Origin of the sequence: Actinobacillus suis ATCC 33415 (assembly GCF_000739435.1) — a bacterium.
GTDB classification, from domain to species: domain Bacteria; phylum Pseudomonadota; class Gammaproteobacteria; order Enterobacterales; family Pasteurellaceae; genus Actinobacillus; species Actinobacillus suis.
Genome location: NZ_CP009159.1, coordinates 57672 through 114771 on the forward strand (window position 1 = coordinate 57672; position 57100 = coordinate 114771).

Genomic DNA, 57100 nt, shown 5'->3' on the forward strand with positions numbered 1-57100 from the left:
GGCAGCAACATTGGGCGTGGATTGCTTTGGAAGATCACATACAAGCGGTCTTATTTTTATTGAAAAATGCAAATTGCAGAGGTCCATTTAACCTCGTTGCACCTCATCCGGTTACGAATGCAGAATTTAACGCTCGTTTAGCTGCTTATTTGAAACGTTGTGCGTGGTTTGCCGTGCCAGCGTTTATACTTAAATTGATTTTAGGCGAGCGTTCGCAATTATTATTGGATAATCAACCGCTTGTTCCCACAAAATTATTGGCAAATGGCTTTAGATTCCGACAGTCCGATTTAGATTTTAAACAGATCTTTGAGCAATAAAAAATCCCACCGACTGGTGGGATTTTTTTATGCCTTATTACTGAAGGATTAAGTAGAAGTTTGAATTACCGCGTAGAATATTTAATGCGATAACAGAAGGCTTCGAATCTAACACTTCACGTAATTGCTTGATATTGTCTACTTTGACACGGTTTACACCAACGATAATATCGCCTTCCGCTAGACCTCGGTTTTCAGCAATCGAACCTTTAGTTACTTTTGCAATTTCGATACCTTTTACACCGTCTTTATCAAGGTTAGCAAATTCAGCACCTTTTAACGCCGGAATAATATCTTTTGTGGTTGCTTTGGTTGTATTTTTACTGTTTTTCGCTGTGCTGTCAGCGCTGTCCGATTGAAGCGTTACTTTCGCTTTTTCTTCTTTACCGTCACGTAAGTACGTTAGCTCAATTTCTGTACCTGGACCTGAGGTGGCAACTTTGGCACGTAATTCGCTGAAACTATTGATTTTTTTACCGTTTAACTCAGTAATTACATCGCCTGCTTTTAAACCGGCTTTCGCAGCAGCAGAATCAGCTAAAACTTCACTAATGAATGCGCCTTTTTGTGCATCAATTTTGAATTCTTTTGCTAAATCAGCGTTTAATTCACCGCCTTTAATACCTAGCATACCACGTTTAACTTCACCAAATTCAATGATTTGTTGCACGAGGCTGTTTGCCATATTACTCGGAATCGCAAAAGCAATACCGGCATTACCACCGCTTGGCGAAATAATCGCAGTATTAATACCGATTAACTCACCATTTAAATTAATTAACGGACCACCCGAGTTACCTTGGTTTACTGCTGCATCCGTTTGAATATAGCTTTCGTAACCTTCGTCTGAATTACCGGTTGAACGCCCTAACGCTGAAATAATACCTGAAGTTACGGTTTGACCTAAACCGAATGGGTTACCGATAGCTACACTGAAATCACCGACACGTAACTTATCAGAGTCAGCAAATTTTAATTCAACTAAATTTTTAGGATTTTCAATTTGTACTAAAGCCACATCCGATAGTGGATCTGAGCCTAATAATTTCGCTTTAAATTCTCGACCGTCTTCTAATTTAATCGTAATTTTGTCCGCATTTTTAATCACGTGGTTATTCGTAATTACATAACCCTTTTCGGCATTGATGATTGCGCCTGAACCTTGCCCACGGAAATTACGCGGTGCACTACGTTCACCAAACATATCAGGGCCAAAGAAAAATTCAAATTCTTCCGGAATATCACGACGATAACGGGCTCTTTCTTCCGTTTTTCCTTCTACTGAAATACTAACTACCGCCGGACGAACTTTTTCAATCATAGAAGCTAAACTTGGTAGAGGCTGACCTTCAACGGCTGTCGGTAATGTCGCTTGTGCCGTTACTGGAACTGAAAATAAACCGAGACCTAATACTAGTGAAGCTAAGATCGATTTTTTCATTACTTTATTCATTTATATTTATCCTTTTTTGTGTCAAAAAATTCAACGAGCTTCAAAGGTAGCTCGTGTCCATTCAGACCACCTAATTTGGTGGTGGTTCCTTCAAAAAGCAAGTGTCTAGCTAAAAAATAATCAATTACTTATGCAAAAGTTTATTAAAAATGGTTATTAAATTGTACATTTTCTGTCAAAAGTTAAAAATCCTTTGACTTTATGTGGCGGTTAATAGAGTATTGCCAACCATTTTATGTTTTATATAAATTACTAAAGAAAATTCCAATGCGAGATAATGAATACTTAGTTGAAGTGAAAAACCTCACCTTTAGTCGGGGTGAAAGGGTGATTTATGACAACTTAAATCTGCGGGTGCAGAAAGGTAAAGTTACCGCGATTATGGGGCCGTCAGGAATTGGTAAAACGACTTTACTCCGCTTAATCGGCGGGCAGATTATTCCTGAAAAAGGGCAGATATTATTTGATGGCGAAGATGTATGTAAAGCGTCCAATAAAAAGCTTTATGAAATTCGTCAGCGTATGGGTATGTTATTTCAATCAGGGGCATTATTTACTGATTTATCTACCTTCGATAATGTTGCCTTCCCTATTCGTGAACATACAAGATTACCGGAAGCATTAATTAGAAAATTAGTGCTAATGAAGTTAGAATCGGTCGGGTTACGCGGTGCAGCGCAATTAATGCCGGCGGAACTTTCGGGCGGAATGGCGCGGCGAGCAGCGTTAGCGCGAGCAATAGCGCTGGATCCTGAATTAATTATGTATGATGAACCGTTCACCGGACAAGATCCGATTAGTATGGGCGTAATTGTCGAGTTAATCAGAAAACTCAACCAAGCATTAAATTTAACGTCAATTGTGGTTTCACATGATGTAACGGAAGTGCTGAGTATTGCTGATTATGCTTATATTGTAGCGGATAAGCGCGTGATTGCTGAAGGTACGCCGGAAGCATTGATGGCAAGTCAAGATCCGCAAGTGGTTCAGTTCTTAGCAGGTAAAGCGGACGGTCCGGTTCGTTTCCATTATCCGGCTAAAGAATATACGGAGGAGCTATTCAGTGATTAATTTTATTAGTGGCATCGGTTCTTCTGTGATTAGTTTTATACGAGCGTTTGGGCGAGCAACCTTTATGTTGTTTGGCGCATTGATCGGCAAACCGCAATTTCGTAAGCATACACCATTATTAATTAAGCAATTATATGTGTTAGGGGTTCAGTCTCTACTCATTATTATGCTGTCAGGCTTATTTATCGGTATGGTATTAGGCTTGCAAGGTTATGTGGTATTAGTCGATTTTGCAGCCGAAACCAGTTTAGGTACGCTTGTTTCATTATCGTTACTAAGAGAATTAGGGCCTGTAGTAACAGCACTTCTTTTTGCTGGGCGTGCAGGTTCAGCGTTAACTGCAGAAATCGGTTTAATGAAAGCAACGGAACAGCTATCAAGCCTTGAAATGATGGCTGTTGATCCGCTAAGACGAATTATTGCACCACGTTTTTGGGCTGGTGTGATTTCTATGCCTATTTTAGCGGCAATTTTTACCGCAATCGGCATCTGGGGCGGTTCGCTAGTTGGTGTCGATTGGAAAGGTGTTGATGGTGGTAGCTTTTGGTCGGTAATGCAAAACTCGGTAGATTGGAGCGATTTAATTAACGGCTTTATTAAAAGTATTATTTTTGCTTTTGCCGTAGTATGGATTGCATTATTTAACGGTTATGACTCTGTTGCAACTTCAGAAGGTATTAGCCAAGCAACAACAAGAACCGTGGTACACGCTTCATTAGTTGTGCTAGGACTTGATTTTATTTTGACCGCTATCATGTTCGGTGGTTAATTCACAAAGGAAAAGACAATGCGTCAATCAATTAAATATGAATTTTGGGTGGGCTTATTTGTATTACTTGGCTTAGCGGCTTTAGTATTTTTAGGCTTGCGTGTTGCGAATGTACAAGGTTTTACCTCAGAGAAGACTTACACTCTTTACGCAACTTTTGATAACATCGGGGGACTAAAAGTCCGTGCGCCGATTAAGGTCGGAGGCGTAGTTGTAGGACGTGTTGCTGAAATTAATTTAGATGCACAAACCTATACGCCTAAAGTCACTTTAGCAGTGAATGAAGATTTTAATAAAATTCCTGATACTAGCTCGCTTTCAATTAAAACATCTGGTCTTCTAGGTGAACAATATATCGCTTTAAATATCGGTTTCATGTTAGAAGGTGAAACGGAGTATATGAAAGAAGGCAGTAGCTTTGCTGATACAAATTCAGCAATGGTGTTGGAAGATTTAATCGGTCAGTTCTTATATGGCGATAAAAAATCAGATAAAACTGACGGAGAAAAAGCGGAAGGCGAAACAGAGCCTAAAGCACAATAATTACACAGTGATTTTCACTGAGTGATATTTTATTTCGGGTGGGAAGACCACCTTACATTTGGAGATTTTAAATGTTAAAAAACATCAAAAAAGTAATCGTAACTGGTTTTGTAGCAGTCGCAACATTATTCTCAGCACAAGCATTTGCTGAAACAAGCCCATACGTTTTAATGCAACAAACAGCAGATAAACTCTTTAACGATATTAAGGCGAATCAAAGTAAAATTAAGGCGAATCCGGAATATTTACGTACCATTGTTCGCAATGATTTAATGCCTCGTGTGCATGTGAAATATGCAGGCCAATTAGTGTTAGGTAAATCGCTTTCTTCTGCGTCAGAAGCACAACGTGAGCAATTCTTTACTGCTTTCGGTCAATTTATTGAACAATCATACGCACAAGTGTTAACGCAATACCAAGACCAACAAGTGCAAATTGAAAGCGAGAAACCGGTAGGTGACAAATCTATCGTAAGCATTCGTGTAAATGTGTTATCATCAGGCAACGCTGCGCCAATCAAATTAGATTTTAAATGGCGTAAAAACAGCAAAACTGGTGAATGGCAAGCATATGATATGGCTGCGGAAGGTGTAAGTATGGTTGCGACCAAACAAAATGAGTGGAGCGGCGTCTTACGTCAAAAAGGGATTGATGCTTTAACTGCACAAGTTGCGCAATCCGCTAAACAACCGATTACATTAAGTAAATAATTTTAGTTTTATGAAGCCACAAAAAACATTACAATGGGGCGTTCAGCAGAATAATGAAAGCCTATTTGTAAAATTGTCAGGCGAATTAACTCGAGACACGTTGCTTCCGCTTTGGAAGCAACGTGCTTCTTTTTTATCGCCGAAAGGTAACCAACATATCTATTGGGATTTAAAAGATCTTGAGCGTGTTGATTCCGCCGGTTTTACATTGCTTGCTGAATTGCTCAATCATTATCAGAAACAGACGCCGAACTGGTTAATCAATAGTCCTGAAACAGTGAAAACACTAGCGGAATTATTTGATTTATCAGAATGGCTAAATCGATTTATAGTTTGCGATAAAAGCAAATTATGTTGTGAAAACGCTTAAGGAATTATAAGCACATGGAACCAAAACAACTCGAAGAAATTTTAAGAAATGCGTTACCGACAGCAGCGGAGATTCATGCGCAGGGTGAGAATTCACATTATGGCGTAATCGTTGTCAGTGATGAATTAGCACAATTATCAAAAGTAAAACAACAACAAGCGGTATATGCACCATTAGGTGAATATTTTGCAACAAATGCTATCCACGCATTGACGATTAAAGTTTTCTCGACAGAGCAGTGGAAAAAAGATCGCTTACTTAATATGGTAAGCTAGCCTATTCGATGAATAGTGGATAATGATAGCTAAGCGGTCGATTTTGTAAAAAAATTTGCAAAAATGACCGCTTGAGTTTTGTACATGATCCATTATTATCAGTTATTTATTTCTAAGGATTTTATAATGGAAAAATTTCGTGTTCACGGTCCTTTTACATTAAGTGGGACGGTTGATATTTCAGGTGCTAAAAATGCCGCACTTCCAATTTTGTTTGCAGCCATTTTGGCTACCGAACCTGTTACTTTAACGAATGTGCCAGATCTTAAGGATGTGGACACGACTTTTAAAATCTTACGTAAATTAGGCGTGGTAGTTGAGCGTGATGAGACCGGAGCGGTACAAATTGATGCAAGTCATATTGATCACTACGTTGCGCCTTATGAATTAGTAAAAACCATGCGTGCTTCAATTTGGGCGTTAGCGCCACTTGTAGCACGTTTCCACGAAGGTCAAGTCTCATTACCGGGCGGTTGTACGATTGGCGCGCGTCCAGTTGACATGCATATTTCGGGCTTAGAAAAAATGGGTGCGGTAATTGAGCTGGATGAAGGCTATGTGAAAGCAACGTCAAACGGCCGCTTACAAGGCGCACGCATTTATATGGATAAAGTGAGTGTTGGTGCAACTTTATCAGTGATGATGGCGGGTACTTTAGCGGAAGGCACAACAGTGATTGAAAATGCGGCTCGTGAGCCTGAAATTGTTGATACAGCATTATTCTTAAATGCCATGGGTGCAAAAATTTCAGGTGCAGGTACGGATACTATTACGGTTGAAGGCGTAGAACGTTTAACCGGCTGCCAACATCGTGTGGTTGCCGACCGTATTGAAACCGGTACATTCTTAGTCGCAGCTGCGGTTTCAGGCGGTAAAATTACTTGTCGAGGAACTAAGGCGGATACATTAGACGCTGTAATTGAAAAATTACGTGAAGCTGGTATGGAAGTTACTGTAACCGAAGATACGATTACCTTAGATTCAAAAGGTCAGCGTCCGAAAGCGGTAAATATTCGTACCATGCCGCACCCGGGGTTCCCAACTGATATGCAAGCGCAATTTACTCTGTTGAATGTTGTGGCGGAAGGTACAAGCCGTATTACTGAAACGATTTTTGAAAATCGCTTTATGCATATTCCCGAATTAAACCGTATGGGAGCTAAAGGTGAAATCGAAGGTAATACTGCAATTTGTCACGGTGTAGAAAAATTAAAATCAGCAGAAGTGATGGCGACAGACTTACGAGCGTCAATTAGCTTAGTATTAGCAGGTTGTATTGCTTCAGGTGAAACTATTGTTGATCGTATTTATCATATCGACCGTGGTTATGAGCATATTGAAGAGAAATTACGTGGAATTGGTGCGAAAATCGAACGTTTTTCTGAGCCGTTCACTGGCGAATAATTTGAGATAAATTTAAAAGGGCTGTTTTAGAGTATGAATACTTTAAGCAGCCCTTTTTGATTAATATTACTTATTGGCTAGCTTTTTTCATCATTTTCTTTTTATGTTTTTTTGACATCATTTTGTCATCTTTCATCATATCTTCATCCGACATCATTTTGTCGTCTTTCATCATATGTTTGTCAGACATCATTTTGTCGTCTTTCATCATGTGTTTATCAGACATCATTTTGTCGTCTTTCATCATGTGTTTATCAGACATCATTTTGTCGTCTTTCATCATGTGTTTGTCAGACATCATTTTGTCATCTTTCATCATATGATGAGAATCTTTCATTTCATTTGCATGTGCGTTAACCATAAGCGCTAAGCCCATCATAATAGCTGAAAGTGAAGCAAGTTTTTTCATTAAAGTCTCCTTTTATAAATTATAAGAATAATAAGTTGTGCATAAAATAAGTTGCGCAAATTGGACGCAATAAAAGGGAGCTTCTTACAAAATATTTCCTATTAAATGGCCTTCCTTGCTTGTAAAAAGACAAAAGACCGCAATACAAGCGGTCTTTTGTGCAGTTTTTTTGCAATTATTTTATACCTTTATGCAATAAATCTTGGTAGCCTCCGTGGTTTGTTACTTGGCGATAACCCAGCTTCTGTAATTCAGTTAATGCGATATCAGCACGACGCCCTGAACGGCAATATAAGTGAATCGGTGCATCTTTATCTTCTGTCAGTTGATGGATTTTGGCACCAATTTGTTCAACCGGGATATTGATTGCGCCTTCAATATGTCCTGCGGCAAATTCTTCTGCAGTACGTACGTCAATCCAGACGCCTTGTGCTTTTTCTACTGTGACAGATTGGTTTACAACTTGCTGATTACTTTCATTTGCAGACGTTGTCATGGGAAAGCTTAATAAAAGTGCTGTGATAAGAGGAAAGGTTTTCTTTAGCATAGTGATATCTCCATAGGTTTAATTATAGTCTTTAGCGTATATTTGGCGAAATATCTTACAACAAGCGGTCGGATTTTATGAAAAATTTGCAAATGTAGGAATCCCTATATTTCGCCCCTGTTTTCAAGTAAAATAGATAAGATTTTTTCTATGAGGAATACATAATGTCAACTCAATTTGTATATACGATGCATCGTGTCGGCAAAGTTGTGCCGCCGAAGCGTCATATTCTTAAAGATATTTCTTTAAGCTTTTTCCCGGGCGCAAAAATCGGGGTACTTGGTTTAAACGGTGCGGGTAAATCAACGCTATTACGTATTATGGCGGGCGTGGATAAAGAGTTTGAAGGTGAAGCTCGTCCGCAACCGGGTATTAAAATCGGTTATTTACCGCAAGAACCAAAATTAGATCCGCAACAAACTGTGCGTGAAGCAATTGAAGAAGCGGTTTCGGAAGTAAAAAATGCGTTAACTCGTTTAGATGAAGTTTATGCGTTATATGCCGATCCGGATGCGGATTTCGATAAATTAGCGGCAGAGCAAGCTAACTTAGAAGCGATTATTCAAGCACATGACGGTCACAATCTTGATAACCAATTAGAACGTGCGGCGGATGCGTTACGCTTACCGGAATGGGATGCGAAAATCGAACATTTATCGGGTGGTGAACGCCGTCGTGTGGCGCTTTGCCGTTTATTACTCGAAAAACCGGATATGTTATTGTTAGACGAACCGACCAACCACTTGGATGCGGAATCGGTAGCGTGGTTAGAACGCTTCTTACATGACTATGAAGGTACAGTAGTAGCGATTACCCACGACCGTTACTTCTTAGATAACGTAGCAGGCTGGATCTTAGAGCTTGACCGTGGTGAAGGTATTCCTTGGGAAGGCAACTATTCTTCTTGGTTAGAGCAAAAAGAGAAACGTTTAGAACAAGAAGCGGCAGCTGAATCTGCACGTCAAAAATCGATTGCGAAAGAGTTGGAATGGGTACGTCAAAACCCTAAAGGTCGCCAAGCGAAAAGTAAAGCACGTATGGCACGTTTTGATGAGCTTAATTCGGGCGAATATCAAAAACGTAACGAAACCAACGAACTCTTTATTCCACCTGGTCCACGTTTAGGTGATAAAGTTATCGAAGTGAGTAACTTAACCAAATCTTACGGCGACCGCACGTTGATTGATGATTTGTCATTCTCGATTCCAAAAGGTGCGATCGTAGGGATTATCGGTGCCAACGGCGCGGGTAAATCGACCTTATTCCGTATGCTTTCAGGTCAAGAACAGCCTGATTCAGGCTCAATCGTAATGGGTGAAACCGTTACATTAGCTTCGGTAGATCAGTTCCGTGATTCGATGGACGATAAGAAAACCGTATGGGAAGAAGTATCGAACGGTCAAGATATTCTGACTATCGGTAACTTTGAAATTCCAAGCCGTGCTTACGCCGGTCGTTTCAACTTTAAAGGTGTAGATCAGCAAAAACGCGTGGGTGAGTTATCCGGTGGTGAACGCGGTCGTTTACACTTGGCGAAACTTCTGCAACGTGGCGGTAACGTATTGTTATTAGACGAACCGACCAATGACTTGGACGTTGAAACTTTACGTGCGTTAGAAAATGCGATCTTAGAATTCCCGGGCTGTGCAATGGTTATCTCGCATGACCGTTGGTTCTTAGACCGTATCGCAACCCATATTTTAGATTACGGCGATGAAGGTAAAGTGACCTTCTACGAAGGTAACTTCTCTGATTACGAAGAGTGGAAGAAGAAAACTTTAGGTGATGCGGCAACGCAACCTCACCGTATCAAATATAAACGTATTGCGAAGTAATACTTGAATAAGCGGTCGGATTTTGGTGAAAATTTGCAAATTTTCTTTGAAATCCGACCGCTTGCATCTTTTGATTAGGCAATAAAATGAGTGAACAACCGATAGTAAGACAGGTGGTGCTGGATACCGAAACAACCGGTATGAGTTTTAGCGGACCACCACAAATTGGACATAATATTATTGAAATCGGTGCGGTTGAAGTGATTAACCGTCGCTTAACCGGCCGTACTTTTCACGTCTATATTAAACCGCCACGAGAAGTAGAAGAAGAGGCGATTAAAGTTCACGGCATTACCAATGAGTTTTTGCAAGATAAGCCTGTGTTTGCCGAAGTTGCGGACGAATTTATTGAATTTATTAAAGGTGCAGAGCTAATCATTCATAATGCCCCCTTCGACGTGGCATTTATGGATCAAGAGTTTTCTTATTTGGAAAACCCACCGCCGAAGACGGCTGAAATGTGCAGTGTGACCGATAGTCTTGCGGTTGCTCGAAAAATGTATCCGGGCAAGCGTAATAACTTAGATGCATTGTGCGATCGTTTAGGCATTGATAACAGTAAACGTGTGCTTCACGGGGCGTTACTGGATGCGGAGATTCTGGCTGATGTATTCCTGATAATGACAGGCGGGCAGCTGGCGTTATTAGGTGAAGAGGATGCCAGTGCGAATCATGAAAATATTACAGATCTCGGTTTAGGTACGATAACGAAGTTTGAAACAAGCGGTTTAATTGTGTTACAACTGAGTGAAGAAGAGCAGGCAGCGCATGAAGAATATCTCAAACTGATTGATAAGAAATCCAAAGGGAATTGTATTTGGATGCGCCCGAATGAAACGGAATCGGAACAAATTCACTAATTACTTGATTTATTTGATTTTAAAATAAGCAAATAAATTCGTTTCGTGAAAAATTATTTGACGCTTTAGCGCAAAATCCGTATTATTCGCCTTACCAGTTGCGGAGTGGTAGTTCAGCTGGTTAGAATACCTGCCTGTCACGCAGGGGGTCGCGGGTTCGAGTCCCGTCCATTCCGCCTAATTAATTTTTAGTTATTGAATTTAATTCGATAATACCGTGTGGAGCGGTAGTTCAGCTGGTTAGAATACCTGCCTGTCACGCAGGGGGTCGCGGGTTCGAGTCCCGTCCGTTCCGCCACTTTTTCAAGAAAAAGCCTCTGAGAAATCAGAGGCTTTTTTGCTATTTGGCTTTTGAGGCTTTTCTATGTCTAAACCCTTTAATGGCCGTTACCAACTTGCCGTTGTGATAGTAACGGTTGGGCGCGAATCTTTATTACGTGCAGTTCGTTCTGTTTTTTCTCAGCAATTTAGCGGAAATATTCAAATTCTGATTGGCGTGGATCTCGATTTATCCGGTCAGCTTCCGCATTATCGACAAATACTTGATCAAGAACGTCCGGCTAATGTGGATATCGTTTGGTTAGATCTCGGCTATTCAACCTCTAAACGTCACGGTGGTGTACATGATTGCTATTACGGCGGTTCATTGCGTTCGGCATTGACCTTACTTGCTGATAGTGAATTGGTTACTTATCTCGATGATGACGATTGGTTTTTACCGCAACATATCGACAAAATGTATTCCGTATTCTGCCAGTATCCGGATGTGAATTGGGGACACGCTTTGTGTTACTACGCTGACGGTAATACCGGTGAAATACTGTGTTTAGACGAATTAGAAAGCGTTGGTGTTGATCAGGGTATTTTTAAGGATAGTTTCGGCGGCTTTGTGCGTCCATCGGGCTTAACGCTCAATAAACTTAAAACGCTGCCTTATCTCCATTGCTGGTCGCAATCTTTAGCCCAAGGAGACGGAGAAGATCGCATACTGTTTGATCATTTAAAACAATTGCGTCATTTTTCTTTGGCAGAAGGCACGGTTTGTTGTGCGCTGGATCCGAAAGATTCGGGGCATGAAATTCGCCTTGCTTTTATCAAGCAAAAAACAGGGCGAGATGTGGTGATGCAAGACAAGCGAGGTTCAACCCGTTGAGGTTAAGCCGTAAGAATCAGTTTGTTAATTTGCTGTAATCCGTTTAAACGTGTACTCGTCAGATTTTGTGAGATTTTTAATTGATCAAACAGCTGAGTCAAATCAACATGAGCTAATTGCGCTGAATCGGCTTCGTTTAATAGTGTTACGACAATAAATAAAATCCCCTGCATTAAACGGGCATCGCTGTAGGCTTGAACTTTACGTGGTGTTGCTTGAAATTCAAACCATAAGCGGCTTTCACAGCCGTGAATTTCAGGTAATTTTTTTAATTCTTCCTCGCTAGGCTTCGGTAATTGGCGACTAAGTTGAATTAACAAGCGGTATCTTTCTTCCCAAGATTTGCAAAGTTCAAATTTTTGATAAATATCGGCTAAAGTCATATTTTTTTATGGATTAAGGCTAAGTTTTGCAAAAGATTGTAACAATCTGACCGCTTGTTGTTAATGATTTTCTTAAAGTTTGATAGAATTAACAGTATTTCTCAGATTTCGGATAAGGAACCCAAAATGGCAGTAATTCCAATGGTGGTTGAACAAACCTCAAAAGGCGAAAGATCATACGATATTTATTCACGTTTACTTAAGGAACGTATCATTTTTTTAAACGGTGAAGTTGAAGACCATATGGCAAACTTGATCGTGGCACAACTTCTTTTCTTAGAATCGGAAGATCCTGAAAAAGATATTTATTTATACATTAACTCACCGGGTGGTGTTGTTACGGCGGGTTTAGCAATTTACGACACAATGAACTTTATTAAGCCTGATGTTGCAACACTTTGTACCGGACAGGCTTGCTCAATGGGGGCTTTCTTATTATCCGGCGGTGCAAAAGGCAAACGTTTTGCTTTACCTCACGCACGTGTGATGATTCACCAACCTTTAGGTGGTGCAAGAGGGCAGGCGACTGATATTCAAATTCAAGCGCAAGAAATTTTAAAATTAAAAGAAATGCTGACAAGAAGAATGGCAGAACATAGCGGGCAGCCGTTTGAAAAAGTGGCGGCAGATACCGAACGTGATAATTTTATGTCAGCATTTGAAGCGGCTGAATACGGTTTAATTGATAAAGTTTTAACACACAGAGATACAAAATAATGGCAAATTTTGAGAAAGAACCACATTGTAGTTTTTGTGGAAAAAGACGTACCGAAGTGGATCAGCTTGTTGAAGGTACGGAAGGTTATATCTGTAATCACTGTATTGAAGAATCTTACGCATTGTTAAACGGCGAAGAAGAGCCGTTAATCGATGAAAAACAAGATGAAGAGAAATTCTTTGAAAATGTACCGACTCCACACGAAATTCATGCGCATTTAGATGAGTATGTTATCGGTCAAGAACATGCAAAAAAAGTGTTGTCCGTAGCGGTTTATAACCACTATAAACGTTTACGCAATGCGCTTTCAGGCCATAAGGAAACCAACGGTGTAGAGTTAGGTAAAAGTAATATTTTATTAATTGGTCCGACCGGTAGCGGTAAGACCTTATTGGCGGAAACCTTAGCCCGCCGTCTAAACGTACCGTTTGCCGTGGCGGATGCAACCACGTTGACGCAAGCCGGCTATGTGGGTGAAGACGTAGAAAACGTAATTCAAAAATTACTAATGAAATGCGATTTTGATGCGGAACAAGCGGAGCGTGGTATCGTCTTTATTGATGAGATCGACAAAATTACGCGTAAATCGGAAAGCCCGTCAATTACCCGTGACGTATCTGGCGAAGGTGTACAGCAGGCGTTATTAAAATTAATTGAAGGAACGGTGGCGAATATCAATCCGCAAGGCAGCCGTAAGCACCCGAAAGGCGAAACGATTCCGGTTGATACCTCTAAAATCTTATTTATTTGTGGTGGCGCATTTGCCGGCTTAGATAAGCTTGTTGAAGCACGAACCAATAAACAAGGCGGAATCGGCTTTGGTGCAGAACTTAAAAAAGATAAAGAACGTGAAGATCTCACCGAGTTATTCAAACAAGTTGAGCCGGAAGATTTAGTCAAATTCGGCTTAATTCCGGAATTAATCGGTCGATTACCGGTGGTGACTCCGTTACAAGAACTTGATGAAGAGGCATTAATTCAAATTTTAACCGAGCCGAAAAATGCGATTATCAAGCAATATCAAGCATTATTCCAAATGGAAGGTGTTGAGCTGAAATTTACTAAAGATGCGCTAATTGCGATTGCGCAGAAGTCTATTTCACGCAAAACGGGTGCGCGTGGTTTACGTTCGATTGTTGAGAATCTACTATTGGATACGATGTATAACCTACCGACACTTAAAGCAGAGAAAAATGTGAAAAAAGTGACGATTGGCAAAGGTTGTGTTGAAAACGGTGATAAGCCGAAAGTAGAGTAAGCATAGCTAAAATGGACAATGTTTTTCATTGTCCATTTGTTTTATCTGTAGGCATAGCCGTTACGCAAACGATAGTATCTTTAAAGAAATTATATGAATATTTGGCAATCTACCTCAATTATTACTTGGCTGCTTGCGCCGTTTTCATTGCTGTTTTGGCTGATTAGCCAAATCCGCTTGTTTTTGTTTCGCAAAAAAATCTTAAAATCTTACCGCTCTCCGGTACCGGTGTTAGTAGTCGGTAATATTTCGGTGGGTGGTAATGGAAAAACACCTGTAGTTGTTTGGTTAGTGGAACAGCTACAACAACGAGGAATAAAAGTTGGTGTGATTTCTCGTGGCTATGGCGGTAAAAGCAAAGACTTTCCTCAATTAGTCACCAAACAGAGTTCAGCGGAAATGGTAGGTGATGAACCGGTGTTGATTATGCAACGAACTGGTGTGCCGTTGGCAATTTCACCAAATCGTCAGCAAAGTATCGAATTGCTATTGAGTCAATTTGAGCTGGATTTAATTATCACTGATGACGGCTTGCAACATTACGCCTTACAGCGAGATATCGAATGGGTTGTGGTTGATGGTATACGTCGTTTGGGTAACGGTTTTGTTTTGCCTGCCGGCGGTCTGCGTGAGCTGCCAAGCCGTTTGCAATCGGTACAAGCGATTATCTGTAATGGCGGAGAGGCTCAATCGAATGAACATTTAATGACGCTTGAACCTGAATTGGCAGTTAACCTCAAAACGGGAGAACAGAAGCCGATAACCGATTTTATCGGGCAAGAGTGTGTGGCGATAGCCGGAATCGGACATCCGCCTCGTTTTTTTAATATGCTTGAAAATTTAGGTATTAAATTACTTAAAACACAAGGTTTTGCCGATCACCAAGCATTTGAAGCTAACCAACTTAAAGTGCTTGCAGCCGAACAAATTCCGTTACTGATGACAGAAAAAGATGCGGTAAAATGCCAAACTTTTGCCCAGTCAAATTGGTGGTATATACCTGTTTCTGCAAAATTCTCGCCGGAATCGACCGCTTGTTTACTTGAACCGATTTTAAAACGATTAGGAAAATAATATGAATGAAAAACTGATTAATAATCTTGCTTGCCCGGTAACGAATACCAAACTGGAATGGGATAAAGCTAATAATCGCTTAATTAGCCATGAGGCAAAATTAGTGTACCCAATCCAAAACGGCATACCGGTGTTATTACCAGAAGCAGGCGAAAAGCTCGAAGACTAAATATCTCGTAGATTTATAGGACAAGCGGTCGGATTTTACAGATTTTTTGCAAAAAATCGCTGAAATTTAACCGCTTGCGATAATCGGGATCGAACTAAGTCTTTTAAACCTTGGTATTCCTAGAAAGTTGTGTTTTGATTTTTTCAAAATGTTACTTACAGTGTTACTAAAATTAAAAGTCATCTATAAATTATCCTGTTTTATAGACAATTATTTGGATCGTAAGAATGATTAGCGGAATGAATCCTGAAAAAGTAGGGAGTTCCCGAAATAATAGGGATTCATCACACCGGTATGATAGGGGGTTGTGTTATCGCAACGGTTTAGTTGTGGCCATATAACCACGGTTCACCGGTTAAAAGTTTGAGGATAATTCACTTTACCTGTTTTGGTAAATTATTTCTCCCTTTTTGGGTAAGGTATGGTGATTTCCCCCACACCTCAAAAAAAGCTAATTTACTCAAATTTGAGCTTAGTTTATTTATTAAGTTGAATTACCTAAGTTGAGGATAGTTACACAACCACTCTCTAGCCGTCTAAAACCACTGTATAAGATTTTCACACTTTCCACCCTCTCTATTATATAAGGAAAAATTCGTAGTCCAATAGTCCAATTAGTCCAAAAACTCACTTTTCTTTTTATATTCAATAGGTTACATAAAATTTTTTGGACTATTTTTTTCCATTTTGGACTATTTTAGGTGGCTTTTGGACTAAATGATTTTGAAGATTTTCATTTTTTTAACTTTAGCATTTAGTCCAAAAAGGGGGTATTTTAGTCCAAAAACGGTGATTTTAGTCCAATGATAGTCCAATAATTTTACATCTAACTTATTGATATATAATGATTTCATACCTTAAAAAGGGTGTTTTGGACTATTGGACTATTAAAAATATGCTTCCTAATAGAAAGGGAGAATAAATTTATACAGGTTGTATAAAAAGTGCATTTTATAAACAATAAAGCATAACAAAAAAACCGCCAATAATGGCGGTCTGAATGTAGTTTAATGATATGGCTATTCGTCGCTATTCTCATTGAGAATCTCTATCAGATAAGCTCGGGTTCTCTTTGGGTTGATCTTGTGTGGTATTCGTTGGAGGTATGCGTAGCCGTTGCCCTCTCCCTTATGAAGAATGCCCGCTTTAACTAATACCGGAAGTGCAACCTCTTTCGTCTGCCCTTGTAAGGCTTCATCTTCAAATACGCTTTTGAAGACAAAATAACGGTCATCTTCTACCAGTCGATAACCGGCTTTATTGCTGATAGGCTTCTGTGTGCCGTCCGGTGGAAACTCTTCAAAACGAGTATCAGCATTTACCAATAGCCAACCGTTCACTTGTTCAATGATCTGTGTATGCTTTTTCGAGTGCCAGCCATAAGCGTTTACCCATTCATTGAAGTTAGCCGTGATAGCGTTTGATATATCCTTTTCCGTCCATTGTAAGATATCCTTAGCCAATAATAAGGCGGTTTCAATGAGGGCGAATCTATCCGCCATCACCCGCTTAATTTGAGGTTCTGAATTATCCGGCAAGCTCTTTAATCGAGATTGTTTTACTTTGTCGTATAACGCTCTCAATGCGCTTTTTTCCGCTTGGACTAGATAAGTGAGCCAATCTACACCCACCGCACCAAAATAGCGCATGACGTTTGCATTGAGCGCGTCAGCGTGCGTTTTACCGTCCGCCAAGCCGTGAAACTCTGTCGCTCGTTTCATCGGGATATTGAGTAAGCGGACTAATTGGCCGGCATTGACCTTTATCCCTTGTTGCTTGAGGTAGCTCTCTAAACCTTCCTCACCGGTGGAGAGATTCGCTACTAGCCATTTAATCGACTTGCGATTTCCACCTTCTTTCGCACCTTGTAACTTCCCTTGTCCGTTAAACAAGCTATAAGCGGTCTGTGCGACGGCTTTCGGACTGGCTTCGCTGATTTCATCTAACGGCATAAATAGCCCGTTACGGCTAAAGGCTTCGTTCTGTAAGGCCAACGGTGTAGCGTTCCATGCTGTACGAGTTTCTCTTGGGTGTCCGTAAATTGAGGAAGCGATATTTAAAGCGGTTGTTTTACCGAATGTTGAATCTTCGTAAAGGTGTACGCCGTAGCCGTCCGCCTCTAAAGGTTTCAATAATGGCGCACTTAATGCCACGCCAATCGATAACATCATCGACGGATTACCTACGCAATAACGCCCGATATTCTCCACCCAGTCCGCTGTTGTTCCGCTTACTCTATATCCTTCGATATTCTGCGTTAAATTGCGGAAAATGGTCGGGGTTTGCGGTTGCCCTAAGGTTTCCCCGTTTGGCAAGGTAAAAGCGGTTAAATCTTCATTCCAGCCGGTTTTGTCGGTAATGTAATACTGCTTGGCGGTTCGGCTTTTAAATTGCAAATAATCGGCTAATTCCGCCCGTAGTGCTTGCTTAGTAGTTACCGTCACATCATTACGTTTCAAATACTGCCAGCCGTCACGCTCACCAATATCTTTTAGCGGCATAACAAGCGGTCGTTCTTGCTTCTCTTTTTGCAAAATAATGAAATGTTCACTTTCTCCTTTGCCTAGTCCGATGACCTCGACAAAATCGGATAACCATTTTTCGCTTTCGACTTTCTCACCGTCCACAATACGAGTAGTAACATAGTACAAGCCTTTTAATCCGCCACGCTTACGCATTTCTACACGTGGAGCGGTATCATCTTCGGGGTTAAGTGTGCGTTGCTCTAAAAGCTCTGCGGTAGCGTGCTGTCCGTTCTTAATGCGCTGATATTCGCTGGTTAGGTTTTCCGTATTAAAGCCTTCATCTAGCCATTCTACGGCGGTAAGATTCGGGCAATGTTCTGCGAGGTTCATCAATACTCGGGTGCGAAAATCATCTTTATCTTTCGCCAAAGTGGGGAGTTCCCCCACTTGGAATATTTTAATGAATCGTTGTGCTGCCGGCGCAAGTAACAAGCGGTCTAATTGGCCCAAATCTTTGCTATCCAACAAGCACGGAATCATATCATTGCCTAGCTTGAAGCTATCACGAATTAATGCCCATCTTTCGCCTTTGCCTGCTTCTGAATGGTTAGTCTCTTTATTCCATCGGTAATAGGCTTTATGTACGTCTCTTCCTGCTAGAATAATCCAATCGTTGAAAGCGTTCGTTTTTGCTAACTGGTCATCATAAAAGCGGATTTTGTTCATACTCCACCTCTTCGATCACTTCCTGTAAGTAAGTGTGCGCTTCATCTAAGTATTGGAAGGCTTCCGCCAGTATTTCATCTCTGCTCATCAGCGTACCGTTTTCACGTCGTACCGCACCGTTGCCGGTTAAAGCAATCTCAAGGAATATCTTCGCCATATCTAACGGCTGCTTGATTGAATGGAGGGTTTCTAGATTACTCATTCTCGCCTCCCTTAAAGTTTAAATTTTCCATTTCAGATAAGGCAGATATAAGAATGCCGTGAATTCCTTCGATTGCTATACTAATACTTACACCATCCATATCTTGAAGACGTGATTTTGACATAGCATCTAATAGGGTCGCCGCTTGCCAACATTTAGCCATTCCTTCGTTAAATTGTGCTTGTTGGTTACTCATCTTTCGCTACCTCCACCGCTTTTCGTTCACATTCCGCCAATTTGTAAGCGTTCAATGCTTCGGTCTGTGCTTCGTGAACTTTGATTAATTCATAAATCTGTTGATCACGTTGGCGGTGTGCCTGTTTAATCTGCCCAATAAGGTAATCATTAAGCGCAAGTAAGCCGTCGGCAATATCGCTGCTATAAGTAAATTCGCTTTCGCCATCTACACTGATGCACTCAGAATGATCGACGCTAATCGCACTTGATAAACTATTCGCATAGGTAAGGAGCATATCGAGGTTGTCGGTTTGCTCACGAATATCTTCAATCAATTTATTTGTGTTACGCATAAACCACCTCTTTAACGGCAAAGAAAGGGCAGACCTTAGCTTTAGCTTGTTCTAAGCTATTGGCTTTAATACGCACGGTATAGCAAGGGAATGATGAAATCGGTTTTGACGTGTTGCGTAAGTCTAAACGGCTTACGGCTTTGAATAGGTAGATCATGGCTGATAGCTCCACAAGTAAATTTTTAGAGTCTATCGCTTTGCTTTCCACGGCTTGGCGATAGCGTTTAGCGGGGTGGAAAACTGCGACTTGTGGAACACAGCCAACGATTAAACGTTGCCCACTAAACGCTACCATAGAGAGAAATGTAACGAATCCATTTTTGGATTGGTCATTTTCTTTAGGTGTGTTTAGTCCACGAACAAAAAAAGCACGGTCATTGAAAGGCGTGCTAGTGTTCGCCACAAGTAAATTATTCGAGTTTCCACGCTCGGCTTCCGATTTTGCGAAAGCGAGAGTAGCATAAACCTTATTCGCTAAACTTGTAAAGCAATTCTTTTTACAAGCGGTCGAATTTTCTTCATTTTTTGCAAATTCCGCCGATAGTACGGAATGAACCATATCTAAATAACCTTGCGGATTATTGTCGATTGTGTCGCTATTTGTTGTGATGTACTGTAAAATATTCATCGGTTAAATACCTTTTTTAAATTTTTGTTCTTGCCCTCTTGGTGTCGCTTTGAGGGCGTTTTTATTTGCTAATAAAGTCAAGTTTTACTAGTGGAACTTTTGAAAAAGTGTTCCATTGTCGTACCGTATTCGCACCGTATCTTTACCGTTCTGTTACCGTTTCCGTCTTCGTTTTGTTGCTCGTGCTAACTGTTTCAACATTGTTTTAAAACCTCTGATTTCTTGTAGAAAGACTGTCGATTGTGATGGTGTCCGCTTGCTGCATTCACTCATTTCACTTACTAAATCCGTGCGATAAGTTCGCTTTCTAAATCTTGGTAAGCGCTCCTCACGTTCCACCATTGCTTGCTTTTCTTGCTCGATTAGCTCCACGGTGCGATAGTCATTTAACAGTTCGCTTGCTCTTGCTCGTAGCGTTACCGCTTTCATTCGCTCGGCTCGTTCTGTACCTAATACGGCTTTTAAGGCGTGTGTTGCATTGCCCTTGTGGGCGTACTCAATAGCGAACCTTTGCCGGATTTGATGACCGTATCCCATTGCGCTAACCTCCGAACTTAACCGCTAACATTTTGATTCTTCCCTACTGCCAGTTTGCGCCAGTAATGTAATGCACTTGCTTGTAAATGATTTTTACGTACTGTGTACTCCAAACCTAACTTAATCATTGTGGCGTTTTCAGTAACCAGTAAATGGATTAAATCAAGTTGTTCAGGCGTCAGAAATTGGCGGATTTCAGCATCTGCCGGATAACCATTCTGTGATAACCATTTCTTTTTACTCATGCCCAACGCTACACAATAAACGAGGGTATTTTCGCGGCTGTACGCGTGCGGATCTTCTTTTTCAGAAGTCTGCTGCTTGAAATCAATCGCTTCATTAAGTAAGTGTTGCGTATCTCTTAAGCGGTCTTTGCTATCAAGTTGCTTTTTCATTCGGTTAAATTCGGCGATATACATCTCTTTAAATTGCATTGCTTTTTTGCCGGTAAATCCCATAACTAAAAGCGTAAAGCCGTCTTGGGTCATTAAGAACATCTTCCGGCTTTCTCCCTTTTGGTCGGTGTACTTAACGGGCTTAAAATTCAGCCGGTTAAATTCTTCTGAACACGCTAAATTTTCAAGACGTTGCAAAATATTTTTATGCTGTTTTCCGAAATATTCCGCTACTTTAAGGGTGTTTGTCATTGCAACGGTTTCTTTACGAAACACTTTAGGAAATACCGCTTCAATCGGTAATTGCTCATTTAATCCTTTCATCTCATTTTCCCCTTTCTAATCGTTTCCAATTGCTTAATTCTTTTCGCATATAGCCATATTGAAGTCTGCCGGCTCTCGTTCTGTCGTATTTGTTGCTTCGCTTCTAAAATCTGAATATGCGTAGCAAGGCAAGTAATAAGCTCCTCAAGCGGGTAGGGTTCTTCGTCGTTGTACAGGCTCTTAAACGTGAACACGTTCTTATTGCCGGCAGCGTAGTAATCAAATGCGTGCTGAATTAATACCGTATTCATCTTGGCTATTTCACACTTCATACTGAATCACTCCTGTTACACCCCTTTCACCGGTTTACGTACTTTGTGCTGTAATTGCGCCTGTGTTGGTGCTGCTAACTGATTAAGTACGGATTCCGCCACCGTTGGCGGATAGGGAATCGCTGCGTTACGACTTACCGCTTTTCCATTTAGGAAAGTGATTAATCTCTCCGCCTGTGTCTTATCTGCTAAGAAATAGCGAAAATGCGTACCTCCGTTTTGGTTATGTTCTTGAATACGAATAAATTCAGTCTGTGTAATAGCTTCTAGCTCGTTGATCTCGTTTCGACCGCTGGTGATGCCTAATTCCCTCATTCCGTCCAGTTCAGAAAAGCCGTTACGGCTTGTTAATAAATAACTTCCTAGCTTTTCCTTGCGTGTAGTATTTGCGTTCATAAGCTAGCCCCTTACACTTGATTACCGGCTAACTTATCAATAGCCTTGGTACTGTTTGCCGATAACGTGCTAAGCCCTCTTTCGTTGTTGATTAAATCATTAAGCCATTGTTCTACGTCCGATGATTTCCAACGTGAAGCACGCCCTATCTTGATAGGCGGGGAAAGTTTGCCCGCTTGAATTTGCTTGTAGATAAAAGCACGACTAAATCCGCTTACGGCTTGAATATGTTTGATGGTTTTGAGTTCCATTGAATATTCCTCCTATGCCGCTTCAATTCGGTTATTTGCTAATGCTTTGATAAATGTGTTTACTTCGCTTTCGAGATAACCGACTGAATTAGCCCCTAATTTGATTTTCTTCGGGCAATCAGGGCGATAACGTTTTGATTTAGGGTTTTCCCAGTCTGTCAGGGTAGATTTACTTACGCCTAAGCGTGATAGGTACTCCGGCTTGCGGATAATACGTTCAGAAATGTTTTTATCTTGGTGGGTCATTGATAATCCTCTCCATAAAGTTAAATAACTTGCCGTAAACCTTGGTAGGTCTTGGCGGTATGAAGTGGATTTTGGCTGAGTATTGATAAAGGTTAAATAACGCTAACAGCTAACTAGATTCCTTTACTGTTAATTCATTTCTTTAACTGTTAAGGAAACAAAAAAGCCGATCACTTTTCTGTAATCAACTTTTTAAATATTATTTATTTTTGCGGTTTGGGTTATATGGAGCTATCCATTTTTTTATTTGAGCATGAGACTTATCAGAAATCTTTATTTGGCGGATATGTTCAGCTATTTCATCTAGGGATAGTTTTGGAGTACGTTTCCACATCGTTTTAGCTTCATCTATTGCTTTTTGTTTATTTGGATCTGTTCTATTCTGTTTTCTTCTGTTTTGTTTAGCTGTAATCATTTTAAGATTGTTAGCTATTGCCTCACTAGCCAAGAGCATAAAGCCAATATGGTTTAAAGCTTTTTGTAAATGCGCAACAGCTTCAAGAGTTTCATTATAATTTAAAAATACATAACCCTTTTCTTCAACAAGAGTCTTTATTGTATTTATATTCTGTTTATGTTCATTCTCTATTATTTCTAGGCTTTCATATAACTTGTTCCATTTATTTTCGCCTATTGAACTTAACCAACTAATAGTACTATCTAAATTAGCTTCTAATTGATTAGCAAACTCTTTTAATAATTCCGCCCTATTTTCTTCACTAAACATCTTATGCTGATTGGAAATATATTTATTCTGCTTATGTATTTCCTCAAGACTTTCAAAATCATTTAATTTTACTTTCATGTCTTAGCCTTTCAAACGGTTAATTTTCACCAAAGTTTAATAATTCATTTTATTTGGAATTCGTAAGTTAATGATGGATAAATTAAAAATACTCATTCATAAACGTCCCTACACGCTGCCCTATTAAGAGAGTGAGCAACAGGAAACTAATAGGGGTAGTTTCTTTTCGGCTCGGGTAATTAGTCCGTTCCTAGTTGCTCAAATTGACTGCCGGTTAAATCGGCTTTGATTGGTCTGTATTGTATCAGATAGGTGGATAAAATAACAGATTATCCTGCTACTGTTTTTAACTTCCTTCGTTGGGGGGAAGTCTTGCCCTTTGTGCGAATAATTAGGCGATAGCAGGATTCCGCTATCGGATAATTCAGCCGGTAAACGGTTTTAATTCCTGTTCGTTTGTTTCGTTATTAATGTTTAGCTGTTTTAGTGTGCGGCGTGGGGATTTCCCCCATGCTGCCCTAATTTATGAGGCTTGTACCTAATTCGACATCAATCGTCATCTTTTAAGCCTTTGTGCTGAATGGAAGGTTTCTTATAAAATGAGGTAAAAGCCTTGTGCCGGCTTGTTCCTAGATCGTAGTAGCTTATTGATTCAATGAAAATATTTTTAAATGATGATGATGCCTAGAAATCGTAAAATCTGCCGAAGACCGCGCGGCCCCAACCCCGTGGAAAGGGTATCCCCTCCGGAGTACCTTTTTATATTCAGGTTTTACGACATTAAGGCGGTAGTTCTCCTCAAATTTGAGGCAACCGGCTCAATATTGAGCCGGTTAGTTATACCCCTACCATTAAATAGTCGCCACCATTGAACAACGCTCTACATAATCCCCCCACATTTGCATCACGCCTATACGTTGTTCTAAGTAGGTGGATTTGTTATAGGCTTGGCTAACCACATTCCCCACACTATGCGCTAGGCAAGCTTCTGCCACTTCGTGCGTTACGTCATTATCAGCTAGATAGGTTCTGGCTAAAGACCGCATACCGTGAGCGGTCAAAACATCTTTATAGCCCATTCGCTTAAGTGCCACATTTGCCGTGCTGCTATTCATATGTTCCGCCGGTTTACTGTAATGCGGGAAAACGTGTTTTAAATGCCCTGTAATCGGTTTAAGTCGTTCAAGTACTCGGATTGCTTGCGTTGATAGTGGCACAATATGCTGTAAACGTCCTTTCCTCGTTCCTTTCATTTTTTCCGGTGGGATTGTCCACAATCTTTTTTCTAAATCAATCTCTGCCCATTCAACACTAACCGCTTCACGGGGGCGAACCATCGTTAGTAGTTGCCATTGAATCAAGTAACGGGTTTGCGGTTCAATATGAGCATTTGCAATCTTTGCCATTAGTTCGGGCAATTTATCAGGCGGAATAGTAGGGTTGTTTTCCTTTTGCTTCTTCGCAAACATTTCTCCAATCGTCGAACAAGGATTGTATTTTACGAGTCCGCCATTTACCGCAAAATTCATGATTTCGTTGATCATACGAATTAAGCGATGCAAGGTATCATTCAGATTCTTTTTATAAAGTGGTTGTAATGCAGTAACCACAACAGGGGCGGAAATCTCATTAAGTGATAGGTGTCCTAAGTAAGGCAAGGCATAAAGCTCTAATCGACGATACTCTTTATTAATCGTACTTTCCTGTACCTCATCGCGCTTCTTTTCTCGCCATTTTTCAGAAAGGTTTTTAAAGGTGTTGGATTTCTCAAAGTTTTTTTGTTCTTCGAGTTGTTGGCGGTAGATTTTAGGATCAATACCTTTGGCTAATAGCTGATTGTATTCATTGCGGATTTCTCGAGCTTGCTTCAAGGAAATTTCCGGATACACGCCTAAACCTAAATTAGACCGATTTTTAGCATTAGGCTTAAAGTAGTTAAAAATCCAATTTTTCGCCCCGTTTGGTTTAATTCGTAAATATAATCCGTTGCCGTCAGATAGGTTGTACTCTTTATCTTGCGGTTTAGCTTTATCTACTTCGGTATTAGTAAGGGGCTTTGTAGTTCTTGCCATATGTAACACTCATTTTAGTAACACTAATTTTTGCTATTTGTGCCGATGTTACTTACAGTGTTACTAAAAATCAATGATTTCAGAAGACGTGAATTGACAATAAAAGACAATAAAAAAGCCTTAAAGCGTTGTGCTATAAGGCTTGCGTAGGCGTTTATTTACATCAGTTTATTTTGAATTGGTGGAGATAATCGGGATCGAACCGACGACCTCTTGAATGCCATTCAAGCGCTCTCCCAACTGAGCTATATCCCCAAAAAGTGGCAACATAATAAATGCCGCCACTTTAGCTGTCAATAGGAAATTATGCTTGTACTTGAATAAACTTAATTGCTTTTTGGATACGAGCTAAGGTACGATCACGACCGACTAATTTTGCGGTAATATCCATTGACGGTGATTGGCCTGAGCCGGTTACCGCTAAACGGAACGGCATCCCCACTTTACCCATACCGATTTCTAAATCAGCCGCAGTTGCGTTCATCGCATCGTGAATCGCTTCTACACTCCAATCAGTTAAAGCGGTTAATTTTTCCAATAATTTTGCAAGTGGTGCAACTGCTTCCGCTTTGAAGTTTTTCGCCGCAGCTTTTTCATCATAACCGTCAAATTCTTGATAGAAATAACGGCTTGCAGTCGCTAATTCTTTTAATGTTTTCGCACGTTCGCTTAATACCGGAATAATTTCTTCTAACGCCGGGCCGTTTGAAGTATCGATTGCTTGATCATTCATATGCCACGCTAAATATTTCGCCACGTGTTCAGCCGGTAAGCTACGCATATAGTGTTGGTTTAACCATTGTAATTTATCGGTATTGAACGCACTTGCCGATTTACTTACTGAGTGAATGTCGAATAATTCGATCATTTCTTCACGGCTGAAAATTTCTTGGTCACCGTGACCCCAGCCTAAACGTACTAAATAGTTTACTAAAGCTTCAGGTAAATAACCGTCGTCACGATATTGCATTACGCTTACAGCACCGTGGCGTTTTGATAATTTCTGGCCGTCATCACCGTTAATCATTGAAACGTGAGCATAGGTCGGAATCGGTGCGCCTAATGCTTTTAAAATATTAATTTGGCGAGGTGTGTTGTTGATATGGTCTTCGCCACGTACAACATGCGTAATACCCATATCCCAGTCATCTACCACCACGCAGAAGTTATAAGTCGGCGAACCGTCTGTACGGCGAATAATTAAGTCATCTAATTCACTGTTGCTGATTTCGATACGACCACGTACCGCATCGTCAAACACTACCGAACCTTCTTGCGGGTTTTTAAAGCGCACAACGTGCGGTTCATCTGCCGAATGTTCGTGATTACCTAAGCAATGGCGATCGTAACGAGGTTTTTCTTTATTTGCTTCTTGTTCGTTACGTAAGTTTTCTAAACGTTCTTTTGAACAGTAGCAACGGTACGCTAAACCTTGCTCGATCATTTGATCGATAACTTGGTTGTAACGGTCAAAACGTTTGGTTTGATAATATGGACCGTGTTCCCAAGCGAGATTTAACCATTCCATACCTTCAAGAATTGCTGCGGTTGCTTCCGGTGTTGAACGTTCCAGGTCGGTATCTTCGATACGTAATACAAATTCACCGTTGAAGTGTTTTGCATATAACCAAGAATATAAAGCGGTACGTGCGCCGCCAACGTGTAAATAGCCGGTTGGGCTAGGCGCAAAACGGGTGCGCACTTTTACATTCGGATCTAAAGGGAAAAGAGTTTCGATATTCATTATTGTCAGCCTATTAAGTAATTTGCCGAGAACGGCTTTTTTAAACAAAAGATTTATCTATTCTACTACGGTTAACCTAGCGGTTGAAGGTTAAAAAACGTAAAAAATGAAGGTTTTGGACGAAAAATTCAACAAACAAGCCGAAATGTTAAAAAAAGGGTTTGACGATAGGTGAAAAATCTCTATAATGCCACTCCACAACACGGGCGATTAGCTCAGTTGGGAGAGCACCTCCCTTACAAGGAGGGGGTCACTGGTTCGAGACCGGTATCGCCCACCACTTTCCAATAAGTGTTTCGTGTTGATTACAATCTAATAATTGAAAACGGGCGATTAGCTCAGTTGGGAGAGCACCTCCCTTACAAGGAGGGGGTCACTGGTTCGAGACCGGTATCGCCCACCACTTTTCAACAAGTGTTCCGTTTTTCAATTCCCTTTGATGAAATCTCAAGTGGGCGATTAGCTCAGTTGGGAGAGCACCTCCCTTACAAGGAGGGGGTCACTGGTTCGAGACCGGTATCGCCCACCACTTTAGATTTTCATCATAAACTTCAAGCTATAGCAAATGCTATATCATGAGGGCGATTAGCTCAGTTGGGAGAGCACCTCCCTTACAAGGAGGGGGTCACTGGTTCGAGACCGGTATCGCCCACCACTACTTCTTATCCTATTCTTTAATTCATCATCAAATAACATTTAAAATTTGCTATTTTACCCTCTATCTTTGCATTTCATCACTTTTTTGCGATCTTGATCGAAAATTTCAGATTAAAAACTTCCCATTTCGTTTAAAAATCACTAGCCTTAAACCTTATAGACGAGTAAAATTTGCGGTCTTTTTATTTTATCAACCTGCAAAACTAATCCTTTTGCCGTAAACCGTGTAACAACGAGGCTTTTACTCTCATGTCAGAACAAACCCAAACTTGTGCGAGCGAAATTCAAGCAATGAATGCCGCAGTACAACACCCTAAATCAGAAAAAATTAACCTCATGAACTTAACTCGCCAAGAGATGCGTGAGTTATTTGCCGAAATGGGCGAAAAACCGTTTCGTGCCGACCAATTAATGAAATGGATTTACCATTTTGGTGAAGATAATTTCGATAATATGAGCAATATCAATAAAGTATTGCGTGAAAAATTAAAACAAATTGCAGAAATCAAAGCACCGGAAGTATCTGTCGAGCAGCGTTCAAGTGACGGCACAATCAAATGGGCGATGCAAGTAGGCGATCAGCAAATTGAAACCGTGTATATTCCGGAAGCGGATCGTGCGACTTTATGTGTTTCTTCACAAGTAGGCTGTGCGTTAGCCTGTAAATTCTGTTCAACCGCTCAGCAAGGTTTTAACCGTAACTTAACCGTTTCTGAAATTATCGGTCAGGTATGGCGAGCTTCGAAAATCATTGGTAACTTCGGTGTAACCGGTGTACGTCCGATTACCAACGTGGTAATGATGGGGATGGGGGAACCGTTACTTAATTTAAATAACGTGATTCCGGCAATGGAAATTATGTTAGATGACTTTGCATACGGTTTATCAAAACGCCGTGTAACACTTTCAACGGCAGGTGTTGTGCCGGCGCTTGATATTATGCGTGAAAAAATTGACGTAGCATTAGCGATTTCATTGCATGCACCAAATGATGAATTGCGTGATGAAATTATGCCGATTAACAAAAAGTATAATATCAAAATGTTGATGGATTCTGTGCATAAATACCTTGAAGTATCGAATGCGAACCACGGTAAAGTGACGATTGAATACGTGTTATTAGATCACGTTAATGACGGCACGGAACACGCACATCAGTTAGCCGAAGTCTTAAAAAATACGCCGTGTAAGATCAATCTAATTCCATGGAACCCGTTCCCAGAAGCTCCTTACGGTAAGAGTTCAAATAGCCGTGTGGATCGTTTCCAAAAAACCTTAATGGAATACGGTTTTACGGTTATTGTACGTAAAACTCGTGGTGACGATATTGATGCCGCTTGCGGTCAGCTTGCCGGTGATGTCATCGACCGAACCAAACGTACCATGGAAAAACGTAAGTTTGGCAAAGGTATTGCGGTGCAAAACCATTAACCAATTTCTCCCTAAGCAACTCAAGCGAAGGGAGTATATCTTGAGGAGAACAATATGAACCTTGCAAAATTTTTGCGAAATTTGACCGCTTGTATGCTGTTACCTGTGTTGTTCGGTTGTTCTTCTCTGCTTCCTCCCCCCCAAACCACTTTTAATCGTTCAGAAGCAGTTAAAGCGCGTATCAATTTAGCCTTAGCGTATCTCGATCAACATGATTTACCCAAAGCGAAAGAGAATATTGATAAAGCGTTAAGCCACGATCAAAACGATTACCTACCTCACTCCGTTTTAGCTTATTATTATCAACAAATCGGTGATCAAGTTCACGCCGAGCAAGCTTATCAGCAAGCATTGAAGCTGAGTAATAACCGTCCGGATGTCTTAAATAATTACGGTACTTTTCTGTGTAAACAAGCCAAATTTGATCAGGCATACCAACAATTTGAGCAAGCGGTGCAAAGCGAACAACCTTATTATCATCAAGCCGATAGCCTAGAAAATATCGTGTTATGTGCCAAACAAGAGCCGAATTTAGCTAAAGTAAACGAAGCGTTAAGCCAATTAGAAAAGCTGGATAAAGCAAGAGCGGCGGCACTGCGTTAGCTCGAACTTTTATTTTTGGGCATTGTCTTTTTTTACTGTTAAAATAAAGCGAATTTTATTTGTTAGGGAAACGCAATGTCAGAGCTCAATACACAGATTAGCCAGATTATTGCCACAGAACTTTCTGTTGGCTCACATCAAATTCTCGCTGCAATCAAATTACTCGATGAGGGTAATACCATTCCATTTATCGCTCGTTATCGTAAAGAAGTCACCGGTGGCTTAGACGACACCCAATTACGTCATTTTGAAACACGTTTAATTTATTTGCGTGAGTTAGACGATCGCCGTCAAACGATCCTTAAATCGATTGAAGATCAAGGTAAATTGACGGCTGAATTACGTACCAAAATTGAAACGACCGAAAGTAAAACCGAATTAGAAGATCTTTATCTGCCTTATAAACCGAAACGCCGTACTCGTGGGCAAATTGCGATTGAGGCAGGGCTTGAGCCGTTGGCAGATAGTTTATGGAATGATCCGAGCCAATCACCGGAAGTGTTAGCGGAATCTTTTATTGATGCGGAAAAAGGTGTTGCGGATGTTAAATCTGCGTTAGACGGCGCACGTTATATTCTAATGGAGCGTTTTTCAGAAGATGCCGAATTACTTGCAAAATTACGCCAATATTTGACCGCTTACGCAACGCTAGAATCAAGAGTGATTGAAGGTAGGGAAGAAGAAGGCGAGAAATTCCGAGATTATTTTGCCCATAGTGAGCCGTTTAAAACCGTACCTTCGCACCGTGCGTTAGCAATGTTCCGAGGCAGAAACGAAGGCGTATTATCGCTTTCGTTAAATGCGGATCCTAAAGCGGAAGAAGGCGCTCGAACAAGTCATTGCGAAGAAATTATTCGCCAGCATTTAGGCGTGATATTCAATCAACAACCGGCAGACAAATGGCGTGAACAAGTGATTGCTTGGACTTGGAAAATTAAAGCTGCACTTCATTTGGAAACCGAATTAATGGGCGCATTGCGCGAGAAAGCGGAAGAAGAAGCGATTGACGTATTTGCTCGCAATCTGTCTGCGTTATTAATGGCGGCACCGGCAGGCGCAAAAAATACCATGGGCTTAGACCCGGGCTTACGAACCGGTGTGAAAGTGGCTGTGGTGGATAATACCGGTAAATTATTGGCGACCGACACCATTTATCCGCACACAACAGGCAAAGCAGCGGCGGAAGTTTCGCTGTATAAATTAATTAAGCAGCATAATGTTGAGCTGATTGCGATCGGTAATGGTACGGCTTCTCGTGAAACGGAACGTTTTGCCAAGGATGTGTTAAAACAGATCAAAGAAAGCAAACCGGATATGTTGATTCCACAAACCGTGGTGGTTAGTGAGGCGGGGGCTTCGGTTTATTCTGCTTCCGAATTAGCGGCAAATGAATTCCCTGAGTTAGATGTTTCATTACGTGGTGCGGTATCGATTGCTCGCCGTTTACAAGATCCTCTAGCGGAATTGGTAAAAATTGAGCCGAAAGCGATTGGCGTGGGGCAGTATCAGCACGATGTTAACCAGTCACAACTGGCTCGCAAACTGGATGCGGTGGTTGAAGACTGTGTAAATGCGGTTGGGGTGGATCTGAATACCGCTTCCGCACCGTTATTGGCTCGTGTTGCCGGTATGAGCAAAACACTAGCGCAAAATATCGTAGCGTTTCGTGATGAAAACGGACGTTTTAATGCACGTTCCGACCTGAAAAAAGTACCTCGTTTAGGGCCGAAAGCCTTTGAACAGTGTGCCGGTTTTATGCGAATTGTCGGCGGTAAAAATGCGTTAGATGCTTCGAGTGTGCATCCGGAGGCTTATCCGGTGGTGGAAAAAATTCTCCAAGCAACCGATTCGACTCTTGCTGAATTAATGGGCAATGCAACTCGTATTCACCAACTGAATGCAAAAGATTTTGTGGACGAACAATTCGGTTTACCGACTGTAAACGATATTTTCAAAGAGTTGGAAAAACCGGGGCGCGATCCTCGTGGTGAATTTAAAACGGCAACCTTTATGGACGGCGTAGAAGATATTAAGGATCTGAAAGTCGGTATGATCTTAGAGGGGACGGTAACCAATGTAGCGAATTTCGGTGCTTTTGTGGATATCGGTGTACATCAAGACGGTTTGGTACATATTTCAATGTTATCGAACAGCTTCGTGGAAGATCCGCATAAAGTAGTGAAAGTTGGCAATTTAGTGAAAGTGAAAGTGTTAGAAGTGGATGTACAGCGTAAACGTATTGCGTTAACTATGCGTTTAGAAGACAAGCCGACCGACAAACCGGCAAGCGGTCGAAATCCGCAAGAAAATCGCAAAAATACTGAAAAATCCGACCGCTTCTCTGGCAATAAACCGCAACGTAATCAGTTCGCCAACAATGCGTTTGCCGATGCGTTAAAAGGTTGGAAGAAGTAATTCTCCCCCTCTCTCTGCTTGTTTTCGCTAAACGCTTCAACAAGCTGTCTCTCTCCCACAAGGGGAGAGAGTAAAATATAGCTTAAATAAAACCACGGAACACACCGATTACACTGAATAAATTTCCGAGTGGTCTGTGTGTTCCGTGGTTAGTTTTTGCAAAATTTTGCGGAAATATAACCGCTTGTAAGAGGCGAAAGTAAGATATTGCTCAAATAAAACCACGGAATACACCGATTACACCGGATAAAATTTTCGAGTAATCTGTGTATTCTGTGGTTAATTTTTTGCAAACCTTTGCAGAAAAATGACTGCTTGTAATGAGATGTTATTGGTTTTGTACTTTTATTGAACAGAAAAAGGTAGTAATATAGTGACAATTTTGATATTAGGGAGGCGATATGGCGGTCATCAGTTCCAAAGAATTTAACCAACGTGCCAGTGCTGTATTAAAAATTGCAGAAACCGAGCCTGTGTATATTACTAAATGGGGTAAGGTGGTTAGTGTGTTGGCAAGCTACGCTCATTATCAAGCTCAAACGAAATCGCAAAGTTTGGCAGATGCTTTTAGCAGTACGGTACCAACTGCAATATTGAGTACCGAAGCCGAACAGCAATTTGAGCAAACTTTGCAGCAAATACGTCAACAAAGCAAAATGAACGTACCGGATTTATCGGAGTGGGAATAATGTATTTATTAGATACCAATATTGTTTCCGAACTACGTAAAATGGAAAGTGGAAAAGCTGATGTTAATGTGGTTGCCTGGTTTCAACAAGTCAATTTAACCGATGCTTATTTAAGTGTTATCACTCTCTTTGAAATTAAGTTAGGTATTTTGCAACTTAAACGCAAAGATATTCAACAAGCTAAACTTTTACAAAGTTGGTTTGAACAAAAACTTTTACATCATTTTGAAAATAGAATTTTACCGCTTGATACCAAAGTTATGATGATCTGTGCAGAGTTTCATATTCCGGATAAAAAGCCGTTAAATGACTCTTATATAGCCGCTACGGCTAAAGCACATAGATTTAAAATTGTGACGAGAAATGTGAAAAATTTTAAAGGATGTGGGGTAGAGGTACTGAATCCATTTATTGATGAATAAATTAAACCACGGAACACACTGATTACACTGAATAAATTTCCGAGAGATCAGTGTGTTCCGTGGTTAATTTTTTCTAAATACTTCAACAAACTGTTTATCTCCCATAAAGGGAGGGGTATTAAATATAGATTAAATCAAACTACTGAACACACTGATTACACCGAATAAAATTTCCGAGTAGTCCGTGTATTCCGTGGTTACTTTTTGCTAAATACTTCAATAAACTGTCTATCTCCTATAAAGGGATATAGTGAGATATAGATTGAATAAAGCCAGGGAATACACCGATTACACTGAATAAAATTCCGAGTAGTCTGCGTATTCCGTGGTTAATTTTTTGCAAAATTTTACGGAAATATAACCGCTTGTTTTGCTTAGTGTAACTTCATTGACGGTCTGAGGAAGCGGTTAATTTGACCGACTAATAAAATCAGACCGGTTTTTACCCAGCCGTGTAAAGCAACTTGGTGCATACGGTATAACGAGAGGTAAGCAAGGCGTGCGATTTTACCTTCGATAAACATATCACCGCTCATTAAGTTGCCCATCAAGTTACCGACCGTACCGAAGTGAGAGAACGAAAGTAGAGAGCCTTTATCATTGAATTTAAACGGTTTTTGTTCTTTGCCTTCAAGTGCCGCCACAATATTTTTACCGCATTGTGTTGCCATTTGGTGTGCAGCTTGCGCACGTGGTGGAATGGCTTTACCGTCTTGGATTAATGAGGCGCAGTCACCGATGACATATACTGAGTCATCTACCGTTGTTTGTAAGGTATCTTTGATTTCAATTTGGTTTAAACGATTAGTTTCAAAATCGAATTCTTTTACAAATTCAGGTGCTTTAACCCCTGCAGCCCAAACCATTAAGTTAGCTTCAATTTTGTCACCGTCTTTAGTAATTAAGCCGTCTTCTACCGCTTCGGTGATCATCGTATTTAAGCGAACGTCCACACCAGCTTTGCGCAATTCAGCAAGGGCAGAAGCCGATACTTTTTCGGTTAATGCAGGAATTAAGCGTGAACCAGCTTCAACTAAGGTGACTTTTAGGCTCGCTCGATTCAATTTACCAAAACCGTATGAGTTTAAGTGTTTTACCGCATTATAAAGTTCTGCGGAAAGCTCGATCCCAGTTGCTCCACCACCGACGATCGCAATTTTTACGTCTTGATTTTCACTGTGAGAGAACTGTAGGAATAATTCCATCATACGTTTTTGGAATTGTTTCGCCTGTTCTGAACCGTCTAAGAAAATACAGTGTTCCGCCACACCTTTAGTATTGAAATCGTTCGATTTACTGCCGATCGCAATCACTAATTTATCATAAGCGATATGACGTTCTTCTACTAACAGCTGATTTTGTTCGTTATAAATTGGCGCAAGTGTCACTTCTTTTTTATCACGACTTACTGCGGTGAGCGTGCCTTGTTGGAATTCAAAACCGTGATTTTTAGCATGTGCACGATAGCTGAGTGCATCGGTACCTTCATCTAAAGAACCGGTTGCAACTTCGTGTAAAAGAGGTTTCCAAAGGTGGGTTGCATTACGATCGATAAGAATGACTTTCGCTTTATTCTTACGCCCTAATTTATTGCCAAGGTAGGTAGCAAGCTCTAAACCGCCAGCTCCACCACCCACGACCACGATGGTTTCCATTGTCATAAAATACTCCAAATGATAATAAATTGATAAAAGTCAAAAAATTGCGTTAATTTTAGGCGCTTATAGAATAATGTCTAGTACCTTTTAACGTTATTTTAACGATTGTTACAAATTGTCTTTGGAAGTGAGGATTTGTTTACACTGCTTACAGAGATAGCGGCGACCATCTCGTACGATGGCATTATGACGACGTAAAGAGAGTAGATGCGTTTGACAACCGCACTGATAGGCAAATTGTTTGCCGACGACATTTTGCGTATCAAAGCAATGGTAGGTTTCCGCTGGTACGCCGAAAACTTGTTCCATCATCATTTTCCATTCTTTACCGTGTGGTTGGACTCGCCCGAATTGTTGATAAACCAAAGCGTGAGCAAGTTCATGCGGTACAACCTGCTGAATAAAGGATTGCCCGTTTTCCGCCAATAAAACAGGATTGAAGCGAATTTCATTACGTTGCAGATAAGCAACACCGGCTTTTACACCACGCACGGCATAACTGACCGTCGGTGGTGTAAAAGTTTTATTGAAGTGAGTATTGGCTTGCTCCAAATTGCGTTTTAGCTGACGCTGAACCTGCATTTTGAGCTGACGCATGAGAGCAGTATTTGAGACTGATTCCGTCATTTATTTCGGGCAGTCCACTGGTTGCCATTTTTTATCGTAGCAAACGTAGAGTTCGGTCTTGCTTGCGCCTAAATAAACACCGCGTAGCTGCGGATTATGTTTACGCATCCATTGGAATAAATCATTTCGGCGTAGATTTTTTGCCGGTAGTTTCAGGCTGTAAAACAACTCTTTTTGTTTTGCAAAATAGCTTTCCGCATTATCGAAAGCGCAGCTGCCGTGTTTTTCCCATTCGCCTTGTAATAATGCAGCACCTGGTGATTCCGGTAGATATTGCTCAATAATTTTCGCTGACACTTCCGGTAAATCGCCTTGGCAATAGCGAGGATGCTGATCAACCGAACGTGCTTTAGCATTTTGTGGCCATAAACCGTGAATAACCCAGCCGAAGTTTTGACTACCGGCGCATTGATAAGCTAAACGTTGCGGCACATCACCTTGGTTTTTATTGCGTTGTGATTCACAAAAAGCTGGTGACCAAGAAAGTGCCAACATATAGTAATCAACCGGTGCGTGCTTGTTTTGCCCGATTTTATCTTCATCCATTTTGGAATCATAATTCATCGAAAGTGCCGCTTGAGTCGCTGAAGCGGATTGTGCCTGCGGTGCTTTTGCAATCGGCGTATCGTTTTCCGTCGCATAGTCGTTTTGTTGCTGCTGCGGCAGTGGTTGTTTAACCGGTTCTGACTTATTACTTTGATTACCGAAAAAATAAGAGATTGCCGCAATAATCAGTAATACGGCTAATTTTATAAGTTGCTTTTGGTTCATATTTAATGGGGTTGGATCACTAGAAAGGGCGCTACTATAAACAAAAAAGAGAAGTGAGGGAAGAAAAAATAAGCGGTTAAATTTGTAAAAAAATTTGCAAATTTAACCGCTTGTAACAAGCTATTTTATCGTGCCACAGCTGAGGCAATATAAATAGGCATGTTTAGGATCGTTAAACTGTTGCAGTAATTCGAGCGATTGTTGGGCTTGAGTTGCAACTGGAAGCCCTAACCATGAACTCAATTGGAATTTGAGTTTAGAGCCTTTTAGGAATGAACCTAGTAGACTATCATCACTGTCAATAAACCATTGTGCTCTAAAGTGTTCAATTACGGCTTCGCCTTTTGCTTTGCGTTGTTGATTGACTAATTCGGTGATAACGTCATAAGCGGTGTCAAAATCACCTAATTCATCGACTAAACCGTGTTTTAATGCATCTTCACCTGACCAAACTTGTCCTTGTGCAATTTTATCTACTGCCTGTTTAGGGATATTTCGTCCGCGGCTGACCAATTCTAGGAATCGGTCGTAGCCATTTTCAATGCTGATTTGAATTACTTCCGCTTGTTCTTTCGGTAATGTTTTTAATGGACTGGAAGAAGCAAATGGTGAAAGTGAAATACCATCTTCCGTTACACCTAAATTTTTAGCGGTTTTTTCAAAGCTGGTTGCTAAGCCGAAAATCCCGATAGAACCGGTAATGGTAGTCGGGCTGGCGATAATTTTATCGCTGGTCGCCGAAATCCAATAGCCGCCTGACGCCGCCATACCGCCCATTGATGTCACAACCGGTTTACCGGAAAGTTGAATCGCTTCTAATTCTTGGCGAATAATTTCCGAAGCCATTGCGCTACCGCCGGGGCTATTTACTCGTAAAATAACGCCTCTCACATTTTTGTCTTCACGTGCTTTGCGTAATTGTTTGACAATAGTGTCGCTGCCCGCTGAATTTTGAGAGCTTTTGCCACTAACGATTTGACCTTCTACGTTAATAATTGCAATTTTGTGTTCGGCTTTAACATGAAAACGATCTGTAAGCCCGTGAGCATAATCAAAATAATCAATGTGATTATAGTTACCCTCTTTATCTGCTCCGAATTGTTGAATTAAAGCGGTTTGAATTTGACTTGGTGTGGTAACTTCCGTAATCAATTTTTGATTTAGTGCATATTGCGCATCATCGCCTTTTAATGCTTTATATTTTGCGATATAAGTTTGGCTATCCGGTAGAACTTGTTCCGGCTGAATTTGGCGATTGCGCGCAATGTCTTGGCGGACATTATTCCAGATTGATGTGAGCCATGTTTGTGCGTTTTGTTTTGCTTCTGGTGACATATCATCACGAATGAACGGCTCTACAGCCGATTTGTAAGTACCGACACGGAAAATATGTGGAACAGCTTCAATTTTATCGAGCAACGTTTTGAAATAGATATTGCTATAGCTGAGAGCGTGAATATCAACAAAACCGGCTTTATTCAAATAAATCTTATCGGCAAAGCTTGCCAAATAGTATTGCGATTGGCTGTATTGTTCACCAATAGCGATAACCGGTTTACCCGATTGCTTGAAGTATTCGATTTGAGCGCCAATAAATTGTAGTGAGGCAACATCCCCACATTGGAAATAACCTAAATCCAATACTAAACCGGTAATACGTTCATCTTTCATGGCTTTATTGATGCTACGAGCTACATCAAAGGTTGAGATTTTTATCGGTTCATTATTGCCTAACTCGTTTTGAATTAAGCGGTGTAAATCACCGTATTCGTCATGATTATCGGCTAAGTAACCGTCTAAATTGAGTTGTAATGCCCCTTTTTCGAAAAAAGGGTTGTTGATTTTGATGTTTTGATTCTTGTTGTAATAATGTGGTAAGTGCAAAACAAATCAGTACGAAAATAATAAAGAATAGGCTTAAGACAAATTCTCGAATACAGCGGAAAATCTGATAAAGCCCTTTCAACATTTTTAACATATTAGTCCTAATGAGTGTAAGTATTTTGTGGGATAAGCTACCATAAAAACGGCTTAGAATTAATAAAATATGTTATTCTTAATGCAATTTTTACATAAAGTACAGCAGACTATGGAAATTTTAGATTTATTACATCGCCGTCGTTCAAATAAAAAATTTGGTGAAATTGCGCCCTCTGCGGAGCAAATTGAAAATATGATTAAAGCGGCATTGCGTGCGCCGGATCACGGCAAAATGAAGCCTTATCACTTTGTGGTGATCGAAAAAAGCGGAATGTCGAAATTACGAGAATGTTTAGCTGCTGCCGCAGTTGAATTTAATATGGATGAGAAAAATGCGGCTAAGGCGGATAAACTTTCCAGCCAAGCACCAATGGTGATCGGCATTGTGGCAAAAATTGATCACGAATCACCGAAAGTACCGGCGTGGGAGCAAATTGTGACAGCCGGCTGTGCGACTTATGCGATGCAGCTAGCCGCTAATGCTCAAGGCTTTGAAACGGTTTGGATTAGCAAAAAATGGGTGGAAGGATCGCTATTGCGTGAAACATTCGGCTGCCGTGCCGGTGATAAAGTGATCGGTTTATTGTTAGTCGGATCACCGAAAGAAGATAATGGCATTTCGCTAGCCAGAGAAGCGGAAGAAACGGAAGGTTTTGTGAGCATAATTCGTTGATAATAGCGAGCTCGTATTGAGGAAGGTATGAAAACAATTTTAATCACTGGCTGTTCTTCCGGTATTGGTTATGCCACGGCTAAATTGTTGAAAGACAGCGGCTGGCGAGTGATTGCCAGTTGTAGAAAACCGGCGGATATTGACCGCTTGCGAGCGGAAGGTTTCGAATGTATTCAGCTTGATGTGCAAGATTCGGCACAGATTGCCCAAGCTTTTGAATATATTAAAGCGAACGGCGGCTTAGATGCGGTCTTTTGCAATGCAGGACAAGGGCAACCGGGCTGTGTGGAAGATTTGCCGCGTGAAGCATTACGTGAGTTATTTGAAATCAATGTGTTTGGCGTGTGGGAAGTGATGAATCATGCACTTAAAATTTTCCGCGCGCAGAACCACGGGCGTATTTTGCTTACTAGCAGTATTTTAGGCTTTGCTGCAATGCACTTTCGAGGTGCTTATAATGCGACTAAATTTGCGGTGGAAGGTATGGCGGATACGCTACGTCACGAATTATACGGCTCGAATATTTATGTCAGCTTGATTGAACCGGGCCCGATTTTAAGCGATTTTCGCTCAAATTCTTTGGATAAACTCACCAAATATATTGATGTGGAACATACCGCTAAAACGGCATTTAACCAAAAACAATATCAGCGATTGGCAACTAAAAAGAATGATAACCCGTTTGCCAAACCGGCATCAGCCGTGGCGGAAGCCTGTTTGAAAGCCTTAACCGATAGTAAACCGAAAGCTCGTTATCAAGTCACTTTCCCAACTAAACTGTTCTGGTGGCTAAGACGTATTTTACCGACTACATGGTTTGATTTTGTGTGCCGTAAGTCTGGTGGCTAGTGGAGCAATAAAACCACGGAATACACGGATTACACTGAAAAGCCTAGCACGGCAGAACCGTACTAGGTTAAGTATAATTCAGCCCTGTTAGGGCTGGAAGTTAGAGAAAATATAGAGCCACAGAGTGGCTCACTCAGCCGAAGGTTGATTGTAACCACGTACGGCTTCGTGCGTGGGGGAAACTAGCTACTTCAACAATCTCTGACTATTCAGCACTACGGTGATAGAAGACATTGTCATCGCAACGGCGGCGATCATCGGGTTGAGCAGCCAGCCGGTAAACGGGTAAAGTACACCTGCAGCAATCGGAATGGCAATCACGTTATACATAAATGCACCGAGCAAACTTTGCTTCATATTGCGTAATACCCGTTTGGCAAACGGCAGAATTTGTACCACCGGTGTTAAACCGTGTTGCATCAGCGAGAGATCGGCAGTTTCAACCGCAATATCCGAACCGTTGTGCATCGCAATCCCCACATTTGCTTGAGCGAGAGCCGGTGCGTCATTAATCCCATCGCCAATCATCGCCACTTTTTTACCTTGAGCTTGTAATTCACGAATTTTATCCGCTTTTTGCTCCGGTAAAACTTCGGCGATCACTCCGTCTAAACCGAGTTGTTGTGCAAAATATTCAGCAGTTGATTGGCGGTCACCGGTTAGCATTAAGCATTGATAACCTTCCGCTTTAAATTTTTCGATCATCGCTTTGGATTCATTACGTAATTGATCTTCCACCGATAAAATACCAGCTAATTGACCATTTACTGCCACAAAAATTTGCGTGGATCGAGAAGCGGTTAAATTCCCGGAAAAATTGACAAACTTCGCATTACCCACCTTGATTTGATCTTCGCCTAAGTTGGCAACAATCCCTGCCCCTTTGACTACTTGCACGTTTGTCACTTCACAAGCGGTCTGATTTTCAGCAAATTTTACAATCGCTTTGGCAATCGGGTGAGAAGCGTGGACTTCTAAACTTTTTGCCAGTTGCAACACTCGATTCGGCTCGAAACCGTTAAAGGTTTGGATATCCGAAACCGTCATTTCGCCGGTGGTGAGTGTGCCGGTTTTATCGAATACTAGCGTATCGATTTCGGAGCCGGCTTGCAGAGCTTCGATATTGCGTACTAACACGCCGAATTCAGCAGCTCGAGCCACGCCGGCAATAGTGGAAAGCGGAATTGCTAAACCGAGTGCACAAGGGCAAGCGATAATTAACACCGTAGTAAAAATTGAGAGGGCAAACGAAAAGTCTTTGCCTAAAAATAACCAAATCAGACCGCTTATTAACGCAATCGAAACTACAACTGGTACAAAAACACTTGCCACTTTATCGACAAATTGTGCGAGTGGTGGCTTACTTGATTGTGCATGACGTACAGCATTGATCACTCGGGCAAGAGCGGTTTGGCTGCCGACTTGTTCGGCAATATAGATACCCGCTCCGTCTTGAATCAGCGTTCCGGCGCGTACTTTATCTCCGACTTTTTTCTCAATCGGTAACGCTTCGCCGGTGAGCATTGATTCATCCACCCAAATAGAACCGCTTTCCAATCTGCCGTCCACTGCAAGGCGGTCACCGGTGAGTGCTTGCACACGCATTCCCGGCTTGATGCCTTTTACCGGAATGGTTTGTGTTGCATTATTTTGATCAAAAACGACCGCTTGTTGCGGGGCGAGATCGAGTAATTTTTCTAAAGCAAGCGAAGAACGTTGTTTGGCTTTTAGTTCAAGAAATTTACCGAGATTGATAAAGCCGATAATCATCACGCTGGCTTCATAGTAAACGTGCGCTTGCGGTTGGGGGAAAAGTGTTAGCCAAAATGAGTAGAGCCAAGCGACACCGGTACTGAGAGCGACTAAAGTGTCCATGGTGGAGGCTTTATTTTTTAAGCTGACCCATGCCCCGACAAAGAAATCTTTACCGGCAAAATACATGGTAAATAAACTGATCGCAGCGGCAATAAACCAATAAATTAAATTAGTTGAATTTGGGATCATTCCGATAACCAAACCCAATGCCACCAAACCGAAACCGACAATTAAGGCGACTACAAATTGCCATTTTTTATGGCTTAAAGCACGTTGGGTTTGCGCTTGTTGTTTGGCTCGACGTTCTTGTTCGCTTTCTAAAATTTCCGCACCGAAACCGATTTTTTCGACCGCTTGTACCATCGCTTGCGGATCTGCTTCGCCCTGTACAAATGCAGTTTGATCGGCAAGATTGACCGAAGCAAAACTCACTCCTTCCACTTTCATCAAAATTTTTTCAACCCGACGCACGCAAGCGGCACAGTGCATACCGTCAATTAAAAGTTGTTGTTCTTTAGCCATATCTTTTCTTTCCGGTAAGTTTAACCACGGAATACACGGATTTCACGGAAATATTCAGTGTTTTCTGTGTATCCCGTGGTAATGGTTAGATTACTTCCGCTTCAAAACCAATATCATCAACCGCTGCAATAAGAGCTTCTGCATTAGCAGAACCTTCTACAATCGCTTGTTGCGGATCTAAAGTCACTGCCGCTTTAGTTACGCCTTCTACTGCATTCAGTGCTTTTTCCACGCTTTTTACACAGTTACCGCAATGTAAGCCGTCAAGTTTGAGTGTAATTGACATTTTGTTTCTCCTAATGATTAGTTGTATGAATTGAAAATTGTAGTTGTGCCGTCTTTTTTAAGTAACAGCACATCATATTTATCTTTATGCCCCATATGTTTCGGCTGATCCATTCCCGGCGAGCCAAGCGGCATTTCCGGTACGATTAAGCCTACTGCATCAGCCGGTTTTTCTTTGAGTAAACGCTCAATATCTTGTGCCGGCACATGACCTTCAATCAGATAACCGTCTACCATTGCACTATGACAGGCTTGTAATTTCGGTTGTAATTGTAGTTTGCTATGTACATGGCGATTACCTGTATCATTTGCGGTGACATTAAAACCATGCTGTTTTAAATGATCAATCCAAAAATTACAGCAACCGCAAGTTGGACTTTTCCATACTTCAATATTATTGACTGCATAAACAAAAGAAGGAGTCGCAAGCATTGCACAAAATGAAATGACTTTTAACAGACGAAATTTCATAGCTACCTCATAAAAAAGAATGACGAATACTGAATTTCTTTATATGCTAATCCTTAACCCTAGGTTAAGGTCAAGAGGTAATAGAATGAATATTAGTCAAGCTGCGGAACATTCCGGATTATCAGCTAAGCAAATTCGCGATTATGAAAAAGCCGGTTTACTGCCGCAGGCAGTCCGTTCAAGTAGTGGTTATCGAGTTTATTCGATTTCGGATTTGGAACGTTTACACTTTATCAGTAATGCACGTAAGGTTGGATTTTCTTTAGTGCAGATCAGCGAATTATTAAAACTAAATGATGATCCGCATCGCACCAGCCGTGAAGTGAAGAAACTTACCGAGCAACATATTGAAGAACTTCAGCAAAAAATTGCTGATTTACAACAAATGCTTTCTTTACTGAAAAGTTGGAGTAAGTCTTGTTGCGGTAATGACAGTCCGGAATGTTCGATATTAAGCGGTCTAAAACGCTAAATTTTTTGCAAATGATTTTGCTGTCATCAAATCGTCATATTGTTTTTTTAGAATACGCTTAAACCAAATAATTTATTCCAAACAGCTAGTTCAAACATCCATGAGGAGAACAATATGTTATTGGTCAAAGCAGCAAGAAAATGTGTAGTGATCGGGCTTTCATTAGGTGTGATGGCATCAAGTTATGCGGAAACGATTACGGGTGCTGGTGCTTCGTTTCCCTATCCGATTTATGCGAAATGGGCTTCACTTTATGAAAAAGAAACAGGCAATAAAGTGAATTATCAATCTATCGGTTCCGGTGGCGGTCAGCAGCAAATTATTGCTAACACGATTGATTTCGGTGCGTCAGATGACCCGATGAAAGCGGAATTATTGGCTCAACACAAATTATTACAATTTCCGGCAATTATCGGCGGTACGGTTCCGGTGGTGAACTTACCGGAATTTAAAGCCGGCGAGTTAAAATTATCCGGTACGGTATTAGCGGATATTTTCCTCGGTAAAATTACCAAATGGAATGATCCGGCGATTAAAGCATTAAATGAATCATTAAATTTACCGGAGAAAAACATTATTGTGGTACGCCGTTCGGACGGTTCTGGTACAACATTCGGTTGGACGAACTATTTATCTAAGGTTTCGCCGGAATGGAAAGAAAAAGTCGGAGAGGGGAAATCAGTTAAATGGCCGACCGGTCACGGCGGTAAAGGCAATGAAGGCGTTGCCGCTTATGTGAAACAGTTGAAGTATTCTATCGGTTATGTCGAATATGCTTATGCGAAACAAAATAATTTAGCCTGGGCTTCTTTACAGAACCAAGCGGGTAAATTTGTCCAACCGTCCCGTGACAGCTTTATGGCGGCGGCTGCAAATGCACAATGGGATAAAGCGAAAGGTATGGGCATTATGCTGACTAATGAAAGTGGTGAACATTCATGGCCAGTGACGGCGGCAAGTTTTATCTTGATTCATCAACAAGCGGAGAACCCAAAGGCAACCAAAGCAGTGTTTGATTTCTTTGACTGGGCATTTGAGAAGGGTAAAAATGCGGCATTAGAATTGGATTATGTGCCGTTGCCAAAGAATGTGGTAGAAAAAATTCAGCAAAAATGGCATGATCAAGTTAAAGATAAAGATGGTAAAGCGATTCGCTAATCATTAAATTGGAAAACAAGCGGTCGAATTTTAGGTTTATATTACAACCTTGAATTCGACCGCTTTCAATTTTATTAGCAAGAAATCAACATAAACTATCATCAATAATAAAAAATATTAGAGATTTTATGCATATTATGAAAAAGAATCTTTGGCTTATTGGTCTTGCAAGTGTGTATAGCTTAGAAAGCTATGCGCTTACAATTTATGAAAGGAATGGTACAACGCTCCGTTTTAGTGGTGAGATGAATATGGTATTGGAAAAACAATATTACCGCACACATCGTTATCCGCTAAATGAAACGCTAAATGAATCAATGAATACCAATTTAGCGAATAATGGCTCAGAAATCAGATTTAAGGCTAAGCATAAGTTATCTGATGAATTAAGTTTATTTGCTAGAGTCGGTTGGAATTTAAATAACTATGAAAAAAATGCTACTCGGGATAGATTCGGTGAGTTAAGTGTGCGTCGTGCTTATCTCGGTATTGAGCATCAAAAGTATGGGCAGTTAAGAATTGGGCGCCAATCTTTGTTTGCTAATGAGATTTCCGTCAGCGATTTTGATTATTCTGTAGGAAATAGTGAACGCCTTTTAGCTTATAGCGGTAAATCTGTTATTCGCTATGATTATACAGGCATAGAGAATCTACAATTAAGTAGTCATTATCATTTTTCAGAAAAGACCGATAGTTTTCCTAGACAATCGAATCGTAAGTTAAAAGACGGTGTCGGGATTGCCGGTTTATATGATATTTCATTAAATGACAGACAAGCATTTTCTATTGGCGCCGCTTATAGTTATGTAAATTACCTTGACCGAACTAATCAGCGTGCTTCTCAGGAAGGCGCTCAATTAAGTTTACTTTTGTTTTCGAAAAATTGGCTGTTCGGACTGGATACCGGTTTACGATATCGAAAACAACCGAATTTGTTTGAGGATGAAAAGTTATTTCTGATTAAATCAGGTATTAGATATGCTTATTCTGATCAAGGAAGTGTTTATACTAATTGTGCTTATAGTGTTGCTAAACGGCAAAACTTGAACTTAGAAGAAGAAATAGATCGGATTGTCAGAAGAAGTGCTGTATTTGGAACGGATTATAGTGTGCATCAAAATGTCAGTGCCTATTTAGAAGCGGGTTATGCGTATGATCTCGCTTACTCCGGCGGCAATAAATTAGAACAGGGTATAGAGAAAATTATTGCTTCTGGTTTAGAGATTTATTGGTAAACAGCAGGTTCTTTCCAGTCTTATTTTGTCATAAAACTGTCATATTCTTTTTTTAAAATAAACTCCAAAATAAACATTGGAGTTTTTTATGTCTAATAAACCAAGCTGTTTAAATCATCCTTTAGCAGAAGGCTTGTTTAAGCATACAACGCAATTTTTTGCTTGGCTTGTCTTTGCTATGTTGGCAGCTATTTTAATTTCATTAGTTATCGGTAGCTGGGAATCATTAACTCGATTTGGGCTTAGCTTTTTGTGGACAAGCGATTGGGATCCGAATAATGACAACTATGGTGCGGTTGTGCCAGTGATCGGTACTTTAATTTCTGCATTAATTGCTTTATTGATTGCGGTACCAATTTCTTTTGGTATTGCAGTTTTTTTAACCGAACTTGCACCTGAATGGTTAAAACGTCCGATTAGTGTTGCGGTTGAAATGCTAGCTGCAATTCCTTCCATTATTTACGGTATGTGGGGCTTATTTGTCTTCGTACCGCTTTTCCAAGAACATATCCAACCCACCTTAATTGAATTACTCGGCGATCTGCCACTTATCGGCGTACTGTTTTCCGGCGCACCTTTTGGTATCGGTCTGTTTACCGCAGGGCTTGTATTGGCAATTATGATTATTCCTTATATTGCTTCCATGATGCGAGAAGTATTCGGCGTTGTCCCGCCAATGTTGAAAGAGAGTGCTTACGGCTTAGGTTCAACCACTTGGGAAGTGGTTTGGAAAATCATTTTACCTTACACCAAAGCCGGTGTGGTCGGCAGTATGATGTTAGGACTCGGACGTGCATTGGGTGAAACGATGGCGGTCACTTTTGTTATCGGTAACGCATTTAATTTACCGGATTCACTCTTTTCACCGTCTGCTTCGATTGCATCCGCGATAGCGAATGAATTTAACGAAGCGACAGGCTTACAAAAATCGGCATTAATGGAATTAGGTTTAATCTTATTCTTAATAACTACGGTGGTACTCAGTATTTCTCGTTTAATGATTTTAAGAATGAGCAAAAAAGAGGGAAATAAATAATGCATCGTAATAAAAATGGGCGTTTTTACCGCCGTAAATGCATTAATAAAATTATGCTTTCAGTATCTTTCTTTGCGGTTGGATTCGGGCTGTTTTGGTTAGGCTGGATTTTATTTACCTTAATTCAAAAAGGGATTCCGGAGCTTTCATTAACGCTATTTACCTTACCGACACCGGCACCGAATGAAGCGGGCGGTTTGAGTAATGCGATTATCGGATCATTAATGATGTTGTTATTCGGAACTCTAATCGGCACGCCAATCGGCATTTTAGCCGGGACTTACTTAGCCGAATACGGACGCTATAGCAAATTAGCGAAAGTCACTCGCTTTCTGAATGATATTTTACTTTCAGCACCGTCAATTATTATCGGTTTGTTTATCTATGCGATTTATGTATCGCACGTCAAGCACTATTCAGGCTGGGCGGGCTCTTTCGCTTTGGCGTTGTTAGTGATTCCGGTGGTGGTACGTACCACCGACAGTATGCTGAATCTGATTCCGAATAATTTACGGGAAGCTGCAGTGGCGTTAGGTTGTCCGCAATGGCGAATGATTACCATGGTTTGTTATAAAGCGGCTCGTTCGGGAATTATTACCGGTGTGTTACTCGCAGTGGCACGTATCTCGGGAGAAACAGCGCCACTTCTGTTTACTGCGCTTTCAAACCAATTCAGTTCGTGGGATATGAATGGACCAATGGCAAACTTACCGGTCGTGATTTATCAATATGCGGCGAGTCCGTTCCAAGATTGGAATAATCTAGCATGGGCGGGAGCAACATTAATTACCGGGTTTGTGTTATGCCTCAATATTCTTACCCGTATCTTTTTTAACCAAAAACAACGATAAGGAAATGCAATGAGTAACGAATTAATTTCACTACAAGATACCAAAATTGCAATTAATCATTTAGATTTTTTCTATGGCGATTTCCATGCTTTAAAAAATATTAATTTACGTATTGCCAAAAATAAAGTTACTGCATTTATAGGTCCTTCCGGCTGTGGAAAATCGACTTTATTACGAACTTTAAACCGAATGTTCGAACAATACCCGAATCAAAAAGCGCAAGGGGAAATCTTGTTTGAAGGTGAAAATTTGCTAACCACTGAAACCGACATTGCCTTAATCCGTGCCAGAATCGGTATGGTGTTCCAAAAACCGACACCGTTCCCAATGTCGATTTATGACAATGTGGCATTTGGTATTCGTTTGTTTGAAAAATTGCCGAAATCAGAATTAAATGACCGTGTAGAATGGGCATTAACCAAAGCGGCATTATGGAACGAAGTCAAAAACAAATTACATCAGAGTGGCGACAGTTTATCCGGAGGTCAGCAACAACGTTTGTGCATTGCGCGTGGTATTGCGGTTAAACCGGAAGTCTTGCTGTTAGATGAGCCTTGTTCTGCGCTCGACCCGATTTCTACCATGAAAATTGAAGAATTGATTTGTGAATTAAAACACGATTACACGGTAGCGATTGTGACCCACAATATGCAACAGGCGGCACGCTGTTCGGATTATACCGCTTATATGTATTTAGGTGAGTTAGTCGAGTTTGGTGAAACCAAGCAAATCTTTGATAAGCCGAGATTCCAACGTACTGAAGATTATATTCGAGGTCGAATGGGTTAAATTTGTCTTGAATCGATTTAAACAAGCGGTTAAATTTTACTGAAATTTTGCCAATTTTTTGTCAAATTTGACCGCTTATTCATAGCAAAAGGGTAGGAGCAGAAGATGAATGAGAAAATTCTGATTGTCGAAGATGAAAAAGCGATTAGAGAGATGATTGCTTTGTTTTTATTACAGCAAAATTATCAGGTTATTGAAGCGGAAGACTATCAGAGCGCAGTGAAAAAATTGGATGAAAAACCTAAACTGATTTTGCTGGATTGGATGTTGCCGGGGCGTTCCGGTATCCAGTTTATTCAATATTTAAAAAAGTCGGAAGACACCACACAAATTCCTATCTTAATGCTCACAGCACGCAGCTCAGAAGACGATTGCATTACTTGCCTTAATACTGGTGCGGATGATTATGTCACCAAGCCGTTTTCTCCTAAAGTCCTTATCGCTCGTATTGAGGCGTTGCTGAGACGAACCTATCAAAATAACGATATGATTAATATTGATGATCTGATTTTAGATCAAAATGCCAAACGGGTAACTTTTCAGAAAAAAGAAATTAGTTTAAGCAGTACTGAATATAAATTACTACACTTCTTTATGACTCATCCGGAAAAAGTTTATAGTCGAGAACAATTGTTGGATTTCGTGTGGGGTAATGATATTTATGTGGAAGACAGAACGGTCGATTCGTATATCCGCCGTTTAAGAAAAAGTTTAGAACCATGCGGTTTTGAACGTTATGTGCAAACGGTGCGAGGCTCCGGCTACCGCTTTTCCAACCACTTTCGGGATAATTAATGAAAAAGGTCAAACTCTCTTTTAAGCACTTCTTTATTGAAACAGCGCTAGCGGCGGCAATTGCGTTTTTATTCGGATTGTTTGCGTGGCATTTCTTAACGTGGTTTGCTCTGATTTTAGTCTTATTGCTCATTTGGCATCACTATAATGAACAGCGATTATTGCATTTAATCGACCCGAATCGTAAAAGTAGCCGAAAGGTTTTAACTACATGGGAACATATTTCACAAACGGTCGCTTTTTATCAAAAACGTAACCGTCGAGAAAAAATTAAAACGCTGCGATTACTCTCCAAATTAAACAAGAACATTCAATATTTACCGGATGCTATCATTATTTGTCATCATGACGGTACCATTTTGTGGTGCAATAACGTTTCGCAAGAAATGCTAAATTTCTATTGGGATAAAAAACTCGAAAAGAGCGTGTTTAGCGTGATTTTTTATGAAGAGTTTAAAAAGTATTTTCATCAAAATAAGAAAAATCGACCGCTTGTATTAATGGATCGAGACGAGCGATATATCGAATTTCATTTAAATGATTACGATAGCGAAAGTTATTTAATTATTGCTCGTGACGTGACGCAAATGATTCGTTTACTACACTCCCGACAAACCTTTCTAACTAATATGAATCACGAACTGCGTACGCCGCTGACCGTATTGCGAGGTTATTTAGAATTGTTAGAAGGGCAAGCGGAAACCGAATTACAGCAAAAAAGTATTCAGGCAATGCAGTCACAGGCTAAGCGGATGGGAAATTTATTGGATCAGCTAAATTTATTGGCAAAAATCGAAACGTCTTCCAGTAAGGAACATTATGTGGTTGAAATGTCGGCAATGATTTTGGCATTACAAAAAAATGCGGATTTTTTAAAGCACAGTAAACAACAAATCATTTTTAATATCACCCCGAATATTACCGTACTAGGCGATGAAAATCAGCTGCAAAGTGCAGTGTCCAATTTGATTTATAATGCGGTCAAACACGCTGGTGACGGTGCGACTATTGAAGTAGATTGGCATTGGTGTAGTGAAGGTGCGGAGTTTAGCGTACGTGATAACGGGGTTGGGATTGAAGAAACGCACTTACCGCATTTAACCGAGCGTTTTTATCGAGTGGACGAATCACGCAGTAACCAAACCGGTGGCAGCGGCTTAGGGCTGGCGATTGTGAAGTATGCGTTGGAGCAACACGGTTCTCAATTACAAATCAAAAGCGAAGTAGGCAAGGGAAGCCAGTTTAGTTTTATCATCAAAAAATCTCTGCTTGGCGAAACAAAAAATCATTAAAACAGTATTTTTTACTCAACAAATGGGGAATTTGCCAGTAAAATGCCTGTTTTTCTGTCCATTAAGAGAGCTTAGTCATGTCTGATAAACGCTACGGTGCTGATGAAATTACCGTTTTAAAAGATCTTGAACCCGTCCAACTTCGTCCCGGAATGTACACCGATACCACTCGTCCGAACCATTTAGGGCAAGAAGTCATCGATAACAGTGTCGATGAAGCGTTATCCGGCTACGCCTCTCAAATTGACGTGATTCTCCATGCGGATAATTCATTAGAAGTGATTGATAACGGCCGAGGAATGCCGGTTGATATTCACTCTACCGAAAAAATTTCCGGTGTGGAGTTAATTCTCACTAAGCTACACGCAGGCGGTAAGTTTTCTAATAAAAACTACACATTCTCAGGCGGTTTACACGGGGTAGGGATCTCGGTAGTAAACGCTCTCTCGCAACGTGTAGAAATCAAAATTAAGCGTAACGGTGAAATCTATACGATTGCCTTTGAAAACGGGGTAAAAGTAGAAGAGTTAACTGTAATTGGCAGTTGTCCGAAAAAACAAACCGGTACTACCGTTCGTTTCTATCCGAACCCAAAATACTTTGATTCGCCGAGATTTTCGGTCAGTCGTTTACGTCACCTATTACGTGCCAAAGCGGTACTTTGCCCGAAATTAACCATTAATTTCGTTGATCATATCAATAACAATAGCGAAACTTGGTATTACGAAGACGGTTTATCCGATTATTTAAGCGAAGCGTTAAAAGAATTCGAATGTTTGCCGAATCCACCGTTTATTGGCGATGTTTCCTCTGAAACCGAAGCGGTAAGTTGGGCATTAACTTGGCTACCGGAAGGTGGCGAGCTATTGGCTGAGAGTTATGTGAACCTGATTCCGACTGCACAAGGTGGTACGCACGTAAACGGTTTACGTAACGGCTTATTAAAAGCAATGGTGGAATTCTGCGAAATTCATAATTTACTGCCGAAGAGCGTTAAATTAACCGCTGATGACGTGTGGAATCGCTGCGCTTATGTACTTTCGTTAAAAATTCAAGAACCGCAATTTGCAGGACAAACTAAAGAACGTCTTTCCTCTCGTCAGGCTTCCAGTTATGTGGATAGCACAATCAAAGATGCGTTCAGTTTATGGTTAAATCAAAACGTACAAACCGGTAAATTGATTGCTGAAATGGCGATTTCATCGGCGCAAAGCCGTTTGCGTGCGGCGAAAAAAGTGGTACGTAAAAAGTTAGTGAGCGGCCCTGCATTACCGGGGAAATTGGCAGATTGTACTTCGCAAGATTTAAGTCGTACCGAGTTGTTCTTAGTGGAAGGGGATTCTGCGGGCGGTTCGGCAAAACAGGCGCGAGATAAAGATTATCAAGCGATTTTGCCGTTACGAGGTAAAATTCTGAATACGTGGGAAGTGTCTTCCGATCAAGTGCTTGCCTCTCAAGAAGTTCACGATATTGCGGTAGCGCTTGGGATTGATCCGGATAACGATAATTTAGATGAACTGCGTTACGGTAAGGTATGTATTCTTGCCGATGCGGATTCGGACGGTTTACATATTGCGACTTTATTATGTGCATTGTTTTTGCGCCATTTCCCGAATTTAGTCAAAAACGGGCACGTTTATGTGGCAATGCCACCACTTTATCGGATTGATATTGGTAAAGACGAAGTACATTACGCCCTTGATGAAGCGGAAAAAGAAGCGATTTTAGCTCGTCTCGCCAAGAAAAAAGGTAAACCAAACGTACAGCGTTTTAAAGGTTTAGGTGAGATGAATCCAAGCCAATTACGTGAAACCACAATGGATCCGAGTACGCGTCGGTTAGTACAGCTTACACTTGATGAGTTGGATACAACCGAAGAAAACGAGCCGAATACCTTTGAAATTATGGATATGTTGCTGGCGAAGAAACGAGCGGAAGATCGTAAGCAATGGCTACAAAATCGCGGTGATGAAGCGGAGCTTAGTGTGTAGCTCTTGATAAAACAAGCGGTCGATTTTTACTGAATCTTTGCAATTTGGCAGGCTGAAATGTGAGAACTTTCCATTTGCAAAATATTAGCGAAAATCGACCGCTTGTATTGTTAGTGTGGTGTTAATAAAAAGCTAAAAATATTTTTGAAAAGGTTCACATTTTTCTTACATTTCTATTTCTTTCCTTAAAATTTTGTGTATAGTGCCTTTGCATTTTAATTGTCCTATTGTGGGGGCGCTATGGACGCAACTTCTTTATCTATCAAGAAAACCAACATGCGTAATAATGTCATTTTTATTGCGAATGTTGCATTGTTTTTCATTCTTCTCAATACATTACCTTTTGCGCCTGAAGCGAATAAAGGCTTAGCGTTATTAGTATTTGTTGCTGTATTGTGGCTCACTGAAGCTTTACATGTCACTGTAACAGCTTTACTCGTTCCAATTCTTTCGATTGCATTAGGATTGGTTAAATCTAAAGATGCATTAGTGGCATTTGCTGATCCGACAATTTTCCTTTTCTTTGGTGGTTTTGCCTTAGCGACCGCATTACATATTCAGCAATTAGATCGTCTCATTGCGAATAAAATTATGGCAATGGCAAAGGGTAAACTTTCTGTTGCGGTGATTTATTTGTTTGCGGTGACAGCATTCCTTTCAATGTGGATGAGTAATACTGCAACCGCTGCGATGATGTTACCGTTGGCGATGGGAATTTTAAGCAAATTGGATCGCTCTCAACATCATAATACTTATGTATTCGTATTACTGGGTATTGCTTATAGTGCAAGTATTGGTGGAATGGGAACCTTGGTTGGCAGTCCGCCGAATGCGATCGTGGCGTCACAATTGCATCTGTCATTTGCAGACTGGATGAAATATGGTTTACCGATTATGTTTATCTTGCTGCCGGTAATGGTTGGCGTGCTGTATGTCGTGTTTAAGCCTAAATTTAATGTGAAGTTTGAACAAACTTTTGAAAAAATTGAGCTTAATCGTGATCGTATTCTAACCTTGGTTATTTTCGTTTTCATTGCTTTAAGCTGGGTGTTTAGCTCTCAATTGAATCCGATCATTTCAGGTTTATTAGGGTTAAAAGGCAATATCGGTAGCTTTGATAGTATTATGGCAATGGTTGCTGCCGCACTAATTTGTATTACCCGTGTGGCAACTTGGCAACAGGTTCAAGAGAATACCGAATGGGGCGTATTATTCCTATTTGGTGGTGGTTTAACCTTGAGTGCGGTACTTGGTCAAACCGGTGCAAGTAAAATTATGGCGGATGGAATTGTTGCTTTAATTGACGGTAGCCACTTTTATGTAATTGGGTTAATTGTTGCTGCCTTTATTATTTTCTTAACCGAATTTACTTCAAATACGGCAAGTGCGGCGTTATTAGTGCCGATCTTTATCTCGATTGCACAAGCGCTTAATATGCCACCGCTTGGTTTAGCGTTAATCATTGGTTTAGGCGCAAGCTGTGCCTTTATGTTGCCGGTGGCAACGCCGCCGAATGCGATTGTATTCGGAACGGGACAAATTAAACAAAATGAAATGGTTAAAGCCGGTTTCTGGTTAAATATCATTTGTGTTGTGGTAATTGCTACTATCGGCTATGTATTTTGGTTATGATAGCGTAGTAAAAAAATAGCGAAAATTAACCGCTTGCGCCTTATTCTTCTGGTTTATATCTAACCTAGAATAGGGCGTTTTTTATATCTATTGGTTGTACCTGTTTAAATTTCTAACTAAAAATTATGATATATCTCATGTTTTTTTATTTTGGTTATTTTTTTGAAATGATTTTTTGATATAGTCACTTTGTTTTAAATAAATCGTAACATTCTAATCAAATTCGAAACATGAGGGTCATTGAATGTCTGAAGCTAAGCAATTTAAAGAAGATGTGGCTAAAAATCGTCGAAATACCATCATTTATATTCTTGATGTGATTTTATTTTTAGCATTACTTACCTTTTTACCTTTTGATCCTGCTCCGACTAAAGCGCTTGCTTTGCTTGCTTTTGTTGCAGTGTTATGGTTGACAGAAGCTATGCATGTAACAATTACGGCATTATTTATTCCGGTACTTTCCGTTTTGTTAGGATTGGTTGAATCTAAGCAAGCATTAGTGGCATTTGCTGATCCGACAATCTTCTTATTTTTTGGTGGCTTTGCATTAGCTACAGCATTACATATTCAAAAAATTGATAAACTAATTGCCAACAAAATTATGGCGCTTGCCAAAGGCAATTTATTTGTTGCTGTGCTCTATCTTTTCCTTGTGACAGCCGTGCTTTCAATGTGGATGAGTAATACCGCAACCGCCGCAATGATGTTACCGCTAGCCTTAGGTTTATTAAGCAATATGGATAAAGAACGAGATCACAACACATTTGCTTTTGTCATTTTAGGTATTGCGTATAGTGCAGGTCTTGGCGGTATGGGGACTTTAGTAGGTAGCCCTCCGAATGCGATTGCGGCATCACAATTAGGTATCGGTTTTGCCGAGTGGCTCATGTATGGCTTACCAATGGTAGCGATTTTATTACCGATGGCATTAGTGGTGCTATATTTTAACTTCCGTCCGAAGTTTTCCGGTAGTTTTGAATATCATGCGGAAGATATTCCGATGAACCGTAAACGTCTTATTACGCTCAGTATTTTTGTTGTGATTGCACTTTGTTGGGTTTTCGGTCAACAAGTAAATAGTTTTATTTCGCCTCTTTTAGGTTTATCAAAAAATATTGGTAGTTTTGATAGTATTGTTGCGATGATTGCAGCTCTTGCTTTATGTGCTTCACGTGTCACCACTTGGAATCAATTACAAGAAGGAACTGAGTGGGGCGTGTTGTTCTTATTCGGTGGCGGTTTAACCCTAAGTTATGTGTTAAGTCACACTGGCGCGAGTAAAATCATGGCAGAAGGTATCGTTTCATTAATTGAGGGGAAACACTATTACATTATTTGCTTAATTATTGCGGCGTTTATTGTGTGTTTAACCGAATTTACGTCAAATACGGCAAGTGCGGCATTGCTTGTACCAATTTTTATCTCCATTGCAGAGTCATTAAACCTTGATCCTCGTGCATTTGCTTTAATTATCGGTTTTGGTGCTTCATGTGCCTTTATGATGCCGGTGGGTACGCCGCCGAATGCGATTGCATTTAGTACGGGTATTGTAAAACAAAGCGATATGTTACGTTCGTATAAACTTAGTATCGTTTGTATTCTAGCCATCTCTCTTATCGGTTATTTCTTTTGGTTGAAATAAATTGATTGAATTCTGAAAAGCGTAGCGTATCGGCTACGCTTTTTTGTTTTACCTCTTTACTTTTGATAAAAATACGCTATTGTCGAATTTAGCGTCTATAAAAGACCAATATGCAAACAATAAGAGGTATAACTATGTCAAAAACAACTAAAAGCCCAATAAGGGGCATGATAATTTTATTGCTGGATCTGATACTGTTTTTTGCGTTGATTAAATTACTACCGTTTAATCCGCAAGAGAATCGAGGACTGGCATTGCTTATTTTTGTCGGCATTTTATGGCTAACCGAAGCTTTCAATATTACTGTTACCTCTTTAATGGTGCCTATTTTTGCCATTTTCTTGAATGTCTTATCGACTAAAGCGGCTTTCGCTCCTTTCTCTGAGCCTATTATCTTTATGTTTTTTGGTGGTTTTGTTATTGCCGCCGTACTTAATTTACAGAAAATTGATTTATGGATTGCTAATCATGTGATTCGTTTAGCTAAAGGTAATTTAAAACTTACCATTATCTATTTATTCGGCGTAACGGCTGGGCTTTCATTATTTATTAATAATACGGCAGTTGCGGCGTTAATGTTGCCTTTAACACTTGGGATTTTGCATCAGTTAGATTTCCAACAACATCGCAGATTATATGTATTTGTACTACTTGGCATTGCGTTTAGTTCAAGTATCGGGGGGATGGGAACATTAGTAGGCTCTGCTCCAAATGCGATTTTAGCCTCTTATATTAAGGTGTCATTTTCTGAATGGCTCGCTTATGGAATGCCTGTTGCCGTGTTATTAATGATTGCGATGGTGTTTTCGTTATTAGTGGTGTTACGACCGAACTTTAACGTACCGTTTGAAGTAAAAGTTGAACAAATTCCATTAACAGTACAACGTTTGACGACATTAGTTGTTTTTTGTATAACGGCAATCTTATTAACCTTCAGTAGTATGATTGAGCCATTATTACGTCAGGCATTGGAATTAAAGGAGTCAATTAAAAGTTTTGATGCAGTGATCGCAATGATTGCTGTTGTCGTGCTTTGTATTACGAATACGGCTACTTGGGCACAGATTCAAGAACGTGCCGAGTGGGGCGTATTAATGTTATTCGGTGGCGGGTTAACCCTTGGTATCGTGTTGAAAGATACCGGTGCAAGTAAAATTCTGGCTGACGGTATCGTAAACTATATCGGTAATAAACATTGGCTGATTATGACGCTTTCTATGGCGGCGTTTATTGTGTTTTTAACCGAATTTACTTCAAATACCGCAAGTGCTGCGTTAATGATGCCGATTTTTATTTCGGTCGCAAATTCTTTAGGCTTACCGCCGATTTCACTGGCTGCAATTATTGCTTGCGGTGCTTCGGCAGCATTTATGTTGCCGATCGCAACTCCGCCAAATGCGATTGTTTTTGCTACCGGTTATATTAAACAAAGTGAGATGGTTAAAGTCGGATTACTTATGAATCTTGCTTGTGTATTAATTATTG

Annotated in this window: 57 protein-coding genes, 7 tRNA genes and 1 pseudogene (2 of these 65 only partly in view); 40 read left to right on the plus strand and 25 right to left on the minus strand. The window is 40.6% G+C overall.

The features are described from left to right. A protein-coding gene (locus ASU1_RS00280) for a TIGR01777 family oxidoreductase (protein WP_014990887.1) crosses the window boundary here: on the plus strand, positions 1 to 320 show its 3' portion. 574 nt of this gene lie to the left of the window's left edge; only the last 320 of its 894 coding nucleotides appear in the window; its start codon lies beyond the left edge, outside the window; it ends in the stop codon at positions 318 to 320. Between the two features lie 37 nt (positions 321 to 357). On the opposite strand, the gene ASU1_RS00285 is transcribed toward ASU1_RS00280, so the two are convergent. Beyond that, positions 358 to 1773: a Do family serine endopeptidase gene (locus ASU1_RS00285; RefSeq protein ID WP_039194766.1), complete on the minus strand. Its 1416-nt coding sequence runs from the start codon at positions 1771 to 1773 to the stop codon at positions 358 to 360. 267 nt (positions 1774 to 2040) lie between these two features. Between ASU1_RS00285 and mlaF the strand changes: the two genes are divergently transcribed. The 7 genes from mlaF to murA all read left to right on the plus strand — a co-directional run bounded on the left by mlaF (position 2041) and on the right by murA (position 6915). Further along, positions 2041 to 2844 carry a phospholipid ABC transporter ATP-binding protein MlaF gene (mlaF, locus tag ASU1_RS00290; protein ID WP_014990889.1) on the plus strand — a complete coding sequence of 268 codons (804 nt, stop codon included), beginning with the start codon at positions 2041 to 2043 and terminating at the stop codon, positions 2842 to 2844. Further along, positions 2837 to 3613, plus strand: a complete 777-nt coding sequence (mlaE, locus tag ASU1_RS00295; protein WP_014990890.1) for a lipid asymmetry maintenance ABC transporter permease subunit MlaE — start codon at positions 2837 to 2839, stop codon at positions 3611 to 3613. Before mlaF ends, mlaE begins: the two co-directional genes overlap by 8 nt. Before the next feature lie 18 nt (positions 3614 to 3631). Then, positions 3632 to 4156, plus strand: a complete 525-nt coding sequence (gene mlaD, locus ASU1_RS00300) for an outer membrane lipid asymmetry maintenance protein MlaD (protein ID WP_005624567.1) — start codon at positions 3632 to 3634, stop codon at positions 4154 to 4156. Positions 4157 to 4227: 71 nt separating this feature from the next. Continuing rightward, positions 4228 to 4866, plus strand: a complete 639-nt coding sequence (gene mlaC / locus ASU1_RS00305) for a phospholipid-binding protein MlaC (protein ID WP_014990891.1) — start codon at positions 4228 to 4230, stop codon at positions 4864 to 4866. A gap of 10 nt (positions 4867 to 4876) precedes the next feature. Beyond that, positions 4877 to 5236, plus strand: a complete 360-nt coding sequence (locus tag ASU1_RS00310) for an STAS domain-containing protein (RefSeq protein WP_005624571.1) — start codon at positions 4877 to 4879, stop codon at positions 5234 to 5236. Between the two features lie 14 nt (positions 5237 to 5250). Continuing rightward, positions 5251 to 5511: a BolA family protein gene (locus ASU1_RS00315; RefSeq protein WP_014990892.1), complete on the plus strand. Its 261-nt coding sequence runs from the start codon at positions 5251 to 5253 to the stop codon at positions 5509 to 5511. Between the two features lie 126 nt (positions 5512 to 5637). Beyond that, positions 5638 to 6915 carry a UDP-N-acetylglucosamine 1-carboxyvinyltransferase gene (gene murA / locus ASU1_RS00320; RefSeq protein ID WP_014990893.1) on the plus strand — a complete coding sequence of 426 codons (1278 nt, stop codon included), beginning with the start codon at positions 5638 to 5640 and terminating at the stop codon, positions 6913 to 6915. Positions 6916 to 6985: 70 nt separating this feature from the next. Here the strand turns inward: murA and ASU1_RS00325 are convergent, their stop codons facing one another. Both ASU1_RS00325 and ASU1_RS00330 read right to left on the minus strand, forming a co-directional pair. Next, on the minus strand, positions 6986 to 7324 hold the full coding sequence (locus ASU1_RS00325; RefSeq protein ID WP_014990894.1) for a hypothetical protein: 339 nt from the start codon (positions 7322 to 7324) through the stop codon (positions 6986 to 6988). Positions 7325 to 7499: 175 nt separating this feature from the next. After that, positions 7500 to 7871 carry a rhodanese-like domain-containing protein gene (locus tag ASU1_RS00330; RefSeq protein WP_014990895.1) on the minus strand — a complete coding sequence of 124 codons (372 nt, stop codon included), beginning with the start codon at positions 7869 to 7871 and terminating at the stop codon, positions 7500 to 7502. 164 nt (positions 7872 to 8035) lie between these two features. On the opposite strand from ASU1_RS00330, the gene ettA reads away from it, so the two are divergent. The 5 genes from ettA (at position 8036) to ASU1_RS00355 (ending at position 11719) form a co-directional block, all read left to right on the plus strand. Next, positions 8036 to 9706, plus strand: coding sequence for an energy-dependent translational throttle protein EttA (ettA, locus tag ASU1_RS00335; RefSeq protein ID WP_014990896.1), 1671 nt, complete (start codon positions 8036 to 8038; stop codon positions 9704 to 9706). A gap of 86 nt (positions 9707 to 9792) precedes the next feature. Next, positions 9793 to 10566 carry a DNA polymerase III subunit epsilon gene (gene dnaQ / locus ASU1_RS00340; protein WP_014990897.1) on the plus strand — a complete coding sequence of 258 codons (774 nt, stop codon included), beginning with the start codon at positions 9793 to 9795 and terminating at the stop codon, positions 10564 to 10566. 102 nt (positions 10567 to 10668) lie between these two features. Continuing rightward, positions 10669 to 10742, plus strand: a tRNA-Asp gene (locus ASU1_RS00345). Positions 10743 to 10787: 45 nt separating this feature from the next. Further along, positions 10788 to 10864, plus strand: a tRNA-Asp gene (locus ASU1_RS00350). Between the two features lie 66 nt (positions 10865 to 10930). Further along, positions 10931 to 11719 (plus strand): glycosyltransferase family A protein, encoded by a 789-nt coding sequence (locus ASU1_RS00355; RefSeq protein ID WP_014990898.1) that lies wholly within the window; start codon positions 10931 to 10933, stop codon positions 11717 to 11719. A 2-nt stretch (positions 11720 to 11721) separates the two neighbouring features. Here ASU1_RS00355 and ASU1_RS00360 read toward each other — a convergent pair whose 3' ends face one another. Further along, a complete protein-coding gene (locus tag ASU1_RS00360; RefSeq protein WP_014990899.1) occupies positions 11722 to 12102 on the minus strand; it encodes a SufE family protein in 381 nt (126 codons plus the stop codon). 126 nt (positions 12103 to 12228) lie between these two features. Here ASU1_RS00360 and clpP point away from each other — a divergent pair, with 126 nt between their 5' ends. From clpP to ASU1_RS00380, 4 genes are all read left to right on the plus strand, one after another. Then, entirely contained in the window at positions 12229 to 12819 is a 591-nt protein-coding gene (gene clpP / locus ASU1_RS00365; protein ID WP_014990900.1) for an ATP-dependent Clp endopeptidase proteolytic subunit ClpP, read from the plus strand. Next, on the plus strand, positions 12819 to 14078 hold the full coding sequence (gene clpX, locus ASU1_RS00370; protein ID WP_014990901.1) for an ATP-dependent protease ATP-binding subunit ClpX: 1260 nt from the start codon (positions 12819 to 12821) through the stop codon (positions 14076 to 14078). Before clpP ends, clpX begins: the two co-directional genes overlap by 1 nt. A 93-nt stretch (positions 14079 to 14171) precedes the next feature. Then, positions 14172 to 15152, plus strand: coding sequence for a tetraacyldisaccharide 4'-kinase (lpxK, locus tag ASU1_RS00375; protein WP_014990902.1), 981 nt, complete (start codon positions 14172 to 14174; stop codon positions 15150 to 15152). A gap of 1 nt (position 15153) precedes the next feature. Beyond that, a complete protein-coding gene (locus ASU1_RS00380; protein WP_014990903.1) occupies positions 15154 to 15321 on the plus strand; it encodes a Trm112 family protein in 168 nt (55 codons plus the stop codon). A 1019-nt stretch (positions 15322 to 16340) separates the two neighbouring features. Here the strand turns inward: ASU1_RS00380 and ASU1_RS00385 are convergent. The 14 genes from ASU1_RS00385 to gltX all read right to left on the minus strand — a co-directional run bounded on the left by ASU1_RS00385 (position 16341) and on the right by gltX (position 26854). Beyond that, on the minus strand, positions 16341 to 18512 hold the full coding sequence (locus tag ASU1_RS00385) for a DUF927 domain-containing protein (RefSeq protein WP_039194772.1): 2172 nt from the start codon (positions 18510 to 18512) through the stop codon (positions 16341 to 16343). Then, positions 18490 to 18714 carry a hypothetical protein gene (locus ASU1_RS00390; RefSeq protein WP_014991326.1) on the minus strand — a complete coding sequence of 75 codons (225 nt, stop codon included), beginning with the start codon at positions 18712 to 18714 and terminating at the stop codon, positions 18490 to 18492. Before ASU1_RS00390 ends, ASU1_RS00385 begins: the two co-directional genes overlap by 23 nt. Then, positions 18707 to 18910: a hypothetical protein gene (locus tag ASU1_RS00395; protein WP_014991325.1), complete on the minus strand. Its 204-nt coding sequence runs from the start codon at positions 18908 to 18910 to the stop codon at positions 18707 to 18709. The genes ASU1_RS00390 and ASU1_RS00395 overlap by 8 nt, the downstream gene beginning before the upstream one ends. Continuing rightward, positions 18903 to 19244, minus strand: a complete 342-nt coding sequence (locus tag ASU1_RS00400; protein ID WP_014991324.1) for a hypothetical protein — start codon at positions 19242 to 19244, stop codon at positions 18903 to 18905. Before ASU1_RS00400 ends, ASU1_RS00395 begins: the two co-directional genes overlap by 8 nt. Continuing rightward, on the minus strand, positions 19237 to 19872 hold the full coding sequence (locus ASU1_RS00405) for an ash family protein (protein ID WP_014991323.1): 636 nt from the start codon (positions 19870 to 19872) through the stop codon (positions 19237 to 19239). The genes ASU1_RS00400 and ASU1_RS00405 overlap by 8 nt, the downstream gene beginning before the upstream one ends. Positions 19873 to 20025: 153 nt before the next feature. Next, positions 20026 to 20409 carry a hypothetical protein gene (locus tag ASU1_RS00410; protein WP_014990906.1) on the minus strand — a complete coding sequence of 128 codons (384 nt, stop codon included), beginning with the start codon at positions 20407 to 20409 and terminating at the stop codon, positions 20026 to 20028. A gap of 17 nt (positions 20410 to 20426) precedes the next feature. Beyond that, on the minus strand, positions 20427 to 21128 hold the full coding sequence (locus tag ASU1_RS00415; RefSeq protein WP_014990907.1) for a Rha family transcriptional regulator: 702 nt from the start codon (positions 21126 to 21128) through the stop codon (positions 20427 to 20429). 287 nt (positions 21129 to 21415) lie between these two features. Then, positions 21416 to 21796, minus strand: coding sequence for a hypothetical protein (locus ASU1_RS00425; RefSeq protein WP_014990909.1), 381 nt, complete (start codon positions 21794 to 21796; stop codon positions 21416 to 21418). 11 nt (positions 21797 to 21807) lie between these two features. Next, positions 21808 to 22047, minus strand: a complete 240-nt coding sequence (locus ASU1_RS00430; protein ID WP_005612729.1) for a helix-turn-helix transcriptional regulator — start codon at positions 22045 to 22047, stop codon at positions 21808 to 21810. 12 nt (positions 22048 to 22059) lie between these two features. Beyond that, entirely contained in the window at positions 22060 to 22293 is a 234-nt protein-coding gene (locus tag ASU1_RS00435) for a helix-turn-helix transcriptional regulator (RefSeq protein WP_014990910.1), read from the minus strand. Between the two features lie 199 nt (positions 22294 to 22492). Beyond that, positions 22493 to 23098 carry a hypothetical protein gene (locus ASU1_RS11645; RefSeq protein WP_014990911.1) on the minus strand — a complete coding sequence of 202 codons (606 nt, stop codon included), beginning with the start codon at positions 23096 to 23098 and terminating at the stop codon, positions 22493 to 22495. Between the two features lie 791 nt (positions 23099 to 23889). Then, positions 23890 to 25110 carry a tyrosine-type recombinase/integrase gene (locus ASU1_RS00445; RefSeq protein WP_005612726.1) on the minus strand — a complete coding sequence of 407 codons (1221 nt, stop codon included), beginning with the start codon at positions 25108 to 25110 and terminating at the stop codon, positions 23890 to 23892. Between the two features lie 179 nt (positions 25111 to 25289). Continuing rightward, positions 25290 to 25365 (minus strand) — tRNA-Ala (locus ASU1_RS00450). A gap of 49 nt (positions 25366 to 25414) precedes the next feature. Beyond that, positions 25415 to 26854, minus strand: coding sequence for a glutamate--tRNA ligase (gltX, locus tag ASU1_RS00455; protein WP_039194773.1), 1440 nt, complete (start codon positions 26852 to 26854; stop codon positions 25415 to 25417). 204 nt (positions 26855 to 27058) lie between these two features. Between gltX and ASU1_RS00460 the strand changes: the two genes are divergently transcribed. The 9 genes from ASU1_RS00460 (at position 27059) to ASU1_RS00500 (ending at position 33071) form a co-directional block, all read left to right on the plus strand. Next, positions 27059 to 27134, plus strand: a tRNA-Val gene (locus ASU1_RS00460). 47 nt (positions 27135 to 27181) lie between these two features. Continuing rightward, positions 27182 to 27257, plus strand: a tRNA-Val gene (locus ASU1_RS00465). 50 nt (positions 27258 to 27307) lie between these two features. After that, positions 27308 to 27383, plus strand: a tRNA-Val gene (locus ASU1_RS00470). Between the two features lie 50 nt (positions 27384 to 27433). Next, positions 27434 to 27509: transfer RNA gene (locus ASU1_RS00475), tRNA-Val, on the plus strand. Between the two features lie 251 nt (positions 27510 to 27760). Next, the gene (gene rlmN, locus ASU1_RS00480) at positions 27761 to 28942 is read left to right on the plus strand and encodes a dual-specificity RNA methyltransferase RlmN (protein WP_014990913.1); all 1182 of its coding nucleotides are present in this window, start codon (positions 27761 to 27763) and stop codon (positions 28940 to 28942) included. A gap of 54 nt (positions 28943 to 28996) precedes the next feature. Next, positions 28997 to 29545: a type IV pilus biogenesis/stability protein PilW gene (pilW, locus tag ASU1_RS00485; protein ID WP_014990914.1), complete on the plus strand. Its 549-nt coding sequence runs from the start codon at positions 28997 to 28999 to the stop codon at positions 29543 to 29545. A 75-nt stretch (positions 29546 to 29620) separates the two neighbouring features. Next, a complete protein-coding gene (locus ASU1_RS00490; protein ID WP_014990915.1) occupies positions 29621 to 31960 on the plus strand; it encodes a Tex family protein in 2340 nt (779 codons plus the stop codon). Positions 31961 to 32361: 401 nt separating this feature from the next. Further along, the gene (locus ASU1_RS00495) at positions 32362 to 32649 is read left to right on the plus strand and encodes a type II toxin-antitoxin system Phd/YefM family antitoxin (RefSeq protein ID WP_014990916.1); all 288 of its coding nucleotides are present in this window, start codon (positions 32362 to 32364) and stop codon (positions 32647 to 32649) included. Further along, positions 32649 to 33071 (plus strand): type II toxin-antitoxin system VapC family toxin, encoded by a 423-nt coding sequence (locus ASU1_RS00500; RefSeq protein WP_014990917.1) that lies wholly within the window; start codon positions 32649 to 32651, stop codon positions 33069 to 33071. Before ASU1_RS00495 ends, ASU1_RS00500 begins: the two co-directional genes overlap by 1 nt. A 374-nt stretch (positions 33072 to 33445) precedes the next feature. Here the strand turns inward: ASU1_RS00500 and ASU1_RS00505 are convergent, their stop codons facing one another. The 4 genes and pseudogenes from ASU1_RS00505 to sppA form a co-directional block, all read right to left on the minus strand. After that, complete coding sequence (locus ASU1_RS00505) at positions 33446 to 34726, minus strand: NAD(P)/FAD-dependent oxidoreductase (RefSeq protein ID WP_014990918.1); 1281 nt, start codon at positions 34724 to 34726, stop codon at positions 33446 to 33448. A gap of 111 nt (positions 34727 to 34837) precedes the next feature. Then, positions 34838 to 35356, minus strand: a complete 519-nt coding sequence (locus tag ASU1_RS00510) for a SprT family zinc-dependent metalloprotease (protein WP_179130574.1) — start codon at positions 35354 to 35356, stop codon at positions 34838 to 34840. Further along, positions 35357 to 36127 (minus strand): ribonuclease T2 family protein, encoded by a 771-nt coding sequence (locus ASU1_RS00515; RefSeq protein ID WP_014990920.1) that lies wholly within the window; start codon positions 36125 to 36127, stop codon positions 35357 to 35359. It lies immediately after the preceding gene. Between the two features lie 120 nt (positions 36128 to 36247). Continuing rightward, positions 36248 to 38105, minus strand: a pseudogene (gene sppA / locus ASU1_RS00520) (signal peptide peptidase SppA). Positions 38106 to 38216: 111 nt separating this feature from the next. Between sppA and ASU1_RS00525 the strand changes: the two are divergent. Both ASU1_RS00525 and ASU1_RS00530 read left to right on the plus strand, forming a co-directional pair. Then, positions 38217 to 38780, plus strand: coding sequence for a nitroreductase family protein (locus ASU1_RS00525; RefSeq protein WP_039195678.1), 564 nt, complete (start codon positions 38217 to 38219; stop codon positions 38778 to 38780). A gap of 27 nt (positions 38781 to 38807) precedes the next feature. Further along, the gene (locus ASU1_RS00530) at positions 38808 to 39629 is read left to right on the plus strand and encodes an SDR family NAD(P)-dependent oxidoreductase (protein WP_014990923.1); all 822 of its coding nucleotides are present in this window, start codon (positions 38808 to 38810) and stop codon (positions 39627 to 39629) included. Between the two features lie 186 nt (positions 39630 to 39815). On the opposite strand, the gene ASU1_RS00535 is transcribed toward ASU1_RS00530, so the two are convergent. The 3 genes from ASU1_RS00535 to ASU1_RS00545 all read right to left on the minus strand — a co-directional run bounded on the left by ASU1_RS00535 (position 39816) and on the right by ASU1_RS00545 (position 42722). After that, positions 39816 to 41966 (minus strand): heavy metal translocating P-type ATPase, encoded by a 2151-nt coding sequence (locus ASU1_RS00535; RefSeq protein WP_039194775.1) that lies wholly within the window; start codon positions 41964 to 41966, stop codon positions 39816 to 39818. An 85-nt stretch (positions 41967 to 42051) separates the two neighbouring features. Then, positions 42052 to 42252 (minus strand): heavy-metal-associated domain-containing protein, encoded by a 201-nt coding sequence (locus tag ASU1_RS00540; RefSeq protein WP_014990925.1) that lies wholly within the window; start codon positions 42250 to 42252, stop codon positions 42052 to 42054. A 17-nt stretch (positions 42253 to 42269) separates the two neighbouring features. Continuing rightward, positions 42270 to 42722: a DUF411 domain-containing protein gene (locus tag ASU1_RS00545; protein WP_014990926.1), complete on the minus strand. Its 453-nt coding sequence runs from the start codon at positions 42720 to 42722 to the stop codon at positions 42270 to 42272. Positions 42723 to 42807: 85 nt separating this feature from the next. On the opposite strand from ASU1_RS00545, the gene ASU1_RS00550 reads away from it, so the two are divergent. The 12 genes from ASU1_RS00550 to ASU1_RS00605 form a co-directional block, all read left to right on the plus strand. Next, positions 42808 to 43194, plus strand: coding sequence for a Cu(I)-responsive transcriptional regulator (locus ASU1_RS00550; RefSeq protein WP_014990927.1), 387 nt, complete (start codon positions 42808 to 42810; stop codon positions 43192 to 43194). A 114-nt stretch (positions 43195 to 43308) separates the two neighbouring features. Beyond that, a complete protein-coding gene (gene pstS / locus ASU1_RS00555; RefSeq protein WP_014990928.1) occupies positions 43309 to 44352 on the plus strand; it encodes a phosphate ABC transporter substrate-binding protein PstS in 1044 nt (347 codons plus the stop codon). Between the two features lie 137 nt (positions 44353 to 44489). After that, the gene (locus tag ASU1_RS00560; RefSeq protein WP_235189032.1) at positions 44490 to 45587 is read left to right on the plus strand and encodes a porin; all 1098 of its coding nucleotides are present in this window, start codon (positions 44490 to 44492) and stop codon (positions 45585 to 45587) included. Between the two features lie 88 nt (positions 45588 to 45675). Further along, a complete protein-coding gene (pstC, locus tag ASU1_RS00565) occupies positions 45676 to 46623 on the plus strand; it encodes a phosphate ABC transporter permease subunit PstC (protein ID WP_014990930.1) in 948 nt (315 codons plus the stop codon). Beyond that, on the plus strand, positions 46623 to 47474 hold the full coding sequence (gene pstA, locus ASU1_RS00570) for a phosphate ABC transporter permease PstA (RefSeq protein WP_014990931.1): 852 nt from the start codon (positions 46623 to 46625) through the stop codon (positions 47472 to 47474). The genes pstC and pstA overlap by 1 nt, the downstream gene beginning before the upstream one ends. A gap of 9 nt (positions 47475 to 47483) precedes the next feature. After that, positions 47484 to 48263: a phosphate ABC transporter ATP-binding protein PstB gene (gene pstB, locus ASU1_RS00575; RefSeq protein WP_014990932.1), complete on the plus strand. Its 780-nt coding sequence runs from the start codon at positions 47484 to 47486 to the stop codon at positions 48261 to 48263. A 105-nt stretch (positions 48264 to 48368) separates the two neighbouring features. After that, on the plus strand, positions 48369 to 49058 hold the full coding sequence (gene phoB / locus ASU1_RS00580; RefSeq protein WP_014990933.1) for a phosphate regulon transcriptional regulator PhoB: 690 nt from the start codon (positions 48369 to 48371) through the stop codon (positions 49056 to 49058). Continuing rightward, positions 49058 to 50350: a phosphate regulon sensor histidine kinase PhoR gene (phoR, locus tag ASU1_RS00585; protein WP_014990934.1), complete on the plus strand. Its 1293-nt coding sequence runs from the start codon at positions 49058 to 49060 to the stop codon at positions 50348 to 50350. The genes phoB and phoR overlap by 1 nt, the downstream gene beginning before the upstream one ends. 77 nt (positions 50351 to 50427) lie before the next feature. Beyond that, positions 50428 to 52341, plus strand: coding sequence for a DNA topoisomerase IV subunit B (parE, locus tag ASU1_RS00590; protein WP_014990935.1), 1914 nt, complete (start codon positions 50428 to 50430; stop codon positions 52339 to 52341). A gap of 240 nt (positions 52342 to 52581) precedes the next feature. Then, positions 52582 to 53973 carry a DASS family sodium-coupled anion symporter gene (locus ASU1_RS00595; protein WP_039194777.1) on the plus strand — a complete coding sequence of 464 codons (1392 nt, stop codon included), beginning with the start codon at positions 52582 to 52584 and terminating at the stop codon, positions 53971 to 53973. Between the two features lie 244 nt (positions 53974 to 54217). Next, positions 54218 to 55615 carry an SLC13 family permease gene (locus ASU1_RS00600; protein ID WP_014990937.1) on the plus strand — a complete coding sequence of 466 codons (1398 nt, stop codon included), beginning with the start codon at positions 54218 to 54220 and terminating at the stop codon, positions 55613 to 55615. 134 nt (positions 55616 to 55749) lie between these two features. Further along, positions 55750 to 57100 carry the 5' portion of an SLC13 family permease gene (locus ASU1_RS00605; RefSeq protein WP_179130575.1) on the plus strand. It continues 38 nt past the right edge of the window, so only the first 1351 of its 1389 coding nucleotides appear in the window; the start codon lies at positions 55750 to 55752; its stop codon lies off the right edge, out of view.

Excerpts from the sequence above, each read along its gene's own strand:
- pstS (WP_014990928.1), top strand. The coding sequence starts at position 43,309 with ATGTTATTGGTCAAAGCAGCAAGAAAATGTGTAGTGATCGGGCTTTCA.
- ASU1_RS00400 (WP_014991324.1), bottom strand. The coding sequence starts at position 19,244 with ATGCGTAACACAAATAAATTGATTGAAGATATTCGTGAGCAAACCGAC.
- ASU1_RS00285 (WP_039194766.1), bottom strand. The coding sequence starts at position 1,773 with ATGAATAAAGTAATGAAAAAATCGATCTTAGCTTCACTAGTATTAGGT.
- mlaF (WP_014990889.1), top strand. The coding sequence starts at position 2,041 with ATGCGAGATAATGAATACTTAGTTGAAGTGAAAAACCTCACCTTTAGT.
- ASU1_RS00530 (WP_014990923.1), top strand. The coding sequence starts at position 38,808 with ATGAAAACAATTTTAATCACTGGCTGTTCTTCCGGTATTGGTTATGCC.
- ettA (WP_014990896.1), top strand. The coding sequence starts at position 8,036 with ATGTCAACTCAATTTGTATATACGATGCATCGTGTCGGCAAAGTTGTG.
- dnaQ (WP_014990897.1), top strand. The coding sequence starts at position 9,793 with ATGAGTGAACAACCGATAGTAAGACAGGTGGTGCTGGATACCGAAACA.
- ASU1_RS00315 (WP_014990892.1), top strand. The coding sequence starts at position 5,251 with ATGGAACCAAAACAACTCGAAGAAATTTTAAGAAATGCGTTACCGACA.
- ASU1_RS00395 (WP_014991325.1), bottom strand. The coding sequence starts at position 18,910 with ATGAGTAACCAACAAGCACAATTTAACGAAGGAATGGCTAAATGTTGG.
- ASU1_RS00490 (WP_014990915.1), top strand. The coding sequence starts at position 29,621 with ATGTCAGAGCTCAATACACAGATTAGCCAGATTATTGCCACAGAACTT.
- phoB (WP_014990933.1), top strand. The coding sequence starts at position 48,369 with ATGAATGAGAAAATTCTGATTGTCGAAGATGAAAAAGCGATTAGAGAG.
- rlmN (WP_014990913.1), top strand. The coding sequence starts at position 27,761 with ATGTCAGAACAAACCCAAACTTGTGCGAGCGAAATTCAAGCAATGAAT.
- mlaD (WP_005624567.1), top strand. The coding sequence starts at position 3,632 with ATGCGTCAATCAATTAAATATGAATTTTGGGTGGGCTTATTTGTATTA.
- ASU1_RS00430 (WP_005612729.1), bottom strand. The coding sequence starts at position 22,047 with ATGGAACTCAAAACCATCAAACATATTCAAGCCGTAAGCGGATTTAGT.
- pstB (WP_014990932.1), top strand. The coding sequence starts at position 47,484 with ATGAGTAACGAATTAATTTCACTACAAGATACCAAAATTGCAATTAAT.
- pilW (WP_014990914.1), top strand. The coding sequence starts at position 28,997 with ATGAACCTTGCAAAATTTTTGCGAAATTTGACCGCTTGTATGCTGTTA.
- clpP (WP_014990900.1), top strand. The coding sequence starts at position 12,229 with ATGGCAGTAATTCCAATGGTGGTTGAACAAACCTCAAAAGGCGAAAGA.
- mlaC (WP_014990891.1), top strand. The coding sequence starts at position 4,228 with ATGTTAAAAAACATCAAAAAAGTAATCGTAACTGGTTTTGTAGCAGTC.
- ASU1_RS00355 (WP_014990898.1), top strand. The coding sequence starts at position 10,931 with ATGTCTAAACCCTTTAATGGCCGTTACCAACTTGCCGTTGTGATAGTA.
- ASU1_RS00550 (WP_014990927.1), top strand. The coding sequence starts at position 42,808 with ATGAATATTAGTCAAGCTGCGGAACATTCCGGATTATCAGCTAAGCAA.
- ASU1_RS00500 (WP_014990917.1), top strand. The coding sequence starts at position 32,649 with ATGTATTTATTAGATACCAATATTGTTTCCGAACTACGTAAAATGGAA.
- ASU1_RS00495 (WP_014990916.1), top strand. The coding sequence starts at position 32,362 with ATGGCGGTCATCAGTTCCAAAGAATTTAACCAACGTGCCAGTGCTGTA.
- pstC (WP_014990930.1), top strand. The coding sequence starts at position 45,676 with ATGTCTAATAAACCAAGCTGTTTAAATCATCCTTTAGCAGAAGGCTTG.
- ASU1_RS00380 (WP_014990903.1), top strand. The coding sequence starts at position 15,154 with ATGAATGAAAAACTGATTAATAATCTTGCTTGCCCGGTAACGAATACC.
- ASU1_RS00360 (WP_014990899.1), bottom strand. The coding sequence starts at position 12,102 with ATGACTTTAGCCGATATTTATCAAAAATTTGAACTTTGCAAATCTTGG.
- ASU1_RS00515 (WP_014990920.1), bottom strand. The coding sequence starts at position 36,127 with ATGAACCAAAAGCAACTTATAAAATTAGCCGTATTACTGATTATTGCG.
- ASU1_RS00445 (WP_005612726.1), bottom strand. The coding sequence starts at position 25,110 with ATGGCAAGAACTACAAAGCCCCTTACTAATACCGAAGTAGATAAAGCT.
- ASU1_RS11645 (WP_014990911.1), bottom strand. The coding sequence starts at position 23,098 with ATGAAAGTAAAATTAAATGATTTTGAAAGTCTTGAGGAAATACATAAG.
- ASU1_RS00510 (WP_179130574.1), bottom strand. The coding sequence starts at position 35,356 with ATGACGGAATCAGTCTCAAATACTGCTCTCATGCGTCAGCTCAAAATG.
- murA (WP_014990893.1), top strand. The coding sequence starts at position 5,638 with ATGGAAAAATTTCGTGTTCACGGTCCTTTTACATTAAGTGGGACGGTT.
- ASU1_RS00415 (WP_014990907.1), bottom strand. The coding sequence starts at position 21,128 with ATGAAAGGATTAAATGAGCAATTACCGATTGAAGCGGTATTTCCTAAA.
- clpX (WP_014990901.1), top strand. The coding sequence starts at position 12,819 with ATGGCAAATTTTGAGAAAGAACCACATTGTAGTTTTTGTGGAAAAAGA.
- ASU1_RS00595 (WP_039194777.1), top strand. The coding sequence starts at position 52,582 with ATGGACGCAACTTCTTTATCTATCAAGAAAACCAACATGCGTAATAAT.
- ASU1_RS00525 (WP_039195678.1), top strand. The coding sequence starts at position 38,217 with ATGGAAATTTTAGATTTATTACATCGCCGTCGTTCAAATAAAAAATTT.
- ASU1_RS00325 (WP_014990894.1), bottom strand. The coding sequence starts at position 7,324 with ATGAAAAAACTTGCTTCACTTTCAGCTATTATGATGGGCTTAGCGCTT.
- ASU1_RS00545 (WP_014990926.1), bottom strand. The coding sequence starts at position 42,722 with ATGAAATTTCGTCTGTTAAAAGTCATTTCATTTTGTGCAATGCTTGCG.
- gltX (WP_039194773.1), bottom strand. The coding sequence starts at position 26,854 with ATGAATATCGAAACTCTTTTCCCTTTAGATCCGAATGTAAAAGTGCGC.
- ASU1_RS00310 (WP_005624571.1), top strand. The coding sequence starts at position 4,877 with ATGAAGCCACAAAAAACATTACAATGGGGCGTTCAGCAGAATAATGAA.
- ASU1_RS00385 (WP_039194772.1), bottom strand. The coding sequence starts at position 18,512 with ATGAACAAAATCCGCTTTTATGATGACCAGTTAGCAAAAACGAACGCT.
- ASU1_RS00560 (WP_235189032.1), top strand. The coding sequence starts at position 44,490 with ATGAAAAAGAATCTTTGGCTTATTGGTCTTGCAAGTGTGTATAGCTTA.
- ASU1_RS00600 (WP_014990937.1), top strand. The coding sequence starts at position 54,218 with ATGTCTGAAGCTAAGCAATTTAAAGAAGATGTGGCTAAAAATCGTCGA.
- ASU1_RS00540 (WP_014990925.1), bottom strand. The coding sequence starts at position 42,252 with ATGTCAATTACACTCAAACTTGACGGCTTACATTGCGGTAACTGTGTA.
- ASU1_RS00330 (WP_014990895.1), bottom strand. The coding sequence starts at position 7,871 with ATGCTAAAGAAAACCTTTCCTCTTATCACAGCACTTTTATTAAGCTTT.
- ASU1_RS00425 (WP_014990909.1), bottom strand. The coding sequence starts at position 21,796 with ATGAACGCAAATACTACACGCAAGGAAAAGCTAGGAAGTTATTTATTA.
- ASU1_RS00390 (WP_014991326.1), bottom strand. The coding sequence starts at position 18,714 with ATGAGTAATCTAGAAACCCTCCATTCAATCAAGCAGCCGTTAGATATG.
- lpxK (WP_014990902.1), top strand. The coding sequence starts at position 14,172 with ATGAATATTTGGCAATCTACCTCAATTATTACTTGGCTGCTTGCGCCG.
- pstA (WP_014990931.1), top strand. The coding sequence starts at position 46,623 with ATGCATCGTAATAAAAATGGGCGTTTTTACCGCCGTAAATGCATTAAT.
- ASU1_RS00410 (WP_014990906.1), bottom strand. The coding sequence starts at position 20,409 with ATGGGATACGGTCATCAAATCCGGCAAAGGTTCGCTATTGAGTACGCC.
- ASU1_RS00405 (WP_014991323.1), bottom strand. The coding sequence starts at position 19,872 with ATGAATATTTTACAGTACATCACAACAAATAGCGACACAATCGACAAT.
- ASU1_RS00435 (WP_014990910.1), bottom strand. The coding sequence starts at position 22,293 with ATGACCCACCAAGATAAAAACATTTCTGAACGTATTATCCGCAAGCCG.
- phoR (WP_014990934.1), top strand. The coding sequence starts at position 49,058 with ATGAAAAAGGTCAAACTCTCTTTTAAGCACTTCTTTATTGAAACAGCG.
- ASU1_RS00505 (WP_014990918.1), bottom strand. The coding sequence starts at position 34,726 with ATGGAAACCATCGTGGTCGTGGGTGGTGGAGCTGGCGGTTTAGAGCTT.
- parE (WP_014990935.1), top strand. The coding sequence starts at position 50,428 with ATGTCTGATAAACGCTACGGTGCTGATGAAATTACCGTTTTAAAAGAT.
- ASU1_RS00535 (WP_039194775.1), bottom strand. The coding sequence starts at position 41,966 with ATGGCTAAAGAACAACAACTTTTAATTGACGGTATGCACTGTGCCGCT.